General features: G+C 58.3%; 42 protein-coding genes and 1 tRNA gene (1 of these 43 running past the window's edge). 17 read left to right on the top strand and 26 right to left on the bottom strand.

Annotated elements, in window-relative coordinates:
• Positions 1–761, top strand: the 3' portion of a protein-coding gene (locus EXQ56_04535) for a hypothetical protein (protein MSO19719.1). The gene continues 733 nt to the left of window position 1, outside the view; 761 of the gene's 1,494 nt are visible here — the last part of the coding sequence; its start codon lies off the left edge, out of view; it ends in the stop codon at positions 759–761.
• An 86-nt stretch (positions 762–847) separates the two neighbouring features.
• On the opposite strand, the gene EXQ56_04530 is transcribed toward EXQ56_04535, so the two are convergent.
• From EXQ56_04530 to gcvT, 5 genes are all read right to left on the bottom strand, one after another.
• Positions 848–1,447 (bottom strand): hypothetical protein, encoded by a 600-nt coding sequence (locus tag EXQ56_04530; GenBank protein ID MSO19718.1) that lies wholly within the window; start codon positions 1,445–1,447, stop codon positions 848–850.
• Positions 1,448–1,533: 86 nt separating this feature from the next.
• Entirely contained in the window at positions 1,534–3,024 is a 1,491-nt protein-coding gene (locus EXQ56_04525) for a glycine dehydrogenase subunit 2 (GenBank protein ID MSO19717.1), read from the bottom strand.
• A gap of 131 nt (positions 3,025–3,155) precedes the next feature.
• Complete coding sequence (locus tag EXQ56_04520; protein ID MSO19716.1) at positions 3,156–4,490, bottom strand: aminomethyl-transferring glycine dehydrogenase subunit GcvPA; 1,335 nt, start codon at positions 4,488–4,490, stop codon at positions 3,156–3,158.
• A 134-nt stretch (positions 4,491–4,624) separates the two neighbouring features.
• Positions 4,625–5,026: a glycine cleavage system protein GcvH gene (gcvH, locus tag EXQ56_04515; GenBank protein ID MSO19715.1), complete on the bottom strand. Its 402-nt coding sequence runs from the start codon at positions 5,024–5,026 to the stop codon at positions 4,625–4,627.
• A gap of 31 nt (positions 5,027–5,057) precedes the next feature.
• The gene (gcvT, locus tag EXQ56_04510; GenBank protein ID MSO19714.1) at positions 5,058–6,170 is read right to left on the bottom strand and encodes a glycine cleavage system aminomethyltransferase GcvT; all 1,113 of its coding nucleotides are present in this window, start codon (positions 6,168–6,170) and stop codon (positions 5,058–5,060) included.
• Positions 6,171–6,294: 124 nt separating this feature from the next.
• On the opposite strand from gcvT, the gene EXQ56_04505 reads away from it, so the two are divergent.
• The 6 genes from EXQ56_04505 (at position 6,295) to EXQ56_04480 (ending at position 11,645) form a co-directional block, all read left to right on the top strand.
• Positions 6,295–6,663, top strand: a complete 369-nt coding sequence (locus EXQ56_04505; GenBank protein ID MSO19713.1) for a TfoX family protein — start codon at positions 6,295–6,297, stop codon at positions 6,661–6,663.
• A 124-nt stretch (positions 6,664–6,787) separates the two neighbouring features.
• Positions 6,788–8,233: an aldo/keto reductase gene (locus tag EXQ56_04500; protein MSO19712.1), complete on the top strand. Its 1,446-nt coding sequence runs from the start codon at positions 6,788–6,790 to the stop codon at positions 8,231–8,233.
• 175 nt (positions 8,234–8,408) lie between these two features.
• Positions 8,409–9,272, top strand: a complete 864-nt coding sequence (locus EXQ56_04495) for a 3-hydroxyacyl-CoA dehydrogenase (protein MSO19711.1) — start codon at positions 8,409–8,411, stop codon at positions 9,270–9,272.
• A 44-nt stretch (positions 9,273–9,316) separates the two neighbouring features.
• Positions 9,317–10,108 (top strand): hypothetical protein, encoded by a 792-nt coding sequence (locus tag EXQ56_04490; protein MSO19710.1) that lies wholly within the window; start codon positions 9,317–9,319, stop codon positions 10,106–10,108.
• A gap of 8 nt (positions 10,109–10,116) precedes the next feature.
• Complete coding sequence (locus EXQ56_04485) at positions 10,117–10,386, top strand: hypothetical protein (protein MSO19709.1); 270 nt, start codon at positions 10,117–10,119, stop codon at positions 10,384–10,386.
• Positions 10,387–10,517: 131 nt separating this feature from the next.
• Complete coding sequence (locus EXQ56_04480) at positions 10,518–11,645, top strand: hypothetical protein (GenBank protein ID MSO19708.1); 1,128 nt, start codon at positions 10,518–10,520, stop codon at positions 11,643–11,645.
• Between the two features lie 153 nt (positions 11,646–11,798).
• Here EXQ56_04480 and EXQ56_04475 read toward each other — a convergent pair whose 3' ends face one another.
• The 6 genes from EXQ56_04475 to EXQ56_04450 form a co-directional block, all read right to left on the bottom strand.
• A complete protein-coding gene (locus EXQ56_04475) occupies positions 11,799–12,542 on the bottom strand; it encodes a hypothetical protein (GenBank protein MSO19707.1) in 744 nt (247 codons plus the stop codon).
• 69 nt (positions 12,543–12,611) lie between these two features.
• A complete protein-coding gene (locus EXQ56_04470; protein MSO19706.1) occupies positions 12,612–13,328 on the bottom strand; it encodes a hypothetical protein in 717 nt (238 codons plus the stop codon).
• A 151-nt stretch (positions 13,329–13,479) separates the two neighbouring features.
• Entirely contained in the window at positions 13,480–15,561 is a 2,082-nt protein-coding gene (locus EXQ56_04465) for a tetratricopeptide repeat protein (GenBank protein ID MSO19705.1), read from the bottom strand.
• Positions 15,562–15,655: 94 nt separating this feature from the next.
• Positions 15,656–16,966, bottom strand: coding sequence for a lipid-A-disaccharide synthase (locus EXQ56_04460; GenBank protein MSO19704.1), 1,311 nt, complete (start codon positions 16,964–16,966; stop codon positions 15,656–15,658).
• Between the two features lie 160 nt (positions 16,967–17,126).
• The gene (locus tag EXQ56_04455) at positions 17,127–18,209 is read right to left on the bottom strand and encodes a hypothetical protein (GenBank protein ID MSO19703.1); all 1,083 of its coding nucleotides are present in this window, start codon (positions 18,207–18,209) and stop codon (positions 17,127–17,129) included.
• A gap of 80 nt (positions 18,210–18,289) precedes the next feature.
• Positions 18,290–19,687 (bottom strand): sigma-54-dependent Fis family transcriptional regulator, encoded by a 1,398-nt coding sequence (locus EXQ56_04450; protein MSO19702.1) that lies wholly within the window; start codon positions 19,685–19,687, stop codon positions 18,290–18,292.
• A 293-nt stretch (positions 19,688–19,980) separates the two neighbouring features.
• Here EXQ56_04450 and EXQ56_04445 point away from each other — a divergent pair, with 293 nt between their 5' ends.
• Positions 19,981–20,772 (top strand): AAA family ATPase, encoded by a 792-nt coding sequence (locus tag EXQ56_04445; protein ID MSO19701.1) that lies wholly within the window; start codon positions 19,981–19,983, stop codon positions 20,770–20,772.
• 156 nt (positions 20,773–20,928) lie between these two features.
• Here EXQ56_04445 and EXQ56_04440 read toward each other — a convergent pair whose 3' ends face one another.
• The 6 genes from EXQ56_04440 to EXQ56_04415 all read right to left on the bottom strand — a co-directional run bounded on the left by EXQ56_04440 (position 20,929) and on the right by EXQ56_04415 (position 26,288).
• Positions 20,929–21,471 (bottom strand): DNA-3-methyladenine glycosylase I, encoded by a 543-nt coding sequence (locus EXQ56_04440; protein MSO19700.1) that lies wholly within the window; start codon positions 21,469–21,471, stop codon positions 20,929–20,931.
• A gap of 123 nt (positions 21,472–21,594) precedes the next feature.
• Entirely contained in the window at positions 21,595–21,996 is a 402-nt protein-coding gene (locus EXQ56_04435) for a PIN domain-containing protein (protein ID MSO19699.1), read from the bottom strand.
• Positions 21,966–22,238: a type II toxin-antitoxin system Phd/YefM family antitoxin gene (locus tag EXQ56_04430; protein ID MSO19698.1), complete on the bottom strand. Its 273-nt coding sequence runs from the start codon at positions 22,236–22,238 to the stop codon at positions 21,966–21,968. Before EXQ56_04430 ends, EXQ56_04435 begins: the two co-directional genes overlap by 31 nt.
• Before the next feature lie 81 nt (positions 22,239–22,319).
• Positions 22,320–22,412 (bottom strand) — tRNA-Ser (locus EXQ56_04425).
• Between the two features lie 135 nt (positions 22,413–22,547).
• Positions 22,548–24,302 carry a 30S ribosomal protein S1 gene (locus tag EXQ56_04420; GenBank protein MSO19697.1) on the bottom strand — a complete coding sequence of 585 codons (1,755 nt, stop codon included), beginning with the start codon at positions 24,300–24,302 and terminating at the stop codon, positions 22,548–22,550.
• Positions 24,303–24,467: 165 nt separating this feature from the next.
• Complete coding sequence (locus EXQ56_04415; GenBank protein ID MSO19696.1) at positions 24,468–26,288, bottom strand: ABC transporter ATP-binding protein; 1,821 nt, start codon at positions 26,286–26,288, stop codon at positions 24,468–24,470.
• 376 nt (positions 26,289–26,664) lie between these two features.
• On the opposite strand from EXQ56_04415, the gene EXQ56_04410 reads away from it, so the two are divergent.
• Genes EXQ56_04410 through EXQ56_04400 form a run of 3 tightly spaced genes read left to right on the top strand, consistent with a single transcriptional unit; the run spans position 26,665 to position 32,224 of the window.
• Complete coding sequence (locus tag EXQ56_04410; GenBank protein MSO19695.1) at positions 26,665–29,175, top strand: DUF1592 domain-containing protein; 2,511 nt, start codon at positions 26,665–26,667, stop codon at positions 29,173–29,175.
• A complete protein-coding gene (locus EXQ56_04405; GenBank protein MSO19694.1) occupies positions 29,172–30,521 on the top strand; it encodes a DUF1552 domain-containing protein in 1,350 nt (449 codons plus the stop codon). Before EXQ56_04410 ends, EXQ56_04405 begins: the two co-directional genes overlap by 4 nt.
• 38 nt (positions 30,522–30,559) lie before the next feature.
• The gene (locus EXQ56_04400; protein MSO19693.1) at positions 30,560–32,224 is read left to right on the top strand and encodes an ankyrin repeat domain-containing protein; all 1,665 of its coding nucleotides are present in this window, start codon (positions 30,560–30,562) and stop codon (positions 32,222–32,224) included.
• A 237-nt stretch (positions 32,225–32,461) separates the two neighbouring features.
• Here the strand turns inward: EXQ56_04400 and EXQ56_04395 are convergent, their stop codons facing one another.
• The 9 genes from EXQ56_04395 to EXQ56_04355 all read right to left on the bottom strand — a co-directional run bounded on the left by EXQ56_04395 (position 32,462) and on the right by EXQ56_04355 (position 47,438).
• The gene (locus EXQ56_04395; GenBank protein MSO19692.1) at positions 32,462–33,925 is read right to left on the bottom strand and encodes a tetratricopeptide repeat protein; all 1,464 of its coding nucleotides are present in this window, start codon (positions 33,923–33,925) and stop codon (positions 32,462–32,464) included.
• A gap of 52 nt (positions 33,926–33,977) precedes the next feature.
• Entirely contained in the window at positions 33,978–35,873 is a 1,896-nt protein-coding gene (locus EXQ56_04390) for a hypothetical protein (protein ID MSO19691.1), read from the bottom strand.
• A gap of 586 nt (positions 35,874–36,459) precedes the next feature.
• Entirely contained in the window at positions 36,460–37,617 is a 1,158-nt protein-coding gene (locus tag EXQ56_04385) for a galactosyldiacylglycerol synthase (protein ID MSO19690.1), read from the bottom strand.
• Between the two features lie 924 nt (positions 37,618–38,541).
• Positions 38,542–40,083, bottom strand: coding sequence for an MBL fold metallo-hydrolase (locus EXQ56_04380; GenBank protein ID MSO19689.1), 1,542 nt, complete (start codon positions 40,081–40,083; stop codon positions 38,542–38,544).
• 103 nt (positions 40,084–40,186) lie between these two features.
• Entirely contained in the window at positions 40,187–40,567 is a 381-nt protein-coding gene (locus EXQ56_04375; protein MSO19688.1) for an ankyrin repeat domain-containing protein, read from the bottom strand.
• A complete protein-coding gene (locus EXQ56_04370) occupies positions 40,513–41,295 on the bottom strand; it encodes a DUF1587 domain-containing protein (GenBank protein MSO19687.1) in 783 nt (260 codons plus the stop codon). Before EXQ56_04370 ends, EXQ56_04375 begins: the two co-directional genes overlap by 55 nt.
• A 799-nt stretch (positions 41,296–42,094) precedes the next feature.
• Positions 42,095–43,858, bottom strand: coding sequence for a hypothetical protein (locus EXQ56_04365; protein ID MSO19686.1), 1,764 nt, complete (start codon positions 43,856–43,858; stop codon positions 42,095–42,097).
• Positions 43,859–43,878: 20 nt separating this feature from the next.
• Positions 43,879–44,262, bottom strand: coding sequence for a cytochrome c (locus EXQ56_04360; GenBank protein ID MSO19685.1), 384 nt, complete (start codon positions 44,260–44,262; stop codon positions 43,879–43,881).
• Positions 44,263–44,297: 35 nt separating this feature from the next.
• A complete protein-coding gene (locus tag EXQ56_04355) occupies positions 44,298–47,438 on the bottom strand; it encodes a TonB-dependent receptor (GenBank protein ID MSO19684.1) in 3,141 nt (1,046 codons plus the stop codon).
• 198 nt (positions 47,439–47,636) lie between these two features.
• Between EXQ56_04355 and EXQ56_04350 the strand changes: the two genes are divergently transcribed.
• From EXQ56_04350 to EXQ56_04325, 6 genes are all read left to right on the top strand, one after another.
• A complete protein-coding gene (locus EXQ56_04350; protein MSO19683.1) occupies positions 47,637–49,430 on the top strand; it encodes a hypothetical protein in 1,794 nt (597 codons plus the stop codon).
• 691 nt (positions 49,431–50,121) lie between these two features.
• Entirely contained in the window at positions 50,122–51,504 is a 1,383-nt protein-coding gene (locus EXQ56_04345) for a sulfite dehydrogenase (GenBank protein MSO19682.1), read from the top strand.
• A gap of 75 nt (positions 51,505–51,579) precedes the next feature.
• Positions 51,580–52,092 carry a cytochrome c gene (locus tag EXQ56_04340; GenBank protein ID MSO19681.1) on the top strand — a complete coding sequence of 171 codons (513 nt, stop codon included), beginning with the start codon at positions 51,580–51,582 and terminating at the stop codon, positions 52,090–52,092.
• Between the two features lie 98 nt (positions 52,093–52,190).
• Complete coding sequence (locus EXQ56_04335) at positions 52,191–55,409, top strand: carboxypeptidase regulatory-like domain-containing protein (protein MSO19680.1); 3,219 nt, start codon at positions 52,191–52,193, stop codon at positions 55,407–55,409.
• Positions 55,410–55,455: 46 nt separating this feature from the next.
• Complete coding sequence (locus EXQ56_04330) at positions 55,456–56,772, top strand: twin-arginine translocation signal domain-containing protein (protein ID MSO19679.1); 1,317 nt, start codon at positions 55,456–55,458, stop codon at positions 56,770–56,772.
• A 112-nt stretch (positions 56,773–56,884) separates the two neighbouring features.
• Positions 56,885–57,397 carry a cytochrome c gene (locus tag EXQ56_04325; protein ID MSO19678.1) on the top strand — a complete coding sequence of 171 codons (513 nt, stop codon included), beginning with the start codon at positions 56,885–56,887 and terminating at the stop codon, positions 57,395–57,397.
• Positions 57,398–57,671: the final 274 nt, after the last annotated feature.

Raw genomic sequence — 57,671 nt, 5'->3', positions numbered from 1 at the left:
AGATCAATCAAGGGCAGAGCGCCACACTGTCTTGGGATTCCACTAACGCGACCACCGTCACCATCAACGGTGCTGCTGTGCCGGTGGACGGGACATTGGTTGTCACTCCGTCGGCGACCACCACCTACAACCTCACGGCGACGGGTCCGGGCGGCTCCGCGCAAGCCAGTGTCACCGTTACGGTGATCATCCCGCCGCCGGTTCCCACCGTTACCTTTACCGCCAATAATTTGCAGATCAATCAGGGACAATCCGCGTCGCTCACCTGGGATTCCACCAACGCGGTCACCGTTACCATCAACGGCGCTTCCATGCCGGTGGACGGCACCATGATCGTCTCCCCTGTAGCGACCACCACCTACCTCCTCCACGCTGCCGGGCAGGGTGGCTCGGTGCAGGCCAGCCTGGCCGTCGCCGTGATTCTGGCCGTGGTGATTGACGTCAAACCGGGCGACTCCGTCAATACTATCAACTCCAAGAGCAAGGGGAAAATTCCCGTGGCCATCCTTTCGAGCGCTTCGTTTGATGCCTCGACGAAAGTGAACGTTTCCACACTGACCTTCGGGCACTCAGGCAACGAAGCGAGTCTTGCTTTCTGCGCTATTCAGCAGGTCAACGCTGACGGGCTGATGGACCTGCTGTGCCACTTCGATACGGAGACAGCGGCGTTCCTGGCCACCGACACCGTGGCGATTCTGAAAGGCAAAACCACGGCGGGCGTGGCGTTCCAGTCCACTGACTCGGTGCGCATCGTGAAATAGGATCGTGCTGGGATTCAAAATGATGGGCCGCTGGCGCTTCCGGTGATGAGGAATCCCCGGAACACCCGCCCGCGGCCCGTTTCTCGTTACAGGTCGTTGTCGGTGAGGCGGCGGCCTTCGCCTTGCTCTTCCAACCAGTGGTAGAGGTGTACCTGATAGAGATATGACGCGGTGATCTCCGCTCCCAGCTCGTGCGTCTCGCTGCAGATAAACGGCACGCCCGCGCCGGTGAGCGTGGCGATCAGCGATTGCGTGATGCGATTGGGATCAATCGAAACGCCGCCGTAGCGCGACTTCACTTCGGTGAACGACGCCGTTACCACCAGCAGGCGATGCGGGTAGTCAGCCATCTTGCGCAGCCTCGCCACGAACACCGCGCGGTTCGTGGTGAATGACTGGATCAGGTCGGGCAGGTCCTTGCGCTCGACCGTAACGTAATCTTCCAGGCCCGCGATGGAGTAGTCGCCCACCTTCAGCGCCTTCTTCTTCACCCCCGCAAACCATCCGCGAAAGCGCGAAAACTTGAACGGCATCTGCTCACGCGTATCCACGATGATCGTCGCCTTGGGCGCAATGAACTGCGTCCCGCCGCGCTCGGCCACCACCGGCAGCGCCGGCGGCGCAACCGGCACAGGCTTCTCCACCCAATAAAGCGGCGGCTCAATCAATGTCCGTCGTCGTGGCATAAGTTTTGGGTTTCCCGATTCCCGAATCGCGATTCTCGACCCGGTCCGCTTGCTTACGCGCGCGGCTCTGTGGGGTTTGCGGTAAGTTACGACCGCCAGCGGAGGATGGGCTTGCGGGCGGCCTGCACTTCGTCCATGCGGCCGACGCGGGTGGTGTGCGGGGCGTTGAGCACAGTCTCAGGTTCGGTCTCGGCTTCGCGGGCGATGCATTGCAGCGCGTCGATCAGCAGGTCAAGTTCCTGCTTGCTCTCGCTCTCCGTCGGCTCGATCATCAGCGCGCCGGGGACGATCAGGGGGAAGCTGACCGTGTAAGGGTGGAAGCCGTAGTCGATCAGGCGCTTGGCGATGTCGCCGGTGCGCACGCCGTTTTTCAACTGGCGCTTGTCGCTGAAGACGCACTCGTGCAGCGTGGGCGCGGGATAAGGCAGCTCGTAATAATCCTCGAGGCCCTTGCGGACGTAGCGCGAGTTGAGCACGGCGTCGTCGGTAACTTGCCGCAGGCCGTCCGAGCCGTTCGCGAGGATGAACGCCAGCGCGCGCACCAGCATCCCGTAGTTGCCGTAAAACGCGCGGACGCGGCCCACGGTCTTCGGCTGATCGAAGTCGAGCGCGAGCGTGCCGTCGGAGTTTTCGCGCACGCGCGGGATGGGCAGGAACGGTTCAAGATGCTTCTTCACAGCCACCGGACCCGCGCCCGGCCCGCCGCCGCCGTGGGGCGTCGAGAAAGTTTTGTGCAGGTTCAAGTGCAGCACGTCGATGCCGAAGTCGCCGGGGCGGCTGACGCCGAGCAGCGCGTTCAGGTTCGCGCCGTCCATGTAGATCAGCCCGCCACGCGAATGCACGATCTCGGCAATCTCCACAATCTGGTCGTCGAAGACGCCGAGCGTATTGGGGTTGGTCAGCATCAGCGCGGCCACATCCTCGTTCATCATCCTGTCGAGGACCGCGAGATCCACTGTGCCGCGCGCGTTCGACGGCAGGTTCTGCGTCTGATAGCCGACCTGATAGGCTGAGGCCGGGTTGGTCCCGTGCGCGGAGTCGGGCACCAGAACCTTGCGGCGCGGATTGCCCTTTGACTCCAGATACGCGCGGACCAGCAGCAGGCCGGTCATCTCGCCATGCGCGCCGGCGGCGGGTTGCAGCGTGATGGCGTCCATGCCCACGATTTCGAGCAGCGCGTCGGCGAGGTGCTTCATGATGCGCAGCGCGCCCTGCGAAAGATTCTCCGGCTGATAGGGATGCGCGTTGCCGATGCCTTCCAGGCGCGCCACCACTTCGTTGATCTTCGGGTTGTACTTCATGGTGCAGGAGCCGAGCAGATACGCGCCTAGATCAACGCCGTAATTCCAAGTCGACAGGCGCGTGAAGTGGCGCACCACTTCCATCTCGCTGACCTCGGGGAAGCCTGCAATTTCGTCGCGCACCAGTTGCGCGCCCAGCGCGGCGGCGGGATCAAGCGCGGGCACATCGAGCGGCGGCATCTCCACGCCGGCCTTGCCCGGCGAGCTGCCCTCGAAGATCAGCCCCTCGTTCTGCGTGAGGTGGCGCTTCGCTTTTTTAATGTCTTGATTGCTCATAATGCTTTCAGCGTCATTCTTTCAACATTGTCATTCCGAACGCAGCGAGGAATCTGCTTTCCCTCGTTCAATAACAAACAGCAGATTCCTCGCTGCGCTCGGAATGACAACCAAACCACATCAATGCCTAACTAGCCCGCCAGCGTCTCCACCAGTTGATCGATCTTCTCGCGTGTGGGCGTCTCGGTGAAGCACAACAACTGATCGCCGGCCAGCTCCGGGTAGTAACGTCCCAGATCGAATCCGCCGATGATCTTCTGCGCGGCGAGGCGGTCGTTTACATTCAAGGCGCCGGGCCGCGACGGCAAGCCGGTAACCACCATCTCGTTGAAGAACGGGCCGGTGAAGCGCACGCGCGCGCCGGCTTTGCGGAAGCGCTCGGCGGCGTAGCCGGCCTTGGATAGATTTTGCAGCGCCAGATCGCGCAGCCCCTGCTTGCCGTGCAGAGACAGGAAAATAGTTGCCATCAGCGCGCAGAGCGCCTGGTTGGTGCATATGTTCGATGTCGCCTTCTCGCGGCGGATGTGCTGTTCGCGGGTGGCCAGCGTCAGGCAAAAACCGCGCTCGCCGCTCGAGTCCACGGTCTGGCCCACCAACCGCCCCGGCATGTTGCGGACAAACTTTTCGCGCGTGGCGATGAAGCCCACGAACGGTCCGCCGTAGCTGGGCGCGACGCCGAAGCTCTGTCCCTCGCCCGCCACGATGTCGGCCTCGGCGGGCGGACGCACGATGCCCAGCGAGAGCGGCTCGGCGATCATCACCACTTGCAGCGCGCCGGCGTCATGCGCGAGCGGCGCGATGGCGGCGACTTCCTCGACCACGCCGAAAAAGTTGGGAGACTGCACAATTACCGTCGCAACATCGCTGCCCAATTTTGCAGCAATCGACTTTGCGTCCACCTGGCCGGATGGCGTGTAGCCGATCTCATCAATCTGAATACCCTGATGCTGGAGATAAGTGGCCAGCACCTGCCGGTACTCAGGATGCACGGAACGCGCCACCAGCACGCGTTTGCGGTTAGTCAGGCGAATGGCCATCATGGCGGCTTCGGGCAGAGCGGTCGAGCCGTCATAGAGCGAGGCGTTCGAGACATCCATGCCGGTAAGCTGGCAGATGAGCGTCTGAAATTCGAAGATGGCCTGTAGCGTTCCCTGGCTGATCTCCGGCTGATAGGGCGTGTAGGCGGTGAAGAACTCGCTGCGCGAAATCAGCGCGTCCACCACGGCGGGACGGAAATGGTCGTAGACGCCCGCGCCGAGGAAGCTGGTGAACTCGCGGGCATTTTCGGTGGCGCGCTCGCGGAAGTAGCGCAGGACTTCCACTTCCGACTTGCCGGTGTCCATCGCCAGCGGCCGCTTCAGTCGCGCCGACGCCGGGATGCCCGCGAACAATTCCTCAACGGATGCAACGCCGATGGAGGCGAGCATTTCCTGCCGTTCGGAGGGCGATTTGGGGAGATATCTCATCGTTAATTTCTATTCAACAACGTTGTCATCCTGAGCGCAGCGAAGGACCTGCTTTGAGATTTCATCGAAGGAAAAAGCAGGTCCTTCGCTGCGCTCAGGATGACAACTGAAAGAGGTTGGAATTTATTCCAACGCTAGGAGCCTTCCCGCTTTAGCAATTCCTGATACTGCTCGACGGTCATCAACTCAGACGGCACGCCGCCCGCAGCGAGAGCAACTTTAATCATCCAACCCTTAACGTGCGGGTCCTGATTAACGATCTCCGGATGATCGGCGAGCGTCGCGTTCACTTCCGTAACTTCGCCCGTTACCGGCGAGAAAATTTCCGAGACCGCCTTCACCGACTCGACCGAACCACAGGGCTTCCCTGCCTCGACCGCAGTGCCCACGCGCGGCAGGTCCACGAACACGATGTCGCCGAGCGCGTGTTGGGCGTGGTCGGTGATGCCCACTGTGGCGGCTGTTGGGCCAGGTGCATCGACCCACTCGTGCTCGGTGGAATAGCGAAACTGCGCGGGATAGTTGGACTGACTCATAAATTTGGTGCCTGCCTTTATTCGTTCAACACTAATTTTTCGAACGCTTGTAGAACGGAGTGGGCACGACTTCCGCCGCAACCATCTGCCCGCGAATCTCAATCGAGATACGCTCTCCGGGCTTGGCGTTGGCCGACGGCACTCGCGCCAGGCCGATGTTCTGCTTTAGAAATGGGGCGTGCGATCCGCTGGTTACTTTGCCGATCTTCTGGCCGTCTTTCCAGACGGGCGCATCGTCGCGGGCAATGCCGCGGTCGATCATGCGAAAGCCAACCAACTGTTGCGCGACGCCCTTGGCCTTCTGCTCCTGCAATACTTCGCGGCCGAGAAACTCACCTTTGTCGAGCTTGGTGATCCAGCCAAGATTCGATTCGAGCGGGGTGGTGGCCTCATCCATGTCGTGCCCATAGAGCAGCATGGCTGATTCGAGCCGCAGCGTATTGCGGCAACCAAGGCCCGCGGGCAGCAGACCTTCATGCTTGCCAGCCTCAAGCAATCCGTTCCAGATTCGCTCCGACTCCGCTACGGGAATATAAAGTTCAAAGCCATCTTCGCCGGTGTAGCCGGTGCGGGCGATGCGCGCGGGCACGCCCATCACCTCGCCGGACGTGAACCAGTAATAGCGAATCGCGGCGAGGTCCGTCTTGGTGAATGGCTGGAGGATCGCCAGCGCGCGCGGGCCTTGCAGCGCGATCTGCGCAGTCTCGTCACTCCGGTTGGTGATGCGCGCACCGTGCTGATTGTTCACCCTGATCCACGCCAGGTCCTGCGCACGGCGCGCCGCGTTGATGCAGAGAAAATAATGCCGGTCGGAAATTTTGTGGATGAGAATGTCGTCCACGATGCCAGCGCGCGCATTCAGCAGCGCGGTGTAGTGCGCCTGTCCAAGCTGGAGTTTGGCGACATCGTTGCAGGTGATGGATTGCAGCAGCGCGAAGGCGGAGCCGGCCTGCGGCCCGTCTTCAATATCGACGCGGCCCATGTGGCTGACGTCGAATAAGCCCGCCTTGGTGCGCACAGCCATGTGCTCGGCGATGATGCCGCTGTACTCCACCGGCATGTCCCAACCGCCAAACGGCACCATCTTCGCACCCATGCGTCGATGCGTGGCATTGAGCGCGGTCTTGAGCAACTCGGTGGTCATGGAATCCGTCACTGAACTCTCCGGCGGGAAGTGGAAAGACAATGATCGTAATATATCGCGCAAAACTCCGTCAAGAAGCAGCACATCGCAGTAAAATGTGTTTCGTAATTATTGGGAGGCGATTATGGCTTTTGATCCTGTATTGGCCGATCTGGTTCGCGTGGCGATTGGGGAGCACACTCAGGTGGTCGAAATGAAAATGTTTGGCGGCATCGCCTTCATGCTCGGAGGACATATGTGCTGCGGGATCGTGAAGGACCGGTTGATGCTGCGCGTCTCGCCCCATGAATATGATGCGATGCTGGAACGCCCCGGCGTGAATCCGATGGAGTTCACCGGTCGGCCCATGCGCGGATTCGTATTTGTGGACGCCGCCGAAACCGCCACGGTGTCAACCGTGCGCAAGTGGCTCAAGCCGTCCATCGCCTTCGCCAGCTCGCTGCCTGCCAAGGCGAACAAGCCCAAGAAGACAAAGACGGCCCGCAAAAAATAAGTCCGGCGGCGCTTCCGGGTCATGTTGCGGAGGCAAGTTGCGGGGGCAAGTTGCCGGGTCAGGAAGTTGTAGTGTAGTCTGCCTATTAGCCTCTTATCAATTGTTCGCCAGAAGGACTCTTCCCATGTCAACTGACACCGCGCCGCTGCGGCGACTGCTCGGCAATACCGGCATAAACTGCCATTCGCTGGGCTTCGGATGTTATCGCGTGATTGATGGCAACTCGGCGCACGAGCAGGCGCTGCGCGCGTACCTCGACCGCGGCGGCAACCTCATCGACACCAGCGCCAACTATGGCGACGGCCTCGCCGAGACAATGGTGGAAAAAGTTTTGCAGGATTACCCGGATCACGGGACGATTCTGGTTACCAAGGGTGGATACATTCAGGGTCAGAACATGGCGCTGGCCATGAAGCAGACGTTTCCCGAGGTGGTCGAGTACGGCGAGGGCATCTGGCACTGCATTCATCCAGAATTTTTGGAAACGCAACTGCGGCGCAGCATGCAACGTCTGCGGCGCAATTATCTGGAAGTGTATCTGCTGCACAACCCGGAATATTATCTGGAAGATCAATCGCACAAGGGCGCGGTGGACGACAATCATCGCAAGGAATTTTATCGCCGCGTGCGCGAGGCCTTCGCGTTTCTGGAGAGCAAGGTCGCGGCGGGCGAGCTGGGCTGGTACGGCATCAGCTCGAATAATTTTGGACACCCGGAGAGCCAGCCGACGGCCACCAGCATCGCGCGCTGCTGGGCAGCGGCGGAGTCGGTCTCGCCGAATCATCACTTCCGCGTGGTGCAACTTCCGCTGAACGTCTTCGAAAGCGGCGGCGCGCTGGAATTGAACAATGAAACCAAGACGGCGCTGGACTATTGCCGCGAACGCGGCATCGGCGTGCTGGCCAACCGTCCGCTGAACGCCTTCCAGCGCAACAGCATGGTGCGCCTCGCCGACTTCATGCGTCCCGGCGAAGCCGCCCCGGCGCGCGAGCAGATCGCCTCCATCGTCGAACCCGTGAGCAAGATGGAGAAAGAGTTGCACGAGCAGTTTGAAGTTCCACTGTTCAGCGGACTGGAGGGCGGCATCGCCGAATACATGTCCAAGATGCTGCCGCAGATTCAGTCGCCGGCCCACTGGGAACAGGTCTACTACATGCGCCTGATCCAGCCCATCGAGCGCTGGGCGATGGAGTGCCAGCAACTCTACGGCGAGCATAACGAGTGGAAGCAGTGGTGGGCGCGCTTCGTCGAGATGATCCCGGCGGTCTTCGAGGAGGCCGCGCGCTACGTCTCGAAATCACAGCAGAAAATTTCCGACCATGTGCGCGAGCGGCTGCTGCAGGCCGGGTACCCCCCTAGCCCTCCAAACGACAAATCGACGCTGAGCCAGATGGCACTGAACACGCTGTTGAATCTGGACGGCCTCTCCTGCGCGCTGGTGGGCATGCGCCGCCGCGAATACGTGGACGACTGCTTCGGCGCGCTGGCGCTGCCGCGCTTCGACGCCCTCACCGTGCTGGGCCGCTTCGCGCTGATGCAGGCGCAGACGCAATCTGGGACTGTGCAATAGGAAAGGCCCGCGCCAAGAAAATCGCTTGACGCGGCTACCAAAACGGACGCGCGCCGCCGGGGTGCAAACCATCGGCCAATTGTGATTTAATTTGAAGATGTGGGACCTCCGCAGGGTCTCGCAATGCAATTCGGTGGGCAGTGCAACTAAAGTGGTTTAAGACAGGTGAGGTTCTATGACCATTCGCAATATTACGGTGATCGGGTCCGGGCTGATGGGCCGGGGGATCGCGCAGGTGGCCGCGCAGGGCGGCTACAAAACCATCATGGTGGATATCTCCGAGGCCATCCTGGCCAAGGCCATGGACAACATTCGCGCCGAGACGGAGAAGGGCGTGTCGCTCGGCAAACTATCCGCCGAAGTCCGCGAGAAGACGCTGGCGAATCTCTCCACGGGGACGGACATCGAGAAGGCCGGCGCCGCCGCCGATGTGGTCATCGAGGCCGTGCCCGAGGATTTGAAGATCAAGTACGACACCTTCACGCGGCTCGACAAAGCCTGCCCGGCGCACACGCTGTTCGCCTCCAACACCTCCTCGCTCAGCATCACCGAGATGGCCGCCATGACCAAGCGCGCGCCGAACTTCCTCGGCATGCACTTCTTCAATCCCGTACACAAGATGAAGCTGCTCGAGATCGTCAAGGGTCTGGAGACTTCCGACGAGGCTGTGCAGATCGCCACCGAAGTCGGGGTGCAGATGGGCAAAGAAGTGGTGGTCATCAAGGAATCGCCCGGCATGATCACTAGCCGCATCAACGCGATTATCGGCAACGAAGCGTTTCACATGCTGGAGGCGGGCGTGGCCTCGGCGGCCGATATCGACAAAGCCATCAAGCTGGGGCTGAATCATCCCATGGGTCCGTTCGAGATGATTGATCTGGTGGGCCTCGATACGCGCGCGCACATTCTCGACTACCTGTACAAAACGCTAGGCGACAAGTTCCGTCCCGCTCCGCTGTTCCTGCAATACGTGAAGGCGGGGCGGCTGGGGCGCAAAGTGGGGCGCGGTGTTTACGATTATCCGTCTGAGAAGAAGTAACAGCTTTAACCGGAGTCCGGGATTTAAGCAAGGCATCGCGAGTAATGCGAGGGGTGACTCAAGTGGCCTGGAAGAATATACGTCTGGAACAAGATGGGCAGTTATGGACCCTCACCGTGGATCGCCCGGAAGCACGCAACGCGCTGGACACTTTGACCGTGCAGGAGATTCATCAGGCGCTCGACACGCTGGACCCGAACCAGACGGGCGTGCTGATCCTGACTGGAGCGGGCGATAAGGCCTATGTTTCCGGCGCGGACATCGCCGCGCTGCGGGCGCGCAAGAAGAAAGAAGCGTTGGAATCGATTAACGGCGCGCTCTTCACCCGCATCGAGAATTTCCCCTGGGTGGTGATTGCGGCGGTAAATGGCTTTGCGCTGGGCGGCGGCTGCGAATTCGCTCTTTGCGCCGACATCCGCGTAGCCAGCGAGAATGCCAGATTTGGACTGCCGGAAGCGAGCCTCGGCATTATTCCCGCAGGCGGCGGGACGCAGCGCCTGCCACGGCTGGTTGGTTTGTCGCACGCGAAGGCTTGGGTGCTCACCGGCGATATCTACGACGCGCAGGAAGCGTATCGTATTGGATTGGTCAGCAAGGTGGTGCCGCTTCCGCAGTTGATGGACACGGCGCGCGAAGTGGCCAAGAAAATTCTTGCGCGTGCGCCGCTGGCCGTGCGTCTCGCCAAAATCGCGCTGAATCAATCCGCGCGCATGCCGATGGATTCTGGACTCTTGTTGGAATCAGTGGCACAGGCAATTCTGTTCGAGTCGAAAGACAAGTACGAAGGCATGACGGCGTTTCTCGAAAAGCGCAAGCCGACCTACACCGGCGAGTAACGGAGCCTATGACCGGCCTACAGCGAGTCGAACATGAGCTGGCAAAATATGATCATCCGCTGTTCCGTCTGGGGTGTCGTGACAAGAATGGCTCGGTGGAAGTAACCATCGACTGCACCAAGGATGACTTGGGGCTGCACACATATCTCTTCGAGATGCATCCGCGCGATCTGGATCATCCGCAGTTTGAGTGGACCTTTCAGCGGCAGCTTTACAATTGCATGCACGATTACATGATGGAGATGTTCGTCCGCACGCCGCAGGACATTCACGGTTAGGCACGGTTAGAACAGAGCCGCGACCGGAAGGGAGCGGTTACTGGATTGCATGGCGGACTTCATCGTGACCGCTCCCTTCCAGTCGCGGCTCTGTTCGGATTAATTTCAGCCCGAACGCCTCCCACCTTCTCATGACTACTGAGCTACCACTGCTTCCAATACTGCGCGACGAGATACGCGCGGCGGGCGGCGCCATCACTTTTGCGCGCTTCATGGAGCTGTGCCTCTACCACCCTCAGCTCGGCTACTACAACTCAGAGCGCGTGAAGCTAGGCAGGCAGGGCGACTTTTACACCAACATGCACATGGGTCCGGTCTTCGCGCGCATTCTGGCGCGGCACTTCGAGTCGGTGTGGGATGCGCTCGGTAAGCCGGTGAGATTCGATCTCGTCGAACTCGGTCCCGGCGACGGGCAGTTCGCGCGCGAATTGCTACCGTGGATCGCGCGGCGCTTCCCAGACTTTGCATCCGCGTTGCACTACCTCGCGGTGGAACAGAGTTCTCGGCTGCGCGAATCGTTGCAGCAATCTCTAGAAACTACGGGCGCGCGGTTTCGCGTGGAACCAAACCTACCTGAAGTCGCGGCGGTCACGGGCTGTATCTTCACGCATGAATTCTTCGACGCGCTGCCGGTTCACATTCTGGTTTGGCGGAATGGCCGATGGATGGAACGGTGCGTTGGCTTAAACGGTGATGCGCCTGCCTGGTGCGAGCGCGAACCTTCCGCACCGGAGCTTGCGCGAGAAGCAGAAAAACGGTTTGATCCGGAGATCCCGCTTAACGGGCGCGTGGATGGTTGGCAGGCGGAAGTTTCTCCGGCATCGGGTGCTTGGGTGGGGCGTCTCGAACGCGCGCTGGTTCGCGGCGAGATGCTGGTGGTGGATTACGGTTACACACTCGATGAGTGGCGGTTGGGACGCTTCCGCGAGGGCAGCGCGATGGGCTACCGCGAACATCGCGCGGTGGTGGATTTGCTGGGCAGTCCCGGCGATCAAGACCTGACCGCGCACGTCAACTTCGATCTGTTCCTGGAAACTTTAGCGAAGAAGGCCGATGGCAGGAACGCTGCGGAGGTGTGCCTGCGCACGCAGTCCAGATTCCTGATGGCAGTGGGCGAGTCCGATCAGTTCGCCGACGTACTCTCCGATTGCGCGGATGACAAAGAGCGTCAGCAACGCGCGCGGCAACTGAAGTCCCTGATTCTGCCGGAAGGCATGGGCAGCACGTTCCAAGTGCTTCAGTTGCGCAAGCGTATGTAAACCATACCCGGCAACCCGACAGTTAAGGGTAAAACCTTATTCAGTTGTCATTTCGAGCGCAGCGAGGAATCTGATTTATTTTCTATATCGCAAACAGCAAAGCAGATTCCTCGCTATGCTCGGAATGACAACCAAAATGGCTTTCAGCGAAAGCTATGGCACGGTCAGCGGAGAATTTGGCGACTGGTTGGTCTGCAAGTCAAACGTATTCAGCAGGAATGCGGTGGCTGAATAGTGCGCCATCAGCGACACCATCTCGACCATCACTTTCGCGCCAAACTGGGTTTTCATTGCAGCGAACGTTTTCGAGCTTACCCGGTTGGGCGAGCGCAGCATCTCGCGCGCCAGCGCGATGATGGCATGTTCCTTCTCGCCCAGTCCCTTCACCGAACCCACCGCGGGCAGCGGCTTGCGAAACTTCACAATGTCGATGATCTCTTGCTCGACGCCGGCCTTCTGCGCGGCGGTCTCGTGCGCGGCCCACTCGTAAGGGCTATTGGCCTCGCGCGCCGCATTGCAGATGGCCAGCTCGGCCAGGCGCAGGTTGGGAATCCTGCGCAGATACTGATTGACTATATTCAGATGCTCGGCCACCAGCGGTGAATACATGCGAATGCCGCTCGGCCCTGTAACCGGCTTGTCCGGCTCATTGGGCGTATCGGTGGTCTTGTCAAAAACCATTTTTCCGTGGTCATCCAGATCGGCGCGCTTCACCACTGGCAAGCGCATCCGCGAGACTGGATCAATATCGGAAGGCAGTTCCGACGAGTTTCCCGCTGCGCCGGCGTTGCGCTGCGCGGCGGCATATTGCGCCGCGAAGATCAGCGCGCACGAGAAAAAGAACAATGCTGCGAACGAACCAACCTTGGCCCCGTAATTTCCTGACATGCGATTCATGAGTTCCTCCACAAAATTTCGCAATATTGTGTTTCAATCAGAGCCCCTCCCTGGCGGTTGGGGCTCTGATTACTTTACGGGCAACAGATGGTCCTGGTCGAGCGGCAATTGCATATCGAACGCGGTCAGTAGCAATGATGTCGAGGCGTAACTGCCCATCAGCGCGGTCAGGTCCACCAAGCCTTTTTTGCCGAATGACTTTAGCGCGCTGGCAAATGTAACCGGAGAGACCTTGCGCTTGCCCATCAGCTCGCGTCCAAACTGAATGATGATGGTCTCCTGCTCGCCGAGTCCGGCAACCGGCTTGGCGAACTTCACGATGTCGATCGCCGTGGGGCTGAGGCCGACGCGGCGGCCTTCGATCTCGTGCTGGGTCCACTCGAACTGGCTCTCCATCTCCTTCGCCGTAACCAGAATGGCCAACTCGGTGAGTTTGGGATCGAGGCCCGTCTCGCGGCGAACATAATTATTGACACCACTCATGGCCTCTGAAAGCTTGCCGCTGTAGAGACGAATTCCAGTGGGACCTTGCAGGCCGGCGAGGGTCTGGCGCGCGCCGGACATGGTGGCATCGTAGACGCGTTGGCCGGCTTCGTCCAACTCTTCGCGCTTGGGCAGCGGCAGGCGGAAGCGGGAATCCGGATAGACATCAGGAGGCAACTGCCGCTTGGCCGGCCCCTGACGGGAAGAATCTTGAGCGTTTACATGATTGCCAGATGTCAAAATCAGCAGCACGGCAGATCCAACCAAGGCCACCAGCAACGCCATTCGTTTGGTTATCGACATAATCAATCCATGCCTTTCTTCTACTATGCGTTTGTACGCAAATCGAAGGTTCGATTCGCGTCAGATTATACCATTGGCGAGTTGGAGACAATCAGAATTGCTGGAAGCGAAATAGGTCCGCACCCTACCGGTCGCGGCTCTGTTAAACGGCTTACGCGCCGCCTTCGGCTGGCGCACTGACGCGCTCGTAAGGTGTTTTGAGGTATTGGTTGGCGAGGTCGAGTGCGCCTTGGGTGTTGTCCTTGGTGCGGATGGCCTGCTGATACTCATTGACGGCGCGGTCGCGTTGGCCGGTGATGTCGAATATCCTGCCGAGATTGAGGTGGCTCCAGACCTCGGTCCATTCCGGGGCGAGGTCGCCATTCAGCGCGGCGCGGAAGGCGTTAGCGGCGGACTGGTAATTGCGCAGTTGATAAAACACCTCGCCCACGCGATACTGCGCGAGCGAACTGAGCTTGTTGACGTCGAGCGCCTTCTGATACTCCTCAAGCGCCTGCGGATATTCGCGCTGCTGCACGGCCTGCTCGCCGCGCGCGATGGCCACACGAACGCGAATCTCATTGTTATACTTCAGCACGCGGTTGTTGGGATCAACCACAATATTGACAGGCCGCACCGCGCTGGTGATGGAAAATTCGGAAGACTTCCCGGTTACTTGAACACGCTGCGTTACCGGATCATTGGCCGTCTGAATGGTGATCTCGACGGGCATCGAGAACAGGTCCTGATCCTGGCTGACGGTGCCGGCGATGCGGTAACCCTCCTTGAGGCGGTAGATGGTGTAGTCGAGCGTGAAGTCGCTCGCTCCGGTGGAGGAGAACCACTGCATGAAGAATCCTTCAAGCTTCTGGCCGCTCACTTCTTCCATCACGTTTTTAAAGGCGTCGGTGGAGACAGATTCAAATGCGTAGGCCTGCGTGAGTTTCTGTAGACCCGCGAAAAAGTTCTCGTCGCCCACCACCCAGCGCAGCATGTGCATCACGTAGCCAGGTTTGTCATAGAGCAGCGACTTATAGGCAGGCGAGTATTCCTGCAGGCGTCCGGCGGAGCGAACCGGGATGGTGTCATGCGTCAGCGCCTCGATGGACATCTCGTGAATGCGGTCCTCCAGGGCCTGCTTGCCACCAAGGCTTTCGAGATAGAGCGCTTCTGAATAAGTGGCCAGGCCGTGATCGAGCCACAGATCGGCGCGCGTGGCCGGGCTGACCAGTCCGCGCCACCACTGCTGAGAAACTTCCTGCGCAAGCAGGCGCAGATTCAATTCCGTGCCAATAGCCCGCGTGGAGAGGAAGATCACTTCCGGCGCGGCATACCCCCCGAGCGAAGCGTCTCCGATTTCGACAATCGAAATGTCAGCCACCGGCGGCGGACCGAACTTTGCGCTGAAGTAGCTGACCATCTTGGCGGCGGTCTCGCCGTAGTTCAGCGCGTACGCCTGCTTCTCGGGGGAGAAGTAAACTTTGGCGCGAATGCCGCTGGCGCTGGCCGTCTGTGGCTGATTCGGTTGCTGGCGAACCACTCCAATGCTGCCGGCAAATGTCGGCTTATCAAATACAAATGCGAACTGCTGACTGCCCTGCGCAACAGCGCCCGGTGCACCGGGCCGACCGCCGGAGATCACCTGATACTCCACCGGGACGGTAACACGCAGATCGGCGGTATATCGATTCGTGGTGTAACCCATCACGGGGAACCAGCGCGCAGGATAGAGAAGGTACGATGTGTCCTCGCCAATATAGGCAAGCTGCACGCCATCCACCGGAGAATTCTCGGCATCCAGCAACGCGCCTTCATACTCGATGGTGAGAGTGGTGGTTTGATCCTTGTTGAGCGCACGCGGCAGCGTTACCTCCAGCTTCAGGCCATCGCCGACGCGACGGCTGGAGAGGTCCTTGCCCTGGTCATCGAGTATCCGCTTGGGAAAGAGATTGCCGTTCAGCTCGAAGATTACACGATTGCTGCTCTGCCGCGCGATGATGCGTATCTGAGCCTTGGCGACAATTTCGTGTGTGGCGGGTTTCAGCTCGGCGTCGATGAGGTAATGCTGAACCTCCACTGGTTCCTGCTGCGCCACCAGATCGTCCGAGTAGTCCTCGGCCAGCATGGCTCCAGATTGCGTATCCGGATCCTCACGATACTGGGCATGCCCGTGAACCACGAACATCGGCGAGCACAACAGGAGCAGCCCTAAAAGCAATCGTCCCGGCATAAATCCCCCACTCATATTTGCCATTTAATATACTGGTCGGGCCGGAGTTCCCGACGGATTATTTTGCTTGCTATCGTACCACCAACCAGCCCTCGGAAAGGCCTGCTGATTCCCCGATTCAGTCCCTGCCCGGCATTCCATCGGCAACGGGCCTCAATAACATAGATTCAGCAACTGCCGCCGCCCGTTGTATGGGATCGTCGATTTCCTGTCCGCCAACGGCAACATCCACCACCATAGAGTCCGCCTCTATACCTGATTCTATACCAGACCCTGGCGATGATCGGCGCAGCCGCCGGGTTACTTCCTTCAAGTCTGCCTGCATCTTCGCACGGGCCGATGGATCATCCAATATCCGGGTGATCTCCGCCGCCACCGCGGGCCCGGCAAATTGATCTTGAATGAACTCGCGAATGACCTCGCGTCCGGCTACCAAATTGACGATGCTGAAAAAAGGCACTTTTACCAACCGCCGGCCCAACCACCAGCTCAGCCCGCTCACCCGATAGACAATGGCCATGGGCGTGCCCAGAATAGCGGTCTCCGTGGACGCCGTTCCGCTGGCCACAATGGCGGCCTGCGCGTGCCCCACCGCATCGTAAAACAAATTCTCGACAATGCGGACTTGCCCGGACATGCTCCCGAGCTGATTGCGCAACCAGTTTTCGGGCAATGTGGTGGCTGCCGGCAGGACAAACGCACAGGGCCGCTGGGCAGCGAGCAATCGGACGGCATCGAGCATGGGAGGCAAGTTAAGCTGCACTTCCTTGCGGCGGCTGCCGGGCAATAGCGCGACGATTGCCTGATCCGCGGCAATGCCCAACTTCTGGCGAAACTCTTCCGGATGCTGGCTGGGCCGCGCGCGGCTGGCCAGTGGATGACCGACAAATTCGGCGTTTACTCCAGCCTTCCGGAAAAATTCCTCTTCAAATGGGAACAGGCACATCAGACGATCCACATCGCGGCGGATATCCTTGAGCCTCCCTTTGCGCCATGCCCACACCTGTGGCGCCACGAAATAAAGCACCGGCACTCCGTATTTTTTTAGCTCATGTGCCAGACGAAGATTGAAATCCGGGAAGTCGATCAATATGGCAAGCTGCGGACGGCGTTCGCGGATGGCCCGCTTTAAATCTCGCAACGCACACCACGCGCGGGGCAATCCGGGAATCACCTCAACCAGTCCGACCATGGTGATGGTGCCGGCATCCACGATGGGTTGGCAGCCGGAAGCCTGCAGCCGCGGACCGGCGCAGCCGAAGAATTCGGCGTTGGGCCGTCGACTGCGCAGCGCGTCGACCAACATCGCTCCATACGAATCGCCGGAGGCCTCTCCGGCTGAGATGAACACGCGTGTTTGCTCCGCCACAGATCCGTGCCAATCCAGTTGCTGAGAATATTGCGGCCGAGGCCGCCTTGCGCCGAGTATTCATTATAGCCGCCAGCGCCGGTGCCGTGGCGGCCCGATGCTGGAGAATCGCGGGCGGGAGTGGATTCATAAAAAAAGGGAGAATCCTAATGATTCTCCCTTTCCCAGGCCTTTTTCAGGCATTTCATGTTGTGATCGTTCGCTTAACCGGAAAGCGGGGTTACATAACCCAATTGTCCGGAGCCTTGGGAAAACGTACCTCGGCGATTCGTTCGCCTTTTACCGTTGCGAACTCCGCCAGCACGGCCTTCGCGGAAACGGTACCCTCGCGATCGGAGACCTGGAGCGATGCCTCCAACTCCACTTCACGATTCCAGGCAAACCAAATGCAGTCTGCCGAGACGCGTTGCGTGATAATACGATCACAAAACTCCTGGCCGCCGGCATCCATGCCAGAAATATCGAACTGGAGCGTAAGACCCACGCTTTTTTCGCGGCGAACCTGCATGCGCTTTCCATCGGCCTTCGGACTGCTGAGGCGCGCCTGTTCCTCCAGCAGAGCCTGGGTCTCGCGAAGAATATCGCTGGATTTGCCCAGTATGTCAGTGGTGAAGCCGCGGGATTGCAGCGTCGGGCGGCGATTCGCGTCGAAGCGCTCCTGGAACCAGACCTCCAGTTCATTATGCAGACGAGTGGTAATGACGCCCATCTCCTCCGCGGAAACCTCCGGCATCACCAGCAGGAAAGATTCCGGGGTCCAGCGCAGCATGGAGTCGGTCTGGCGCGAGCGCGCCTTCACCTGCCGCGACAGTTCGGAGCCAAACTGCCGCCACTGCGGAGCAAGCGGCTGGCTGCCCATCTCCGACAGACTCAGTTCCAGAATGGAGATCGGCGCATGCAACCGGGCCGCCAGGCTGGCTTGCTGCGTCAGAATTTCGCGACAGACCTCCGGGTGATGGAAATCCACCACCGGGTTGAACCGCCGAGCCATGTTAATGGACTCCTCTTCCAGAGCCGTCACCAGTACCGCGCGCTGGCTGCGGACCACAGACCATTCTTTGCCGATGAGATAAGTAACCGTCAGAAACATCATCGAAGAGAATCCTGCGATGAGCAGGGTGGGGCGGGTCAGCCAATGGGCCAGATCAGGGTTATTCATCATCTGCCCCTGCAGCACCAACGCAATCCCGATCGACAGGACTACGATTACCGCGATGGCCGTAATCCGCAGCGACCGGCCCATCCGCAATAGCACATCCCAAGAACCAGTGGATCTCTCTGTCGAGACCTCTATGTTGGACATATTTACGCTCCCGTTATTAGTTGCCATAACTATTCATTCTCACGATTACGCTTTGCCTGTCCCGCTCTCTCGCGGAACAATTAATTGAGCCAAGCGGGGCGCGCCGCTCCATCCACTTCGGTGTATCCTGACCCAGCCCATCCTGACCCGGCCCATGCTGAGTAGCCCAATGGCGGCTTTGGCGGCGCAGAAATATTCAGGTCTGGCAACTCGATCCGCCCCAGCTTTGCCAGCATCACCGCGCGAGAAATCACGTTTTCCAGTTCACGAACGTTTCCCGGCCAGTTGTGCCTCAGCAGGGCCTGCTGGGCCTCCGGTGAAATCTCTGGTATCGGAGCGGCCACTTCGCCGCTTGCGCCACCTTGCATACGACGGCTGAGAAAATGCTGGACGAGCAAGGGTATATCTTCCACTCGATCGCGCAGGGCGGGAATCTGTATGGTTTCTTTCGCCAGCAGACGCAACAGGCCGGGGTGAAACTCTCCCTGCCCCAGCTCGAACCGGCTGGTGGCCACGATGCGCACGGGAAAATCCTTGCGCACGGCCTTTCTCACCAGAATCCACGATGCCAGCTTCTGCTGGGCGCGACGGGGCAGATCGCTGATCTCGTCGAGCAGCAGTACTCCTGGTCTCGTGAATCCCAATAGTTCGACGGCGTTGATCCCTTCGGTGGCGACCGCCTCTGCTTTTGCTTCACCCTCGGGCCGAGCATCTCCAACAATGGGGCCTAAAACACCCTGCTCCCCAAACAACTCAGCGGCGCGATCTTCGGTCAGTCCGCAACATCGGTAGACCATCATGGGCTGGTAATTTTTATTGATGCCAGCCTTCTCCGCGAGGGAATGCAACGCGCTGGCGACCAACTCTTTGCCCGCTCCCACAGGGCCGGTAATTAGCACAGGGTCAGCGGTCAGTGCCAGGCGCTGTAGTTGCTCATAAATGACCGCCATCCGCAGACTGCTTCCGACCATGCCTTCAAAAGTCACTTCATTTCCCCTGCTCGCCCACAGACTCTGTTCACGACGACGCGTGGCACGAAATCCCAGAAGGTCCATATCTCTTGCCAGATTGGCGTAATCCAGCGGCCAGGTCAGACAGTTGTACACCCCGGCGCGAAATGCCGCTGCCGCATATTCAGGCTCATCCGCGGGTCCGACCAAAATCGATTCGGTGCCTGGTGTCAGTGTGCGCAGCATACGCGCCGCATCCAACATCACACCTCGCCGTGCGGTGGCATCCGTTTCCAGCCAGATGGCGATCGGCGCCTGGCTGGCCACAGCCGCCTCCAAAGCCCGTCCGGGCGAACGCACCGGAATAGGCTCATACTCAAATGCGGAAAGGAACCGGGTTATCTCCTCCATCCGGTCGGTGGAGACACCGCATACCAATACCTTCACGCCAGCCTTGAGCGAACCCAAGTGGATGGGCTCTTCCGCGTTCATAACCGCCTCCGCCTCTGCCAACTCAATCCTATCCATCGGCTGAGCTCGGCGATTGTTCAGGTGAAATTAAGCGACTGGCGTATGTCCGCACGGCCATGCTACCAAATGCCTTCCGCGTAAGCTCCGGGCATCGCCCCAGACTCGGTTGACTGACTATTAACAACTCCCAGATGATTGCTAAAGAGGCAGAAGAGGGGTACGTCAGCACACCAGGTAACTCTATGAAGTCAAACGCGGGATTGGACAATCACGGCTAATATCGGGAGAGGCATGGAGCGCCGCGGGTTGCTACGCGGTCCACACTGATTTATGCTGTATTCCCACGAGTTATGCAGAAACAGACGACACCCATTTGCCCACTATGCGACGGTACCGGCTGGCGCCCCGTAGACCGCGGCGGACTGCGCGCGGTGGAAGCGTGCTCCTGCCGCACCCAGCCACGCAGCGCCGCCTGGTGGATGGAGCAGGCGCAGATTCCACCGCGCTTCCGCAACTGCGACTTCGAAGACTTTCAGCCGATGGGCAACTCTTCGCTGGAGATGGCCAAAATGAAGGCCCAGAGTTTCGCCAAGCAGTATCCGCTCGTCGAGAAGGGACTGCTGCTGCTCGGCAATCCGGGCGTCGGCAAAACTCATCTTATGGTGGCAACCTTGCGGGAATTGATGCTTACTAAAAACCTCAATTGTCTGTTCTGCTCATTCCCGGACATGCTGGAGAAGCTGCAGGAAAGCTATGACCCTATCTCGCAGCTGAGCAAGGCGGAGATACTCGAACCCATCCTGCATACCGACGTGGTGGCCATCGACGACCTCGGCGCGCGGCGCATCTCCGATTGGGTGGAAGACACCGTTACCTACATCCTGAATTTCCGCTACAACCAGAAGAAAGCCACGCTGCTCACCACAAATCTCCCCGAGAGCTCGGCTGAATCGGCCTACGCGGCGCCAGCCTACGCGGGGTCTGGTCGCAGCCCCTCCGGCAAATATCGCGTTGCCGACACGCTGCAGGAGCGCATCGGCATCCGCGTCTACTCGCGCCTGTTCGAGATGTGCGAACGCGTGACGATAAATGCCAGCGACTTCCGCCAGGACGTGCAACAACACGCCCGCCGCTTCGTCTAGGCAGCGCAAACCGAGCCGCGCGCGTAAGGGAGCGGACACCTAAGACGGCACGGCCATGCTGAATCGCGCGCAAGCCAGGGTTATCGAAACAAAATCATCGACAAAATGGACTGGGGAGACTTCGAGCGAGTCCGCTCGCTTACGCGCGCGGATCTGTTAACGCACAGTGCTCTGCCGGAAGCAGTCCGTGGTGTGGTCGTTGACCATGCCGGTGGCCTGCATGAATGCGTAGCAGATGGTCGAGCCGACGAATCGAAAGCCGCGCTTCATCAGCGCCTTGCTCATGGCGTCGGACTCGGGTGAGGTGGCCGGAACTTGCTTCATTGAAGTAAAGCTGTGTTGAATGGGCTGGCCGCCCACAAACTGCCAGAGATATTCGTTGAACGAACCGGTCTCGTCCAGCACACGCAAGAATGCCTGCGCGTTCGAGATGGTGGCCGAAATCTTCAGCCGGTTGCGAATGATGCCGGGATTGCCCATCAGTCGCGCGGCGTCAACGGCTCCATACTGTGCGATGCGTTGTGGATTGAAGCTGTGGAATGCGCGGCGATATTCTTCGCGCTTATTCAGCACGGTCTGCCAGGAGAGTCCCGCTTGGGCGCCTTCCAGGATCAGGAACTCAAACAATAGCAGATCGTCGTGGATCGGCACGCCCCACTCGCGGTCGTGATACTCGATCACCAGCGCATTGCCGGACATCGCAGCCCAGGCGCAGCGCGTGAGATGGGTGTTCTTCACGATGAAGCTTTCTCCAGGATACACTCCATGCCAGTTAAGAAAATGGAATTGCGTAATGGCCCTAAAATTCGGACAGGGAGTTGGCTACCAAACCGCGCGGGGAAAGTGCTTATGAATGTTTTCGTCCGCGGTGATTAACTGCGCGGCTCCCGCCTTGGCATTAGCCACGATGAGCCGGTCAAAAGGATCGCGGCTCCAGGCTTCCTTCAGCGCACAATCAACGATGGTGCGAAAGGGGAGGTCGCAGACCTTCAACCCCAAATCCCGTTCCAGCACCGAGATGATAATCGCCGCCGATGGGCGCAGCCTGCCGATCTCATGCAACAATTCCACCTCGAGGACCGCTGCGGCTGAGGCCAGCAGATCATGCTTTTCCAGCGCGCGTCTCGCGGCGGGACTCAGTTTTTCGGAGTTGCCAAAATACAACCACACCAGAACGTGGGCATCCAGATAGATCACTGCAACTCCGTCCAATACTTCGACCAGTCCATCCCGACAATATCATCGGGGTCGCCGATGAAGCCAGATCGCTTTTTCAGCCGCGCCAGTTTTGACGGGCGATTTTCGGCGACAATTTTCACCACCGTGCCCTTGCGCAAAACCTCCACGGGCGTCCCTTTCTCCGCCACCTCGTCGAGAATCCGGTAAATATTTTCCCGCAGCTTGGATGCCGTAATGCGCATGGAACGTCTCCTGCCAGCCAACCTATTACTGGATGAGCATACCATACGTACGTGCTTTTATCCATAACGTACGCCATCGGAACATTGCGGGTCTTCTGAATGGGAATGGGAAAATGCCGAAATTACTGGCGGAGAGGGAGGGATTCGAACCCTCGGTACAGGTTTTGCCCGTACGACGGTTTAGCAAACCGTTGCTTTCGGCCACTCAGCCACCTCTCCGCGGGGGCGTCAGACGCTTGCTCTAAGACAAGCGTCCGCGTGTCTGCAAGCATTCTATCAGAACCACGCATGGGCCGCCAGCGGAACCCGGTTATTTGAAATAACGGTCAGCGAATAAGGGATAGGATGTCAGCCCTACTCGGCCAACTCCAGTTCAATTCGCTTGGTGGCTGCGTCGAGCTTGACGATGCGGAAGCTGCGGATTTGCCCCGTGCTGGCGGCCTCCGGTTGAGCAGCGGCGACGCCACTGCCCACCTTCCAGCGGGCATTCAGCATGGACGTCAAGGAGGAAAGGTCCGCAACGACCGGTGCCGAAGCCTCCGGTTTTTGCGCCGGAGCTGCATCCATCCGGTAAACGCCTTGCACGCCTTCGCCCAATTCCACGCGCGCCTCGGCACCGCTGGACTTCTTCATGCGACCGGTGACCACGTCGCCTTCCTTGTGTTCGGCGATATATTCATCGGCGTGGCTGGGGACTAGCTGCTTCATGCTCAGACGCAGGGACCGCTTGATGGTGTCCACTTCCAGCACCTGCGCCTTGATGACCTGCCCCACATGCAACTCATCGCGGGGATGGTCTAGCCGTTTCTCCGCGCTGATCTCGCTGATGTGAATCATCCCTTCCACGCCCTCAGCTACCTGCACGAATGCGCCAAACTTGGTCAGACTCATCACTGGGCCTTCGACCTCCGAGCCTGCGGCGAAGCGCTCTGCCACCTCGGCCCAGGGATCGCCCAGCGCCTGCTTCAGGCCCAGCGAGATACGCCGTTCGGGGACTTGCACGCCGAGGATAACCACCTCGACCGTCTCTCCGACCTTCACCACGTCGCCGGGATTGCGCACGCGCTTCGACCAGGCCATCTCGGAGATGTGGATCAGTCCCTCGATGCCCGGCTCCAGTTGCACGAACGCGCCGAAGTCAGCAATGCGCGTTACCGTGCCGCGCACGCGCTCGCCGGCTTTGAACTTGGCGGCCACCTGATCCCAGGGATGCGGCAGAAGCTGCTTCATGCCCAGCGAGATACGCCCTTTGGCGATGTCCACTTTGAGCACCTTGGCGTCTATCTGCTGGCCGATGGTTAGCACATCGGAAGGTTTGCTGATGCGCGACCAGGCGATATCGCTGACGTGCAGCAGGCCATCCACGCCGCCAATATTCACAAATGCACCGTAGTCGGCGATGCTGCTGATCTCGCCATGAACGATGTCGCCTTCGCGAATTTCGCCGTAGCGGCGGTCCTTGGCGGCGCGCTCTTCTTCTTCGGAGACAGCACGGCGATCCACCACGACATCTTCATCGGCCACGTCGAGCTTGCTGATGCGGCAGCGAATCTGTTGCCCGACCAATTTCTCCATTTCGGCGGCATCGCGCGTGCCGCTGCGCGAGGCGGGCATGAAGGCGCGCACGCCCACATCCACGCTCAGGCCACCCTTGATGACCGCTGTAACCGTCCCAGCGATGATGGCTTTCTCGGCAAAAGCCTTTTCGAGCGAACTCCAATCCGTCGTTCGCGCAACCCGCCCACGCGCCAGCTTCAGATAACCCTCGGGATCACGACCGGTGATGGTCACCTGCACCTGATCGCCGGGCTTCACGCTTTCGCCCGTGCGCGCAAACTCCGCCAGCGGGACGATGCCCTCCTCCTTGCGCCCGATGTCGAAGATCACCGCATCGGCGGTGATGGCAACCACCGTGCCGGTAAGCCCCGCGCCGGGTTCGTTGCGCTTACGCGGGTTGCTCTTCTCGTATTGCGAGAAAAGCTCGCTGAATGATTCTTCCGGCTCCGCTGGCGGCTCGGTGAATGGCTTTGCGGGCACTGCCACGGGCGGTTTGGCCACGGCAGGCGCTGGAGTGGGAGTGGGCGTTACCTGAAGATCAGGCAGGTTCATTTCAGGGATGTTCGCATCTGACATGGATTGGGTTAGCCTTCGTTTAGTTTAGTGGTGCGCGAAACATTCTATCGTTTGTTGCGGGACTTCCGCAATCAAGTGGTGACACACGCCGGTCGTGGTTCTTGCTGCAGATCCCAGGCCACCAGACGCGCCTGGGAGAACTCAGCCATTTTTCCCCTCCAGCACCGCCCAGCGCGCATATTGCTTTTCCAGAGACTTCTCGGCCTCGTCCACTTCGGCGCAAAGTCGCAGCAGGCGGGGCGCATCACTCTGGACTGCCGGATCGGCCAGCGTGGCGCGCGTTGCTTCAAGTCCTCGCTCCGCCTCGGCAATGCTGCTCTCCAAGGCCGCAAACTCGCGCGCTTCCATATAGGAGAGCTTCTTCTTGGCGGCCCGCTGAGGGTCAACCGGAGCAGAACGCGCAGACTGGGTTGCCAAATTATTGGCCCCGGCTTTTTTCTCTTGCAACTGCTGCCACACGTCCCATTGCGAATAGTCGGCGAATGGTTCCACCTGCCCCAGCCCATCGAGGCCCAGCACGGTGTTTGAAACGCGGTCCAGCATGTAGCGGTCATGCGTTACCAGCACCAGCGCTCCTGCAAACTCCAGCAGGCTCTCTTCCAGAATTTCCAAAGTGGGGATATCCAGATCGTTGGTCGGCTCATCGAGCAAGAGGATGTCAGCCGGCTGAAGCATGAGCTGCGCGATTAAAACGCGCGCCCGCTCGCCACCCGACAGCCGCCCGACGGGCTGGTTCAAGTCCTCGCCATTAAAGAGAAATCGCGCTGCCCATGCGGCCACGTGAACGACGCGATCCTGATAGATCACCGAGTCGCTGTCCGGCGCCAAAGCGCGGCGCAACGGCACGTTGGGATCGAGCGACCGGTTTTGATCGAAGTAGACGATGCGCAGTGCATCGGCCCGTTTAATCGCGCCGCTCGATGGCCGGATCTCTCCCTGCAAGAGCCGCAGTAGTGTGGTCTTGCCGCTCCCGTTCGGACCCACCAGCCCCACGCGCATCTGCGATCGAAACGTAAAATCCAGCCCCTCGAACAGCGTGCGTCCGCCAATGGAATAGTGAACACCTGCAAGCTCGATTAGGTCCTTGGTTCTGCGATCCGTCGCGGCAAAATCGATTTTGGCGGTGGCAACGCGGCTGCGCGAATTCAGGTCCGCGAGTTCCTGAATCATTTCGTGCGCTCTATCAATCCGCGCCTTGGCCTTGGTTGCCCGGGCCTTGGGGCCCCGGCGCAGCCATTCACTCTCGGTGCGCACGCGGTTCTCCACAGCGTCCTGCCGCTTGCCCTGCGCATGAATGTATTCCGCTTTGGCCTCCAGAAACTGGCTGTAGTTTCCGTCAACGCGCAGCAACCCATCCACATAGATGCGATTGAGTTCCACAACTTCGGTGGCTATGTTTTCGAGAAAATAACGATCATGGCTGACCACCACGCAGGCGAATGGCGCGCTCTGCAGAAGCGATTCGAGCCACTTGATTCCTGCCAGGTCCAGATGATTCGTCGGCTCGTCGAGCAGCAGAATGTCCGGCGCCTGAACCAGCGCCTCAGCGATGGCCAGCCGTTTGCGCCAGCCTCCCGACAACTCCGTGGCCTTGGTATCCAAATCCTTGAAACCGGCGCGGGCCAGCGCATCGACTGCCCGGAAAGGCAGCCCCTCAATAGTTTCGGCGGTCGCGGCCTTGTGATTGAGAGCGCGCTCGACTATGGATCGAACGGTATCGCCGGAGGCGAACTCCGAAATCTGCGCGACATAGCTGACCTTCGTCCGCTTGCGTACGGCCACCTCCCCGGTGTCCGGCAGGACCCGGCCAAAGAGGATTTCGAGCAGTGTCGATTTGCCGGAGCCATTAGGACCGATGATGCCGATCCGATTGCCTTCCGCCACGGTGAACGAAACATTCTGGAAGAGCGGCGCGCTGCCATACCTCTTCGAAATATCCTTGGCACTAATAATCGGATTCAAGTTGCTGATCTTCTCTCGCGGTAAACGCGCTCTTTAAGAATTGATACCCGTAGGGGAATGGCCTGCCCTCCGAAGCCACCGGCGTGGGATGACAGAGGAACGAGTCGAGAGCGAACCCTCTTTCAGTATGCTAACAGGGAATAATGCAGGGAAACCAGCCTCTCTAGCCACTTATAGCCCCTCCCTGTTGAGAATGCGAGTGATTGCCGCGCTCTTCACCCCCCTAAAACCGCCGAAATTGCTGGCTGGCTATTTGCCAATAAATGGTGCTTGCAGCAGGCAGATTGGTGACAGGTCAAAAATTGCACATTGCCATTAACAATATGGTAAGGTAAAGGCGTACAAGCACATTAGTTGGTAAGCGGGAGCAGTTTTCATGAGTGCCTTCCAGAGCCTGAGACTTGGCCCTACTGATCGAGGGGAGAGAACACTTCCAAGCATCTGTTCCATCACCAGAATGATTGCTATGGCGGGAGTGCTGGCAGTACCTTCCCTTTTAGCGGCGGCCGGCCAGCAACCCGACAATTCCGCTACAGGGGGAGTATCTGCGAATCGCGCGATGGTGAATCGCTACTGTGTAACCTGCCACAACGAGAAGCTGCGCACCGCCGAGCTTACCCTGGACAAGCTGAATGTGGACCGTATAGCCGAAAGCCCGGAATCCTGGGAAAAGGTGTTGAGAAAATTGCGCTTGGGCGCCATGCCGCCGGTTGGTGCGCCTCGGCCTGACAAACCAAATTATAGTGCCTTGGTATCCTACCTGGAATCGGAGTTGGACAAGCTGGCTGCGGCAGCCCCCAATCCCGGACGGCCTACCGTCCATCGCCTCAACCGCGCGGAATATACCAACGCGATCCGGGATATTTTAGATTTGGAGATTGACGGCGCAACGCTGCTGCCCGCCGATGTCGCCGAGTACGGCTTCGACAATATGGGTGATGTTCTATCAGTATCGCCGGTTCTGATGGAACGATATATGTTGGCGGCGGGCAAGGTCGTTCGCATGGCCATCGGCGATGCCAACGCGCGCCCCGCCGCTGAGACCTACCAACTTTCAAAAATGACCAAGCAGGACTTGAGCCAGGACGACCGGATGAGCGAGGATTTGCCATTCGGATCGCGCGGAGGCACGGCGATTCGCCACCATTTTCCAGCCGATGGCGAGTACGTTGTCAAGATTCGCTTGCAGAGAAACATTGAAGGCTATATCCGAGGCATGGCGGATGCTCATCAACTGGATGTCCGGCTGGATGGGACGCGCATCAAACTGCTGACCATTGGGGGCGAACAGCATGGCCGCTCCGGTCCGATTTTCACCAAAAACCAGGAATACGACTATCGCGGTGACCTGGCTCAGACCGGATACGAATTTACGGCGGATGAGATTTTAGAGGCACGCTTTACGGCCGGGGTGGGCACGCACACGATTGGCGTAACCTTCCTGAAGCAGACGGTGATGCCCGTGGGCCGCCTGGTTCCGCACATGCCCATCAGCGAAATTGATCAGTACAAAGGTGGCAATCCCGCGGTCGAGAGCGTCGTCGTTACCGGTCCCTATGCCGGGAAGGGCGTGGGGGATGCTGCCGGCCGCCGCAGGATATTCACGTGCCAGCCCGCTCGCGCAGCCGACGAAGAACCCTGCGCGAGGAATATTCTCTCGACCATGGCGCGTCGCGCTTACCGGCGGCCCGTGAGCGAGGATGAGGTCAAGAGTCTGCTCAGCCTATACCAATCTGGCCGGAGCGATGGCGGATTTGAAGAAGGAATCGCCATGGCGATCGAGAGCATTTTTGCCGGGCCGGATTTTCTCTTCCGCATTGAAAGCGACCCGCCAAAAGCAACGCCAAATACCGTTTATCGAGTCAGTGATCTGGAGTTAGCTTCCCGCCTGTCTTTCTTCTTGTGGAGCAGCGTCCCCGATGATCCGCTGTTGGACCTAGCGGAACGGGGGCGGCTCAAGGAGCCGGCGGTGCTGGAGCAGCAGGTGCGGCGCATGCTCGCCGATCCCCGCTCCAAGGCATTGGTGAGCAACTTCGCCGGGCAGTGGCTGTATATGCGCAGCGTGAGCCAACTGTCTCCCGATCCATCGTTATTTCCGGAATTCGACGGCGAGTTGCGCGAGGCATTCCGGAGCGAACTGGAGTTGTTTTTTGAGAACATGCTGCGCGAGGATCGCCCGGCGTTGCAGATGCTGACCGCCGACTACACTTTTGTCAATGAACGGCTGGCCCGGCACTACGGTATTCCGAATGTTTACGGCAGCCATTTCCGGCAGGTTGCAGTTACGGATGAGGCCCGGAAGGGATTGTTGGCCAAGGGCGGAATACTTGCTGTAACGTCCTATGGCAACCGCACCTCTCCCGTGTTACGCGGCAAGTGGGTGCTCGAGCAGATGCTGGGCATGCCCCCGCCGCCCCCGCCGCCCGATGTCCCCCCGCTGGACGACAAGAATAAAGATGGCAAGCCGCTCACCATGCGTCAGATGATGGAGCAGCATCGCGCCAATCCAGCCTGTGCGAGTTGCCACAAGCTGATGGACCCCATCGGATTCGCTCTGGAAAACTTCGACGCCGTGGGCGCGTGGCGAACCACGGAGGGGAAAGCTGCGGCCCCTGTGGATGTCTCCGGACAACTGTTTGATGGCAACAAGTTTGAGAATTACAGCCAGTTTCGTCAGGTGCTGTTGAGCCATTCCGATCAATTCATGTCTACTGCAACTGAAAAACTGCTTACCTACGCGCTGGGGCGAGGGTTGGAGAACTACGATGCACCGGCGGTTCGCAAGATAGTTGGGGAGGCAGCTCGCAGCGAGTATCGCTGGTCGTCGCTGATCCTCGGAGTAGTAAAGAGTACGCCGTTTCAAATGAGGAGGTCTCGAACGTTATGACAGCGATATTCAAAAAGGCCATTCCCCGCCGCACTTTCCTGCGCGGCGCTGGAGCCACATTGGCATTGCCGTTGCTCGATTCCATGATCCCGGCGCTGGCGGCGGCATCCGCGCCCACGGTTCGCGTGGGATACATATACCTCCCGCTGGGCAGGATCATGAGCAAGTGGACTCCGGCAACTGAAGGGCCGGGTTTTGAAATGACTCCCACGCTGGCGCCTCTGACGCCGTTCCGCGATCAGCTTACGGTGATCAGCGGACTGAACATCAAGGCCGCCGACCCTCGGCTAAACGAAGGCGGCGGAAACCACGCGCGACCCTGCGCCACGTATCTGACCGGCATCCACCCGGGTGCCCGGACTGCCGCGGCGGGAATTTCTGTGGACCAGATCATTGCCGCCGAATTCGGCAAGCATACCCAACTGGCTTCACTGGAACTGGGCATGGACCCCGCCGAGTTCGTGGGTGAGGCTGACGGCACCTATGCAGGCTACTACCGCAGCACGGTCTCCTGGCGCAGCGGCACCGTCCCACTGCTAACGGAAGACAATCCTCGCAGGGTATTTGAGCGCATGTTCGGAGATACTGACACCACCAACCCAGCCGAGCGCATCCGCCGCATCAGCAGGCAGCGCAGCATACTGGATGCCGTGATGGGGCGAGTGAATCACCTGATGACCACCGTGGGGCCGAGCGACGGACAGAAAATCACAGAGTATCTGGACGCTGTCCGTGATGTGGAACGGCGCATCCAGGTAGCTGAGACGACGGCCTCGGTGTCCGGAGAGCCTCCGGCCATGGAGCGTCCCGCAGGCATTCCAGCCACCTATGCCGAACATGCCCGGCTGATGTTTGACCTGATGTTGCTGGCTTACCAGACGGATCTCACCCGCGTGATTACTTTCATGATGGGGCACGAAGGAACCAATCGGCCCTATCGGGAAATCGGGGCGCACGACGGCCATCACTCCCTGTCGCATCATAAGGATGACCCGGGGACGGTCGCGATCGTCGAGAAGATCGATCTGTACCATTCTCAACTTGTCGCCGGTTTCCTCGAGAAGTTGCGGGCTACCCCCGATGCGGGCGGCTCATTGTTGGATCATTCCATCTTCGTCTGTGGCAGCGCTCTGGGCAACGCCAACCTGCATCTGCATAATGACATTCCTATCGCTCTGGTGGGCGGGGGAGCGGGTAAACTCAAGGGTGGTCGGCACCTGGTGTATCGCGGCCTGCCTCTGTCGAACTTACATTTGACGACGCTGGATATGTTGGGGGTCCCTGATACCGCCTTCCTGATTCCCCATGACAGTGACGCCACCGGAAGGCTGGAAGGCATCGTGTAACGCAAGGCCGCGGCTGCCAGCGCAGCCCGGGAGGGAACATGAGCAGGTTGACAAGACTTATCGCATCGTATGGTCTCAAGGCAACTATCAGCGCCATTTTGTGCGCAGGCAGCGCCGTTTTGTGCGCGGGCAGACTGCTGGCCGCCAGCGGCGAGGTGCGGCTAATTGAGGCCGTAAAACATGGCGACAAAGCAGCGGTAGATTCTCTCCTTACCGAAAAAACAGACGTAAACCTGCCCCAGCCCGATGGCTCTACGGCGCTCGCCTGGGCCGCGCATCGCGACGACACGGCTACCGCCGAACAGCTCATTCGCGCCGGTGCCGATGTAAACAAGACCAACGATTATGGCGTAACTCCGCTCGCGCTTGCTTGCACCAATCGCAACGCGGCCATGATCCAGAAACTGCTGAGCGCCGGCGCCAATCCCAGCGCCAAGCTTTGGAACGGCGAGACGGTGCTGATGACCTGCGTCCGCACGGGCAGCCTGGATGGAGTGAAATTGCTCCTGGCCCGCGGAGCGGACGTGAACGCCAAGGAAAACATTGAAGACCAGACGGCATTGATGTGGGCAGCCGCCACCAGGAGTTCGGAGATTACTCGAGCGCTGATCGAGCGCGGAGCCAACGTCCACGCCCGCTCCAAGCTCATTCCGCTGCCTGAGCCGTTCATCATTAAAAACGAACAGGTCTTCGGCAGCAACTATCGGCCTACTGTTCACTTCCCCCGCTCCAAGGGCGGATTCACTCCATTGATGTTCGCAGCGAGAGAAGGGGATTTGGAATCCGCCCGCCTCTTGCTGGAAGCGGGCGCGAATGTAAACGAGGCAACCGAAGAGGAAGGTTCGGTTCTAATCGTGGCCAGTGCGAGCGGCCATGAGAAGCTGGCCATCTTCCTGCTGGAAAATGGTGCCGACCCGAACGTAAAGGATGGCTATGGAGTCGCCCCCATCCACTACTCACTGCATGACGGACTTTTGACGCTGGCCAGCGCTCTGAAACTTCCCACCGATGACCTGGGCTGGGAGCGGCCCAACATGCCCGGCCTGCTGAAGGCGCTCATGGCTCGTGGAGCCGATCCCAACACACGCATTGAAAAGAATTTCCCCAATCTCGAATACCCCTTCCTCGCGCGCGGCGGGGAGGATCATCCACAAATTGAGTTAGCCAGCGCAACCCCGTTCATGTTGGCAGCGGCTTCGGGCGACGTGGCCGCCATGCGCACTCTGGTGGAAGGGCGAGCCGATCCCAAGGTAGTTACTTCCGAAGGCGTCTCTTCGCTGCTGGTGGCGTCTGGGTTGGGCACGGAACGCGGACGCCGGGACGAAAAGGGAGCGATTGAAGCGCTGAAGCTAGTGATGGCGCTGGACCCCAACGCCGACGTGAATGGAGCAGCGAAAGGCGGCATCTACGGTGACGGTCGAACCGCGCTGCACGCTGCGGCTTATCTTGGATGGAACGACATGATCAAGTTTTTGGCGGAAAAGGGAGCCAACCTGGACGTCAAGGACATGTACGGCATGACCCCGCTGGAGATCGCCCTCGGTGATCCGGAAGGCCGTTTATACCGGAACCTCCCCGGCGGCCGTTACGACGACCGCTTCCGTAGACCAGCGTTTCGCGTAAACAAAGTGACTTCCGAACTCCTGGTAAAACTGGGAGCCACTCCATTCACGGGAAAGTTCCGGGAACGCACCGGCGAGTAGCTTGGCCCACCGACCAGATCCCCTGAAGGAAGGCGGATCAGCGTCTAATACATACCCACCTAAAAGAGTTCTCTAATTCATTGGCGGAGAGCGTGGGACACCGATCGAACATTGCTAGCCAGGCCATCCAATCCATCTCTGGTTGCAGCGCCCACCATTTACTTTTGAACCAACTGAACGACAAAAAACGGTCTCGTGGCTGGCTCCTCGTTGCTGAACCGATCCGGGATTCGATTCCTAGTGCTCGTGCTCCCCGGACATCTCAGCGACAGCCTCCTGGCGCCGGCCTATTTTTATGGCCTCCTGCTCCTTGCCCTGCTTCTTATAGGCGTCGTAGAGGGCTTCCAGGGTTGGCAGCAGACTGGCGGCAAAGATACCGTCGTTGGTTTCCTGAATCACAACGACGCGCTCCCAAATGCGGCTGGCTTCGCCATAGTGTTCCTGCGCTAGGTGCGCCAGCGCCAGGTTATTCAGCGTGGGGACTAGGAAGGCACTATCTGGACCGAGCGACTTCTCATCGAGAGAGAGCGAGCGTTCGAGCAACTTCTGGGCTTCCGCGGGACGGTCCTGCAGAGCATTGAGGCCGGCCAGGCTGCTCAATACCGGTGCAAGACTGGGGTGGTCCTTCCCCAACTTGTTTTCCCGAATCGAGAGCGAAAGGCGGAACAGGATATCCGCCTGCTTAAAATTCCGTTGCTGCATGTAAATGGGCGCCAGCGCACTTACGCTGCGCTCCAGTTCCATATCCTGCAAGCCGAAATGCTTCTCGCGAATCTGCCAGGATCGCTTCAGGTGCGCTTCGGCTCCGGCGAGATCTGCCTTCTTCTGTGCTAGGATTCCGAGATTGTAGAAACTGAAAGCCAGTTCAGGAGCATCCTTCCCGAACACGCGCTCGCGGGTCTCGATCGAACGCTTCAGCAGCGCCTCAGCCTGCGGATACTGTTTCTGTGCGTCGTAAACCGCTGCCAGGCGGTTGACGCTGGCGTCAACGCTGGGATCATTGAGGCCGAAGGCTTTCCCCCGAATGGCCAGGGAGCGCTGCAAAAGTTTTGTCGCGGAGACCAAGTGTGATTCATGCTCGTGGGCTTCGCCCGCTGCCGGGCCCGCTTCCTGGGAATGGTCCGCTGCGTGGGCGGGGTCTGCCTGCGGCGCTTCTTCCCCCTCACTCAGCCTATGTTCTTCCTGATGGAAACCGGCCAGCGTATCCAAGGCGTTTGCCACCGACGGGCTGTCCGGGCCCTGGCCTTTTTCAAGAACGCTGATGAGTCGTGTATAGAGAGAAACCGCTTCCTCGACGTTCCCTTGGGAGCGCTGGAAAGAGGCCATCAGGTTTAACGTGTTAGCCAGGCGCTGATCTCCTGGACCAAACTTTTCCGCCTCGCCCAGCGCACTGCCCAAAGCAAACGAGACATCCTTGGGGCTGTCGGCCTTGAGCGCGGCCGACGCAGCCTCCATGTGCCGCTTCCATGCCTCCTCATTAGCCTGCGCCGGGGCCTGCGCCTGAAGCCCTGCCGGAAGCACCCCTACCGTGAGCAACAGCAGACATAACGGCACGGTCATTTGCCAGGTCATTCCCCTCTTGGCCTTTCGCATGGAAATCCCCTTCCTTCTTTCTGCGTTACTGCGGCTGCCCGGTTGTGCCGGATACATCAAATCGAGAAAAGGGGGACATTGGAAAACATGTCCCCCTCTCCCCTTCATTTACTCATTGGTTGGTACTCATAGGGTGGCATCCTGAAAACGGATGCTATCCTTAATTCATTACTACCGGTACTTCACCCTCGTTATATTCTTCCTTGAACTCGAACTTGACCTGCGGGCCAACCGGCTGCGTGCCAAGTTCGGTCGCGAACTCCTGCCGCAGAATCACGGTCTTGCCGCCGACCACGGTCATCAAGGGGAATACCGTTGGAATCTCAGCCACAGGAATGGTGAGATAGTCCTTGTTGTACACCACGAAGTCAGCCAGCTTGCCGACCTCGAGCGTCCCGATCTCCTTCTCTTTCAGCACGTAGTACGAAGGGAAGACGGTGATCATCTTCAGCGCTAATTCCCGGCTGACGGCCTCTTCCGGCGCGACCATGTCCCCGCGGTTATTCTTGCGGGTAATCGCCTGGATTCCCTGTGCCCACAGCGTCGGGCCTTCGCCGGTTTCGGTGCGGAGTTCAAACTCCAGAGTCGCCATTACGCCCCCGTCAATAATGCTTTTCATGGGAGCAATGCGGTTGGCGTGCTGCTTTCCATAAACACTCAGCCAGGGATAGCTGCGGTTGATAAACGCAATATCGCAACTGACGATCCACTTGAAGTTTGCCATGCGCGCCAATTGCTCTTTGCGGGGATAGAAACCACAGTGATCGGAGGTCATCCGCAGATCCTGAAAGTACTTTAGAGTGATCTCTTTGTTCTCCTTCATCACCTGGTCCATGATGTCCATGACGTAGTCCACGGGCTTATCCCCGTAGACATGGTTGATGATGTACCGATAGCGATTCTCGAGCGCCGTCTTAATCGCCTTCGCGTATTGATTACCGGGTTGCAGGAAACATTTCTCCGCAGCCTTGGCCGTCGGAGCCGCTTCCATGGTGGTGCAGATCGAGGGAGGCCCACCGTCCAGCGCGCCAAGGGTCATGCCGACGCTCCAATAGTGGTTGTCTCCAACGCCCCCGAGGGACCCCGTGTGCAGGAAGCAGCCGGGGACATTGCTTTCCACCAACTGACACAGCCGATGTGCCCATCCGAAACGAATCGGCATACGCCCTTCCTTGCGGAGCAGGTCGTAGGCGGGCATGAACCGCAGGCCGACGATGTGGGAGGAGAACGTCGTAATTCCGTTGGCGGCGGCGCTCTTCATGCCATGCTCCATGGCATTGGCCAGTTCGCCGATATTGTTCTCGAAGTACGCATCAGAGATCCTGGTGCGATTGATGGTAACGGCGTGCTGGACGGCATTCTCCAGGTTCTCATCGGTTGGTTCCACGCCATAATAGGTGAGCAGCTGGTCGCGGGCGGCGGTATTCAACTTGTATTCCACATTCGCGGAAACCCAGACTGGCCGATCCGGAGCCCAGGTATCGAGCATCTCGCGCGTCAAGGAGTCTGAGCGCAGGTAGGGCATCCCGATGTCCGTCCCGCCAGGGACGCTGATGTCCGCCCAGGTTTCCTTCGGCAGGCCTGACATGCCTTCCTTGACAGCCAGTTCGATTCCTTTGGTCAAATCTGCATACGTCTTTCCTTCTACGGAAATCCTCTTGGCCAGATGGGCGTACTTGTCCGTATTGGTCCGGGCCCACCAGGAATACGCATGGTTGTGGAGGTGCGTGTGCGAGTCGATGACTCCGGGGATCACCATGCGGCCTTTCAGGTCAATCTTCCTGGTATTAGGTCCGGCATAGGTAAGCAGTTCCGCGCTGGTCCCCAGAAACTGGATGCGCTCGCCGCGGATGGCCATGGCCTCGTACTTGGTCCCCAGTTCACTGGTCAATGAGGGGTTATCTACAGAAACAATCTTGCCGTTGTAGACAATGAGGTCCGGGTAGGCTTGCTGTGCCAACTTCGCCGGCATGCTTACCTGCTGGGCTTGCACGCTGGCCCCAAAAGACACTGCCAAAGCGGCCAATAACCCCGCTCGCAGAATATTGCTGATCATTCGATAAACTCCTTTCGCCAAAGGCGGATCAATCAAAATTTACTTACCAAAGTGCTTCCAATGCGGAATATCCGAAAGACTTCAGAAACCGAGAGAACAATCTTCCCAGCATGATAAGACGACCCAAACCATGTTTCGGTTTCACCGGGTTGCTTCCCCCGGACAAGACGACTGAAGCTCAACGATGGGCGCAGTCGGCTATTCGGACCTAGTCTACGAAATCAGCCATTGAATGTATAGTGCTCTTTTTTGGAAAAGCTGGATTGCCGAACTGATATCTGCCGAAGCTTTTGGTGCATGGGATCAGAACTTGCAAGATGATAGAGCAAGAGTGACGGACCTCCCTAAAATGGACCGAAATGACGGATGATTTCGGACGAAGTGCTCGGCTCCTCCCCATTGGGGCCGCGATTTGTGATTATCCGGAAAACATCGAACGCATCACCCGGGCCATGCCAGATGGCGAGCTGATTGGACAACTGCCGTACACCATCTCGACCGTTCCTGACGCGTTGCCGCTACTGGTTCCATCGAATGCCGATTCTGGCGATTGAATTCAAGACTGCCGGAAGTAGTGCGCCACACCTTACACTGCGGCAAGAGCGCCCTGTGCATTGAGTTCTCTAGCGAGAATTTCCTTGAGCATGTCTGGGATTTCCAGCACAGCTCGACTGTTTTGGTTCGCAGTGTTCCCGTGGAACCGAGAATACTTTTGTGGGTCCAGCATCTCGCGGATGGCTGGCACGACATGCCGAAAGCTCTCAACAACCAGACCCACTTCGTTTTCGAGTATCCACTCTGTGTTGTACCGCTCCTGCGGTAGGGTCAACGCGTTCCGCTGAACGATGACTGGCAATTTCATCAGGAGAGCTTCGCTAACACTGCCCGGCCCGGGTTTCCCAATAAAAAAGTCTGCCAAGCTCATGTAGTAAGGGATTTCCCTGGTGAATCCCTCCACAAATTGGGGCTTGTGGTTGGCAAGTTGCTTGAGTTTCTCAGCCAACCCGACGTTATGGCCGCACATATAAATCATCTGTACTGGGAGATCGCATTGATTGACACGGCTGGCGACCTCCAGCATCACCTCAGAGCCCTGTCCGCCAAACATCACGAGCGCTGTGGGCAGCGACTCCTTCAGCCCAAGGCGCCGTCTTTCTTCCTGGCGGTCAATCCGAACAGGCTCATAAAACCGCGGATGAACGATCATTCCGGAACTGCGATAGATATGGCTCTCCGCAATTCCCGCCTCGCGAGCTTGCTGAGCAGCCTTTTCAGATCCGCAGACAACATACTGATCCTGCGACTCGATCCAGAAGTGCGGCGGGAAGTCTGCGATATCCGTCAGGATGGTGACAAATGGAACCCCTCCGCCAGCGAGGCTCTCTTTCAGCGCCCGATTAAAATGCGGCACGAGCGAAACAACTAAATCAGGCTGGGACCGCGCCCAGTGATCGCGCAGCAAACCGACTTCTTCATCATGGTAATGCCGCACCGCTGCCTGTAGTACCTTCAGCAATTGGGCTGATCCAAGAGTCCAACCCTTCTTCAAAATTGCATTATAGGTGTCCTGAATACGAACGCCTGTCAACTTGCGAATGAAATCAAGGGGGTCCAAAATCTCCTGCAAATTCACCATTCGGGTCTGCCAAAGCAGCTGCTGCCGGGCGATTACTTCGCAGAGTGCCGTGGCAGAGCTACGGTGGCCTCCCCCGGCATCGAAATACACAAAATCTACGGCGGTCATGAGATTAAATATACGCTGCAAATACTACCAATAGGTTGCCGGAAGGTCGTGCTGGTGTTCCGACGCCCCATGCACGATAATGCACACCGCAAACGGATCATCCTCGAGACAAAGGTTTGGCCTTCGCCACTGCGCTTGCCCCGCCGAGGTGCCAAATGCCGCACTATTTTGCGGGAATTGTTCACACGCCAGCAACGCTGCTGCAACGCCAATTGGCTATTTTTATGGGACAGTGCACGACCAAACTACCGCGGAGGTGGCGGTCCTTGGCTGGCTCACCGTTGCAAGTCTCCGAAAAGCTATTCGCTCCTATCGAGAGTTCCAGTGCCGCAGCAGGCACGGCGGTTCTTGACCGCCCTTCCATTTTCCCGGGTTCTGCTTCGACCGGGCTGACTCTATAGCGGAGGAACGAGTCAAGTGCGAACCATCTCTCCGCCTGCTAACAGGGAAAAATACAGGGAATTTAGACAAATGGAAGCCTGCTAAGGCGCCTCCACGCCCAGTTTCATAACCAATTCGCTCATATTTGCGAAAATCCTGCCAGAGAATTAGCAGGGATTTACGAATGTATTTCAGGACACAGGAGCGCCGAGATAACGGTGAATCTGGTAAAGCTGGTTCAAGTAGACAATAGTGCCTTCCACATCGTCGCACTGCTCACACAGCAGTAGCGCTTTTTCGGTTGCTTCACGTGCGGGCTGCGGTTTGCCTATCTGGAACAGGCATCCGCCCAAAGGTCATTGGCAAATACGTATCGACTGCCGCTCCCTCCCATCCCTCTACGATTGCCAGTTGCGGATGGAGAAAATCCAGAGCCTCCTCATACAGTAAATCGGCGATAAGCGAATCTGCCTACTGCAACTTGCTGGCCCATTGCACATGCCGACGGCCGGAGCAATGGAAACCTCGAACAACGGCACGAAATTATTTCGATCCTTTCGAGACGACCTTCATGAAATCGGACCAGGGAACAACGCGGCCATGAATAGGCGCGATCTGGGAGATATCAAGCTTTAACCTTTCTACGTTTCTCAGGAACGTAATATTTGAGTCATTCGGAGTAGGAGTCGAAACATTCGGTGCGGGCGGCGTGAATAAGTCGGCTTCAATCACGAGTTTCTCCTTGGGAAGGTAGGCGATCATCATCCCCGCCACATGATCGAGACCCTGCATGACATACAACTCGAGGTTTCGCGTGCCGTCGCTCAATACATAATTTTCCCTGAATGTCTCAAAAGTATATCCTTCCGCGACTTCTTCAGGTGGGTAGAGGGATAGCCGGTCTGGTTTGAGGAGCCACTGCTTCTCAGTTACCAACTCTTCGTAGTACGCCCGGTTTCCGCTATAGGTTATTACCGTAGCCCCTTCGTGAATGTAGGAACGCATACCACCCAAGTGGTCCCAATGGTGATGCGTATTCACTAGAAACCGAATCGGCTTATTGGGTATCAGCTTGTAGATTTCATCTATCACTGCAAGAGATCGCTCTTCATTCAGGGGGCCTTCCACTACTGCGATATAGTCCTTGAACTCAATGGCTACGCTATTATGCGAACCGCCGCCGAGAAACCATACGCCGTCGGCGAGCTTCTGAGATTCAACACGAACCGGCGGAATAACAGCCTGCTGCACATCTGCGGGAACGTCAACAGCGGCCTTCGGCGGATTGGGTAGGACATTCGTGATGGCCTCAAGGCCAAACGCATGATCACCGCCACTCACGTTGGGTAGTCGCCCGTTATCATCATGATCCTGATGGTGATGCCAACGGGTTGGAAATGTAATGCCATTGAAATCCTTGAAGTTGCTGTAGATTATTTCGTAGTACATGTCACCGACCACCGGATTCGGAATCCACGTTTGCACGCGGATGACTCGATTCTGATCATCGATCGTCCCATTCAACCGGTACTTGCCGAGCGCCGTGAACGACACGATTGTGACTTTTTGACCGCTGTATTCGTGGCGCTTAATCACTTTCGCGTTGTTTGCCGCGGCAGCTTTTAGAAAACCGTATGGAGTCATCCAGATATCCAACTGGCGAATCTCGGCGACGGCCGGTTCAGGAGTCACTCGACTCCCGTCCAGGCGCCAGGCATGACTTCCGTTCACCAGCAGTGAGTAGCGCTGCTCCCCGATGATCGGCGTTCCGCCGCCGCCTTTCGGCTTGTAACGATCTTCGGGATTAATCAACTGCACGCGAGTGATATCCTCTTTCGATGTCTTAGCCTCGAAATCAAGGGTGCGCGTATAGCCAATGATCTTGAAGCGCGGCCAGTCCATATCAGGGCTGAAGCTCTGGCCCGTCCCACCATTCCAACCGGTTCCGGAGAATTGCAATGACTTGAGATTGGCAACCCCCATAGCCTTTTCAGCTGCCTGAAGAATACTCTTGGCATCTTGCGCTGAAGCAGCGCTGATGCTCATGATTAACATGCTAACCAGCAATAGGATTCTATTTTTCACGTCAGTCTATCTCCTCAACTCTGAATATTTGTGCAGTGAATGGATGATTCGCAAAAGGAAAGTACCGACTGCTTTGCCGCGAGTCAGTGCGGAATAAAGTCTTCTACTTCCCGGTGGCCAATTCGCGCAGCAGCTTGGCCGTCGGCTCAGGTGGATTCAAGGAATACTCATCTGTTTCGACTTCACCTGCTTCCACCATTTCCAAAGGAGTACGTCCCTTCTTATTCTTCGCGCCCAGATTCGCGCCTTTACCAACCAGATAGCGAATCAATTCGAGCGAGCCGACGGAAGCTGCTTCGTGCAGCGCAGTCTGCCCGTCCTTATCGGCTCCGTTGATATCCACGCCAAGCCGCAAGGCCAGATCCGAGGCCTCCATGGCCTGCTTCGGCCGTTTTGCCGCCAGCAATACAATCGCCAGCAACGGGTTCATCAGGTCTTTTGAAACGGTGCGTGGATTGGCTCCACCTTCAGCCAGCACCTGCATGAGATGAACGTCGGCTGACGCGGCTGCCAGGAAAAATGGAGTAGTTCCTGTCGAACATCCATCAGATGCGGTTCCCGCAGCCCTTTGATGTATCCCTGCTCATCCCGCTGCAAGGTGATTCGAATGATGTATTCGCCATCCAGGGGAAACCGATGGGAGACGGCGAGCCCCCCGCGTGACCCGAAGGGAAGCTGCTCGCTCATGCGGCTTTCCTGAATCAAACCACGGGAAACGCTGTAAGTCTCCGCGACCGGCCGGAAAACGGGATCGCCTATGGCCAGTCTGCTGATTCTGCCTCCGGCAATCATGTACCTCTCCATCAAGACCGGGGACAGGGAGAGAACCTCGCCGTTGTTGTCGAAGCCATGATCAGCAGAATCAGTTGGAAGCAATGATTGGGAATCAATCTCCAGACCAAGCAAATCGCGAATGGCGTTGGAATATTCAGCCCGATTCAAGCGGTGGATTGCCGTTGGCCTGCCAGGATTGGGGCTCTGCGCCGCCGCCCGGTCCAGTGCTGCTTCCAGATAAGCGGCTAATTCCGTGAGCGCCGCGGGCTCCGGCCTGGGCATTCCGCCCGGGGGCATCTGTCCTGCCCGCAGCTTGCGGATCACTTTTTCCCATAATCCCGCATGGTCAACCGGTTGCGCCACATCTTCACCATCAAGCATCAAACCAGCCGTCTGGAGCTTTGAATTGTGACAACTGACACAATACTGATTGATCAATTTCTGACGGGAGGAAACACTGACTTCTTGCGCTGGAGCCGCAAGCGCCCTGACAGGTGAGAGTGCAACGACGCCAAGCAGAAGGCTAGACCAGATTAGGCATCGTATGCTAACCCTAAAGCATCTGGCCCTAAACGGTTTGCAGCACTTAGCCAAGAAACCTGCGCGCTTCCCCCAAACAAGCGGCGCTCCTTAGGAGCTAACCTATTGCCTAGTCCAGACAGTCCTTTAACTATCGCCGTTATACCAACATCCCCTTAATAAGTCAACAAGATTGCGGAACCTCCTTCAACAGCACGAGGCATCATCTAACCACTTCATCCCAAATAACTTCCCTGATTCATCTAACCTAGCCGCCAACTGGCTCAACGGCCATTTTCCAGACCTAGAAGCGGACTCGCAGCGACAGTTGTATCTTTCGCGCAGTGCTCACTGTTCGGGTGGGCCTGCTTGCGGAAGCCAGCGCGTTTTCTACATTGGCCACACCCGCGTACGCCGTTCCGCTCGGCTGGGCAGAATTGGCGCGATTAAGCCATCTGCTACTGGCAGTGCTTCCGCAATCAATTGTTGGTGGCTAAGCCATATCTTATTAAAACCAATACGCTTATTTTGGATTTTCGGTGTTGGAGACCTACTGTTTGCAAAAATTGCCATTAAGGATCATAAAATCAGTAAATTGCGATGATCTGACCAACAGTAGATTGCGGAAGCACCGCTTTTCCAAAGTGGGCAACCGGGGCTGCGAGTCACTGAAAAAAATTGCGGCGCGATGTTCGATCACCTGCTTGGCGACCAGCTTTTAGCGAAACTCCACCCGGCCCAGTTTGTTTGTGCGTGAGTAAGGCAGCCAGACGGCGGGCCTATCGGGTGTGTCGTCAATATCGATGAAGCGCGCCTCGCTACCCAGCGTGGCCAGAGGGAACTCCGTGAATTGCTCCGTGAATGGATTGAAGCGCAGGATGCGGTCCGAGTTCATCAGCGAGACCCAGACCATGTGGTTCTTGTCCACCACCACGGCATAAGGATGCGAGTATCGCGAAGGCACCGCATACTCAGTCACCTTCTTGGTGTGAATGTCGATCTTCGCGAGTTGCCCGGTCCAATACTCGGCCACCCACACGGCGCCGCCTCGACGATCGGCGCCCATGCGGCGCGGGCCTTTCTGCGTCAGCGGTGCGGCGTTGGTGATCGCGCCGGTGCGCTCACCGATCTCACGATCCTTGGCGCTGACCTCCCCCGTCCATGCGGGCAGCACCACTTCTCCGACTTCACCCGTGCGACTGTTCACATAGCCCACGCGATCCGTGCTGATTTGCGCGAACCAGATGTTGTCCTCCGCGTCCACAGCGATGCCGTAAGGGCCGCCGCCCTTGCTGAATGACTTGTACTCGGTGTACTCGCCGGTCTCAGGATTCAACTTGAACACGCCGTTTGACTGCGTGGACCACAGCATTCCTTTGGAATCAACCGTAATGGTCGGGCCAATGCCACGCGTGAGCAAAGCGGGCTTCGGATAATTCTTGAACTTCTCGGTCCTGGGATCGAAACTCATCATGGTACCGTCGGTGCCGTTGGTGACCCAGATGATACCCTTCTGATCCGTTACCGATCCGTGCGTGCGTACCGCGTAACCTTCCTTATCGGCCAACATGTATCCGGTAACCTTCCCGGTCTTCGGATCAAGCTTGCCAATGGTCCGGTTCGGCGTGCTGTTGTCGGTGAAGAACACGTTGCCGTCCTTGTCCATCGCGGAGTCATGCGCGGCCTCGCCTTCATACTTCGAGGGGATGCCGCCGGACCAGTCGCTTCCGTCATGGACGCTGTGCGGCATGTCGCCGCGTGGCAAATCAAACTCCGTCACCACCACCTGCGTCGCCTCGCCCTTCAGGCGCGGCTGCGGCTTCCACTTCATCACGTCTGCCTGCGATCCGCGCACCTTGGCCAGATATCCGGCGATATCCTCTTTGTACGACTGAATGAGTTTGTAGTTGGCCGCCTCGGGGCGCATCTCGCGCTCCAGCATGTAATTGATCATCATGGCCCAACCGTTCGCGTCGAAGCGTTTGGACAGGATGAATCCTGCGATGTGGCAGGAGCTGCAATTGTTGTGCACGAGTTGCTGCATTCTGCGGTCCGCAGGCGTGGAGTCAGGCAGGCTGTCGGTCCACTCGGTGGCAGAAAGCTGGTGATGAAAGTCCTTCAATGGCTTCAACTTGAAATCCTGCTGCGTGTTTTTGCCGGCGGCGACGGCAGCTTGCGCGCGGGAAGTGTCGAAGCCCACGGCTTGCGCCCACACGCTATACTGCCCGTCGGCCAACGTGGGGAAAGAGTACTCACCGGCCTGGTTGGTGAACACGGAAGTAGTGAAGGTCTTGTTCTGCTCGCGCGCGGAGACAGCCACGCCTTCCATGGGCTTGCCGTCATCGCCCTTCACCACACCGGCCAGCGGCGTCTGGGCGCGCGCCGGCGACTGCGCCTGCACGGCGTGCGACGCCGCCAGCACAGCCAACCCCGCGAGGGCCAACAATGGAATAGCTTTGAGCGCATCACGATAACGTAGCATCACGAGTTCCCTCCACAGGCCTAGAGAGTTTTCAGATAAGCGATGATCTGGTCCATTTCCTTCGGCTGGAATGCGTACTGGAACCCCGGCATCTTGGCGGTTCCCTTGAGGATGAATCCGCGCACCACAGCTTCAGGCCGCGGCTTGGAGCCCTGCATCAGCCCCTTCAAAAGCGGGCCGACCGTGGTTCCCTCTGCGGTGCTCTTGTTGTTTTCTTTGGTCGGCAGATGGCAGTAGGAACAGTTCTGCAGGAACAAGCCGCGACCGGCCTGCTGCTGCTCGTTGAGCACGGGTTGCTGACTAACGGCTGACGATGAGCCGGACTGCGCCGCAAGTCTTGCCATGAAACAACTGCTCACAAAAACTATCGCCAGCAGCGACCTCGACAGGGAACAAACCTTCATGTCAGCCAACTCCCCTAAAGAAAAACTGCGGAATCTTAAAACGTCAGCTTCATCCCGATCTGAATCTGCCGCGAGGTGGTTACCGTGTCGGTGATTCTTCCGGCGCTCGCGCTGATGGCTCCAGTATTGGTCAGCGGGACGTTCTGCGGCAGGCCGAAGTTGGCGCGATTGAGGATGTTGAAGAGCTCGGTGCGCACCTGGAAGTCGGCGGACTCGGACAGCGTGAAGCGCTTCACCAGCGACAGATCAATGGTCTGCCGGCCCGGTCCCACCAGCGTGTTGCGCCCCAAATTGCCGTAGGTGCCGGCGGTGGGAAGGGTGAAGGCGCTGGGATCATACCAGCGATCCGCGGTGGGATTTTCGAACACCGAATTCTGGCTGGACCCGGCCTTCAGGTCAGGCCGGTCGGCGCGACCGCCGCCGAGGTTGAGGGCGCGGTCAAAACCCAGCCGCGCGCTGAACGGCTGGCCGTCGGTGAAGGTGGCGATGCCGCTGAACTCCCAGCCGCCCAGCACGGTGGAAGCAATCTTGTTGTCGAAGGCCACGGGCAGCGGATAGCCCACGTTGATCACCAGATTATTGGTCGCGTCGAACGAGGCGCGGGCCTTGTCGCGTGCCGGGTCTTCCGGGTCGAGCGAGGCCTGCGCTTCGCGGGAGTTGTCGGCAGTGGCCACGGTCGAGGCGCTGTCGAGCGCCTTCGAGTAGGTGTAGGAAATCTGGAACTGGAGGTTGCGGCTGCTGGCGCGTTTGAACTTCACTTGCATACCGTCGTAGTGCGCGTTGGTGTCGGTGAGCAGCGGACGAATCTCATCGAAGAACGGATTCATGCGCGGCGCGCCGGCGGTGAAAGTTTTCTGGCCGTTCACGAGCTGATACGCCCGCGTGTTCAGCTCGGCGTAACGCGGCACGTTGGTGCCCTTCGATCCGACATAGCCCACTTCGAGCACCATGTCCTCGAAGATCTGCTGCTGCAGCGTGAGCGTGTAGTGATTTTTCGACGGAGTCTTCAGAAACGGCGCCACGCCGTTAATCGCCACCAGGCCGGAACCGGCCAACTGCGTGTAGGCGTCCGGGAAGCGCAGCGGCTGAGCCACCGTGGGCGCCACGGCCAGGCGCTCATAAAACGGCGGATACTTGGTGACGGCCACGGCATAATAGACCGGAAGGATCTGATCGTGGAAGATGCCGAACCCGCCGCGCAGCACGGTCTTGCCGCTTCCGTTCGCCTGCCAGGCAAAGCCGACGCGGGGCTCGAAATTCTTGCTGGTGATCTCCATGAAAACGTCATCCTGCGTGAAAGCCCGGTCGGAGACATTCATCAAGCGCGACGCCAGGTTGTTCGACTCGGAGGGGTCCGAGACGGCTTCCCAGCGAAATCCCAGATTCAGCGTCAGGCGCGAATTCATGCGGAAGTCATCCTGGGCAAACAGGGCGAACAATTTCTGGCGGAATCCGCGATATGCGCTCTGGCCCGGACGCACCGCGCCAAAGTTATTGGGCGTGGCAGTGAGCACGGTTTCAAAACTGTCGAAGCGATAGATGCCGCGCAAGGAAGTGTTCTGCGCGGTGTTGTCGCGCATCCCTTTGAGGTTGCCGCCGAATTTCCAGGAGTGCCGTCCGCGGATAAAGGTAACGTCATCGGCGGCTTCAAAGACACTGTAATAAGCGAAGCGCGGAGCGGTGTCGCTGGTGCCCGCATTGGCGATAATCAACGCCGCGCCGGCCGCGCGCCCGCCGATGCCGATCACTCCAATGGGCTGGCCGGGAATGAACGACAGGCCGTCGGGAATCGCCGAGGTGGGCAGATTATCGGTCAATGAAATGGAGCGGTTGATGCCGAAGCGGGCCGAGTTCAGCAGATTCGAGCTGAGCACGCTGCTCAGTTGCAGAGTTACATATTGCCGACGGGCATCGGAGGTGTCTTCGGAAGTGGCCACGTTGGTGAGCGCACGGCGCGAATCGTCATCGAAGGTGTAGCGGCCGAACAGACTATGCTTTGAAGTGAGCTGGTGGTCCACGCGCACCATGAAGTAATCCTGATTGGTCGGCCGGGAAGGCGAGGTGATGAACTCGGCGGTGCCATCGCCGAAATCGCGCCCGTTCGGATCGGGCCACAAGACCAGGAAGGGCCGAATGGCGGGACTGACGGCAACCACTCGGCCGCCCGCCAGGGTTCCATTCTTGGCCGTTACCGACGGCACGGTGGCAATCTGCGTGGTGGCCAGCCGTTCGCGCATGCCTTCATAAGCGCCAAAATAAAATGTCCGGTCGCGTTTGATCGGTCCGCCTACCGTGCCGCCGAACTGGTTGCGCTTGAAGGCCGGGACCGGCGTGGGATTGGGGGCGTTGCGCACGTCGAAGAAGTTGCGCGCGTCCATGGCGCTGTTGCGGATGAAGTGAAACAGATTGCCGTGATAGTCATTGGCTCCCGATTTCGTAACCGCGGAGATCACCGCGCCGGTGGCCCGGCCGGTCTCGGCGCTGAACAGGCTGGTAACAATTTTGAATTCGCGGATGGCGTCAACGCCCAGGTTGGTGCCCGCCGCGCCGCCCGGCGTGCCGTTGCCGGAGTCGTTGATGTCCATGCCGTCGAGCAGATAACTATTATTGTAGGAGCGGCTCCCGGCCACGCTGAAGCGCGTGCCGGTGCCATAGAGGAAGCCGCCGCTGGTGGCGCCGCCGCCATATGATGTTACGCCCGCTTCGAGCAGCGCGAGCTGGTCGTAGCTGCGACCATTGAGGGGCAACTCGCGGATGGTGCGCTCATCCACCAGTCCGCCAACGGAGGATGTGGTGGACTCGACCAGCGGAGCTTCGCCGCTTACCTCCACCGTCTGCGATACCGCGCCCACTGACAGCGCCAGATTCACCACGGCCTCGCGGCCCACGGTGAGCACAATGCCGCTGCGTATCTCAGTCTGGAATCCTTCCACTGAGACCGTTACCTTGTATCTGCCCAGCGCGAGCAGCGGAGCCAGGTAGTGCCCCTGCGCGTCCGACTGCGCCGTGCGGGCTATGCCGGTATCTTCGTTCAGGATGGTTAGCGTGGCTCCGGGGAGCACTCCACCTGAACTATCCGTTACTACGCCGGAGATCGTTCCGGTCGTCGCTTGGCTCATCGCCAACTGCGCACATACGAGCAGCGCGCACAATAAAATGGAAAGTATCTTGCCCATGAAACCCTCTTTTCGGCAGCCGCCCTGCTGCGCTTAAGGTGACTTGAACTGACCAATCGCCCCGCGAATACAATTTTGTTACAGACTATGTATCAGATATGTATGGTGGAGGTCAAGAATTACGGAGGCCTCTCGGCAGGGTCAGGACAGCTTGGAGTTCCCTGCCTGCACGAAATTTTCGGTGGTATGATCTAAGCGATGCGCAGCGCGGTTACTCAAAGTGAGCTCTGCGGCAAGCGCCGCAATGTCCCCGGCGGGAAACTACAAGCGGAGAACGACATGAAACTTAACTCAATCTGCAAGCTCTTGTCCGCCATAGCTATTTTGCTTTCGGTGGCATGCGGGATATTCCCCACCCGCGTCGCCGCTCAGGACCAGCCAGTGGTGATCGAGGGAGCAACATTGATTGACGGCACGGGCCGTGCACCGCTCAGGGATTCCGTCATTGTGATCGAGGGGGGGCGCATCAAGGCGGCAGGAAGCAAAGGCCAGGTGGCGATACCGCCGCGCGCCAAGGTAGTGCGCGCGGAAAACAAGTTCGTCCTGCCAGGCTTGATCGACGCGCACATACATTTTCTGGATTTTATGCCGCAGATTTTTCTCCGCTTCGGAGTGACCACGGTATTCGATACGGCCAATCCCACGGAATGGATCCTCGCCCAGCGCGAGGCGCTGAAGTCTGGCAAGCTGAAGGGGCCGCGGATGTTTGTTACCGGCCTCATCATTGACGGCCCGGTTGAGCCCGGCGGCGAGGTGGACAATGCCGAACTGGCCGGCTACAAGGTCCGCGTGCGCAGTTCCGAGGAGGCCCGTGTCATCACCCGAAAGGTGATTCGGCAGGGAGTGGACGCAGTGAAAGTTCACGAAGCGCTGACGCCGGAGCTGCTCGAGGCGGTGGTGGCCGAAGCGCACAGAGCGGGCCTCGAAGTGGTGGGCCACACCGGCGATGTGCGCGAGTCCACCCGCGTCGGCATGAAGTTCGTCGAGCACACCGAGGCCATCACCGAGGCCACCGTGCCCCACGGCACGCGCCGGTCCGCTGTCCCCGAGGCGGACATGGACGTCACGGCGTTTGACCCACTGGTGGACTTGTTGGTCAAAAATGGAGTGTTTTTCAATCCCACGCTGACCCGCACGTCCGTCAATCTGATGCCCAAGAAATCTGAGTGGACCAATGATTCCCTGCAATATCTGGAAGACAAAAACTGGAAGTTTATTCCCGATCGTCGGCTTAATTTCTGGCTGCGCGTAGCCAAGGAGCCTTCCGGTTCTCCCAGCGCGGACCTGATGGCGCGGCGCAAGGAAGGTCTGGCGAAACTGCATGAGTTTGTCAAACGATTCGCCGTCGCGGGCGGCCGGCTGATCACCGGCCCGGACACCGGATCAAGCTCTGGGCCTACCAACCTTCCCGGCGTCTCCATGCATGTGGAGATGGAAGCGCTGGTGGACGCTGGCGTAACGCCGATGCAGGCCATTATGGCGTCCACCAAATGGCCTGCGGAGTTGCTGCGCAAAGACAAGGACCTGGGCACCCTGGAGCCGGGCAAGCTGGCTGACTTGATTATTCTGGATGCCGATCCGCTCACCGATATCCGCAACACGCGCAGGATATCCACGGTGATTCTCGACGGGAATGTTGTGGATACCACGCTTGATTCCAACTTCCGCAATCCCATGCCGCGCGCGGTGGCGGTGGACTCCGTGTTGGAATACATGGGGCCAAGGCTGTCTGAGATTACTCCGCCCATCGCAATCCAAGGACAGGGCTCAGTCAAGATCGAAGTATGGGGAGAGCGCTTTAAACCGAACTCCATCGTACGTTTCGATACTTCGGATTTGGCCACGAGATTTCTTGGCGACAAGAAGCTGGAGGCCGTCATTAGCCCGAAGTTGCTCAGCGAAGTTGGCACTTATGCGATTACCGTGGTGAACCCGGGATCCGGGGGCGGCACTAGTAACGTTCGGTACTTCGTTGTGAACTTTCGGGATTGAGACCGTCTGCCTGCCAAAAATTACATCTGGAATTGGAGTTCGCCATTTCGAGCTTGGATAAATGTCGGGATCGCACCGTCCATTGTCGCCTCGGGAAACAGAATCCACAAAAAATTGATTTTGGGAATGCATTTTCCTGGATGGAGACAGACTACCGCCATCGCATTGTAGCTAAATTGTAGCTGCGGCTTTCCACAAGTTTCCGACCCGCTCCGCAGGATTCATCGCCTTCCATGCAGCGCCTTGTTTTTCGGGTAGTTAAAAACAGTGCAGGTCACAACGGTAGTGGCTCAGTTTGAGATTTCCTAACCGTGAAATAACGTTGTTATCCTGCATGTCTGGCTGAATGTCTGCGAAATTTTAAAGTGATCCACTACCCACCCAACTAGTCAGTTGACAAATTCCGAGCCATCTGCTAAAAGCAATGGCAGAAATGATAAGTTCGTTCCCCTTTAGCAGGAGGACACCGTGAAAGTCAGCCAACCTTACCCGTTCAGCCGAGAACTGCTCCGGCGTTACGTCAAACATAAATTCACCAGGATTCTATTGAGCTGGCTGTAGCCCAGGCCGCTGTCCTGATTTCAGCCTGCTGATTGGCGAAGTCGCCAGACCGCGTGGCAGTTTCAGCTTTCATTGCGTATCGAGTTTTGAAATGCGAGTTCTGATCACATGGATTGGCTAGGAGGGAAGCATGAACAAGGGAAAATATGGCCGAAGAGGATTCCTGAAAAGCGGAGCCGCTCTGGTTGGTGGCTTGGCCGCGGGAGGGATACCGACAGCGAGCGGTCAGGAGGCGGGTTCCAGACTGATCCATGATGCGGGGATCCGCCCGCTGGGCGAGGTCTCCCGTTTCGAGAGCAAGACTGTTCGCAGGGGATTCGGAGGGTCCATTTCCAATGCTTTAACGCCGCATCAGGACCTGCATGGCATCATCACGCCTTCCGAACTCCATTTTATTGTGAACCATGAAAACGGCGCTACGCCGGATATCGACCCCCGCCAGCATCGCCTGCTGATCCATGGCATGGTGGACCGTCCCGTGGAACTGACCATGGATGATATCAAGCTGCTGCCATCGGTGAGCCGCATCTGCTTCGTCGAGTGCAACGGCAACAGTGGATCGCAGTTTGACAAAGATGCGGTAACCGTCCAGGACATTCACGGGCGGAGCAGTTGCGCCGAGTGGACCGGAGTGCCCTTGTCGCTGTTGCTGAAGGAAGTCGGAGTGAAAGCAGGCGCCGAGTGGTTGATTGGCGTCGCGGACGACCCGGGCCGGCATGGACACAGCTTTCCAATGAGTAAGGCCATGGATGACGCGATCGTTGCCTATGCCCAGAATGGACAGGCCATGCGCATTGAAAATGGCTACCCCTTGCGCCTCATCCTGCCCGGCTGGAGCGGCAGGATCAACGTGAAATGGCTGAACCGCATCAAGGTGGTGGACGAGCCTTACATGAATCGCCAGGAGAGTTTCGCGTATATGGAGCAGGCCCCGCTGGGCATGGGTGCCTATTCCTTCGCGGGCGCCAAAGCCTTCGGCTTCCATCATGAGTCGTTCACCAAATCCGTGATTACCTATCCTTCCGGCGGTCAACGGCTGGCCAAACCGGGCATGTATCAGATCTCCGGCTTGGCTTGGTCCGGCGGCGGCGCCATCCGCAAAGTGGAGGTTTCCGCCGATGATGGCAGAAGTTGGAAGGAAGCCGAGTTGCAGGCTCCCGTGCTTTCGCGCGCCTTCACCCGGTTCACCCTTGGATGGAAATGGGACGGCGGGGAGGCCATCCTAAAGTCCCGCAGCACCGATGAGCGCGGCAACGTGCAGCCCACGCCCGAGCAGGTGGGCGGAACTCCCAACCCTACCTCGCCGGAACAAGTGGCTATCTGGGGCGCGGATACGTCCGCGACTTGCCGCAATTTGTTGGGCGACGAGCTCTGCTCTCGCCTGCCGGTAAGGGCGCAGCGATCTATTATTCAGAGCTGGCGGGTGAACCGGGACGGAAATGTTACGAATCCGATGCCCGCTATGGCGGACAAACTGGCCGCGTTTCTGGTCAACGATACCCACGAGCACTAGGCATTTAGTCGAACGCCGTGCCCCCTCCCTAGCGGTCGGGGCTCTGATACAGCAGCAGGAGAGGAGAATGTTGCCATGCGTTGGCTAGGATTGTTGGTGATCACATTAATGGCTGCAAGCGAGGGCCTCGCGCAGTTGCCGACCTTCAATCTCGGCAGGACTCCCAGCGCGGACGAGATTCGCGCCCAGGACATCACCGTGGGTCCTTCCGGGAAAGAACTTCCGCCGGGGCGCGGCACGGCGAAGGAGGGCGCGGCGATCTTTGAGAAGCGCTGCGCCCATTGCCACGGCGTCAATGGAGCAGCAGAGGGCCAGTTTCCCGCCCTGTCGGGACCCAAAGCTCGCGTCGTGAACTACCCGTTTGCCACAACCATCTGGGATTTCATCAACAGCGCCATGCCCCGCAAAGTGCCTGACATCGGCACCCGAGATGGATCGCTCACCGCCGCCGAAGTGTACTCGCTCACCGCCTTCGTGCTCTATCGCAACAACATCGTCAAGGAAATGGACGTCCTGGACGCCAGCAGCCTCCCCAAAATCAAAATGCCAAAACGCGATCCCCACCTCGACAAAGTGGCGCCGCGCTAATTGCACCGAAACGGAGAATCTGTAACTCAGCGACGATTGAGACAGATTGAGCCTTTAACCATGTTGCACATGAATGTCCACTACCAGGAGGTCTTCCGATGAAACAGCGACTTGCAGGGTCCTTGGTAACCATTTTGATTACCGGGATATTGGCAGCCTATGGGCAGGGGGTTACGGGCAGTATTCGGGGAACGGTCACCGATACCAGCGGCGCGGTCGTGCCGGGGACAACAATTATATTGTTTAACGAGGACACCGGGACATCCCGGACTGTGCAGAGCGACTCGGCGGGCCGCTATGCGGCGCCATCGCTCAGCCTTGGCCAATACCGCCTTACGGCCACCGTGGAAGGGTTTCAATCCATCATCCGGCGAGGAGTGGAGTTGACTGTGGGCCGAGAGGCCGTCATCAATTTCGAACTTCCAGTGGGCTCCGTGACGGAAAGCGTGGAGGTCGTCGGAGAGGCTCCCCTGGTGGAGACGACGGGATCGACGGTGTCCTCGCTGGTGGGCGAACAGGAAATGCGGAATTTACCGTTGAACGGACGGAGCTTCGACCAGTTGATCACCTTGGATGCCTCTGCGTCGAACTTCAGTGGCATGTCCAGCCAGGGTGTCGGACATGGATATGGTCAAAAGTTTACGGTCGCCGGCATGCGCTGGGAATCCAACAAGTTCTACCAGGACGGCATGGAAATCAAGGGTGCGTCCAGAAGTGCCGAGACACCAGGATCGGCCTCGGGCTTGATGCTCGGCGTCGACGCGATACGGGAATTTCGCCTTCTCTCGAACAATTACAGCGCGGAGTACGGCAAAAAGGCTGGCGCAGCCGTGGTGACGGTCACCAAGAGCGGGACTAATGAAATTCATGGCAGCGCTTTTGCCTTCCATCGCAACGATAACCTGGATGCGGCGAAGTGGGAAGATACGGCCCGCGGCAAGGGGGTAAAGCCAGAATTCAAGCGCAATAACTTCGGAGCGTCCCTGGGGGGACCGATCAAGCGGGACAAGATGTTCATCTTCACTAACTATGAAGGGGTTCGGGAGCGCAGAGCTGTTACGCTGTCCGGAATCGTGCCGGATGAAAACTCCCGTAGAGGCTGCCTGCCCCGCGGCACTCCGGCGCAACAGGGCAATTGCCCGGCTGGATTACGCAGCGTCGCGGTGGCCCGGTCGATCGCACCATATCTAGCCATTTGGCCGCTCCCTACAGGCCAAAATTTCGGCGACGGGACGGCCGTCTTCGCCAGCACCGGGTCAACGGCGACCGGCGAGGATTTCGGCATGGGGAGATTTGATTACAACATCTCGGAGAAGGATTCGCTGTTCCTGAGTTCCACGACTAGCAGCGCATTCAGAACCGATCCTAATCAATTGCCTGTGTTTGCGCTTAAGGCGGATACCCGGAGCTACACGTCGAGCCTGGAGTGGACGCACATCTTTTCGCCACGGTTGTTGCACGTCGCAAATTTGGGATTCAACCGCCCGGAAGCGCTTGCCAATCCCTCCCCCATTGTGGACATTGACCCTGCGCTTTCCTTTATCCCTGGTGCGGGTTTTGGACTCTTTCAGTTCAACACCAGCCTTTCCTCATTTGGAAATTCGGACGGTGCTAACAAAGCCGTTTTCAATACATTCCAATTCACAGAGCGTTTCCTTTATACGGTGGGAAGCCACAGTCTAAAGGCTGGCTGGCAGATTCAGCGGATTCAGAGAAATACTGTTGAACAGCATGATCTCCGAGGCGTGATGATTTTCAGAGACCTGGACGATCTTCTCGCCGGCGTAGCGGATGAGTTTAACGGTCTGCTGACCTCGGAAGTCTCCGGAAGAATGCTCAGCCTAGGCTTGGTGGCGCACCCGGATTTTGCAAAGGGATGGCGCCAAACTTATGGGGCTTTCTATGGTGAGGACTCCTGGAAGGTAACGCCGACTTTCACCGTGGATGCGGGTCTGCGTTTTGAAATCGCTTCGCGCCTGACGGAGGTCGACGGAAAAACTACTCGGTGGTCTGTGGACCGGATCGTGCCGGGTGGCATCATCATGAAAACCACTCCGCAGGTGGGACTGCCGCTCACCGATGACGTTTCCCAGGGTTTGGCTCCGCGGCTGGGACTTGCCTGGGATCCCAAAGGAGACGGCAAGACGGTCATCCGGGTAGGCGGGGGGATGTTTTTTGAACAATTTGACAACGCCTACCGGTTTTTCGTCGCCGCCACTCCCCCCTTCGGGTCACGGGCACAGTTTACTGAGGATTTCCCCTTTCCAAATCCCTACGCGGGTGTGCAGGACGTCGGCAGTCTGACCATCGAAGGACGGGGCGTGGACGGTAACATCAGCAAAGCAACGGTGTTCCACTACAACATAGGGGTGCAACGGGAATTGTTTGCCGGCCTGGCCTTGAAACTAGCCTATACCGGATCGCGGGGTTATCACCTAACCAATCAGAGATCCTCCAATCTCCGGCTGGCGGATATCCTTCCCGATGGGAGGAAATTTTGGCCAGCAGGCAGGTCCTCTGCCAACCCCATCTTGGGCGAAATCAACATGCTTACATCCAATGCCAACTCCTGGTATAACGGGCTACGCGTCGAATTGGAGAAGCGCGTTGGCAGGGCCGCAGGCGCGATGAACGATATCCGCTTCAAGTGGGCGTATACCTATGCTAGATCAATCGATACCCATTCCACTGACCAGAGCAGCCAGGCGCAAAACAGTCAATCGCGGCCCATGGATTGGTTTGACATGGCCAGGGAAAAGTCGCTTTCCAACTTCGATGTGCGCCATAACATGACGTTCAATTTCAGCTACGGACTACCGCGCCTTTTCTCGCGCGGGCCCGGAGCGGTAGCGTTCAATGACTGGTCGCTCAATGGAATACTGGTGACCAATACCGGCTTCCCGGCGGCCATTGATTACGGGGCCGACCGAAATCTGGATGGCATCACCGCCGACCGGCCGGACTTGGCTCCGGGAGCGAACTCTAATCCAGTGTTGGGAGGGCCGGATCGATACTTTGATTCCGCGAGCTTCGTTTCCCAACCCGCGGGTTTCCTCGGCAATTTGGGCCGAAATACTCTGATCTTACCGGGGTTGGTGAGTTTTGATTTCTCACTGTTCAAATCTTTTTCCTTCTCAGAAAAATACAGACTTGAGTTCCGCTCGGAGTTTTTCAACCTGCTCAACCGGCCGAACTTCGGCGTGCCGGCGAAGAGAGTTTTCAACAGCCGGGCCGTGCCGCAGGGTTCGGCGGGATTTATCAGCAACACGGTGACCAGTGCGCGCCAGATTCAGTTTGGCCTGCGATTTGAGTTTTGATTTTCTGAGATGAAAGTACAGATGAGACTGCGAAGGAGATGTAACCATGAAGCCCCAAGGGAACGATCGAAGAAGATTCTTGCAAGGAAGTGCGGCTGTATTGGGCATGGCGGCAGCGGGAGTGAAGCCGGCAGTAACTCAAGGCCCCAAGCAGCAGACGGCCATACTCCCGGCCGACGTGCGACCCCTTGGAGAGCGTTCGCCGTTTGTGAAATCTTACCGCATCGGATCAGCCACGGACGGCCTGACACCGCTGCAAGACATCTACGGCATCATCACGCCTTCGGATCTCCATTTCTATGTCAATCACGAGTACGGCGCGATTCCGGTCATCGACCCGGAGAAATACCGTCTGCTCATTCACGGAATGGTTAATCGCCCGGTGATGCTGACTCTGGATGAGATCAAATTGCTGCCTTCCGTTACGCGAGTTAATTTCATCGAATGCGGAGGCAACGGCAATCTGGACAGGACCAAGGCCGCGAAAACCGTGCAGGAAACGCACGGGCGGAGTAGTTGCACGGAATGGACCGGCGTGCCCTTATCCGTCCTGCTAAAGGAAGTGGGCGTCAAGCAGGAAGGTACTTGGGCCATCGCGGTATCCGAGGATACCGCAAATCACGCGATCAGTATTCCGATGGCCAAGTGCATGGAGGACGTATTGGTCGCTTACGGGCAGAACGGCGAGCCGTTGCGACTCGAGCAGGGTTATCCATTGCGGCTGGTCGTGCCGGGCTGGACCGGGCGAATCCATGTAAAATGGCTCAATCACCTCAAGATCACAAACCAGCCGTACATGACTACCCAGGAAGATTTCCTGCCGGGCGAGGGACTGCCATTTGAAATGACCGATCTGGGACGCCGGCGCAAGTATGAAACATACAGCAAGTCCGTCATTACGTTTCCATCAGGAGGGCACAAGCTCACCCGCAGGGGACCGTATGAGATAAGCGGCCTGGCCTGGTCCGGGGCTGGAAGAATCACAAAAGTGGAAGTATCAACGGATGACGGCAAGACCTGGAAGACTGCGGAACTCCAGGCACCGGTGCTCCCCAGGGCGTTCACAAGGTTCCGGCTGCCTTGGCAATGGGATGGCCGCTCAACCGTGGTGCAGTCCAGAGCGACCGATGAAATTGGCAACGTACAGCCAACCATGGAGGCCATGGAAAAGAATTGGTTTTCGAACCCGGAATGTGTCGACGTGAATGCCAAGGAGTGCAAACGAATTCCCCAACGAGCCAATCGATCTCTGGTTCAAAGGTGGAAGATTGGGGGGGACGGCTTGGTGCAGAATGGGTTCGAGCCGACCAAGGGAATTCTGGAGATCGGTTCACTGATCCGTCTGGACGAACATAACCATTGAGCAGAGTGAGACAGAAAGAAACTGAAGCACGCCCCTGAACAGTTTGACTCATTGACTTACCTGGGATGCGAAATGACCAATAATCGGACGGACTATTCATAGGAGAGTCGTTATGTCTCGTGTAATTTTGTGGGTAGTGTTGACATTATCGAGTAGCCAATTCGTAATCGCTCAGTTGCCCACTTATAACGTCGGTAGAGCTCCGACTGCCCAGGAAATCAAAGATCGAGATACTTACGTTGGGCCATCGGGTGAAGGACTCCCGCTGGGAACAGGCACAGCCAAGGATGGAGCTAAGATTTTTGCGCAGAAGTGCGCCCATTGTCACGGAGCAAATGGGGTTGAGGGTAAGTACCCAAAGCTGAAAATGGAATCGATGCGCCCGTTTGCGACTACGATATGGAGCATGATCAATAGCTCGATGCCGCGCAACGTGCCGGACATAGGCGTACGCGCTGAGAAACTCCCCACCAACGACGTCTATGCTCTAACGGCGTTTGTATTATATCTGAACGGTCTCGTCAAAGAAGACACCGTCGTCGATCAATCGAGCCTTGCGAAAATCAAAACACCAACCCGCAATCCCAGTCTGGATCACATGGTGGAAGCAGCCGGCGAAAAGTGAGAATTGTGCACTTTCCCTTGTAATAGGAGATTCCGGGGAAGGCGGTTTGCGTTACTCATTTGTTCCTGTACGTGCTGTCTGTTCTGGTGGAACTCGATCTGCTCTATGTCTACAGTACAGTGGTTTAGGCAGCCCGAGGTTCAATCCACATGGCTTAGCTGAACCTCTACGCTGGGATATGGTTCTACATCGGATAGATATCCGCGTACCCGCTGCGTACCTCGCTGCGGCGTTTTGGGCGTATTTAGCGTTTTAGGCGTATCGTAAAATGAGT

It is taken from the genome of Acidobacteriota bacterium (assembly GCA_009691245.1).
Lineage (GTDB): Bacteria > Acidobacteriota > Terriglobia > 2-12-FULL-54-10 > 2-12-FULL-54-10 > SHUM01.
This window is presented reverse-complemented; position numbering and strand designations above follow the sequence as displayed.

Coding starts and splice junctions, on each gene's coding strand:
- EXQ56_04530 (MSO19718.1), bottom strand. CDS start 1,447: ATGCCACGACGACGGACATTGATTGAGCCGCCGCTTTATTGGGTGGAG.
- EXQ56_04525 (MSO19717.1), bottom strand. CDS start 3,024: ATGAGCAATCAAGACATTAAAAAAGCGAAGCGCCACCTCACGCAGAAC.
- EXQ56_04520 (MSO19716.1), bottom strand. CDS start 4,490: ATGAGATATCTCCCCAAATCGCCCTCCGAACGGCAGGAAATGCTCGCC.
- gcvH (MSO19715.1), bottom strand. CDS start 5,026: ATGAGTCAGTCCAACTATCCCGCGCAGTTTCGCTATTCCACCGAGCAC.
- gcvT (MSO19714.1), bottom strand. CDS start 6,170: ATGACCACCGAGTTGCTCAAGACCGCGCTCAATGCCACGCATCGACGC.
- EXQ56_04505 (MSO19713.1), top strand. CDS start 6,295: ATGGCTTTTGATCCTGTATTGGCCGATCTGGTTCGCGTGGCGATTGGG.
- EXQ56_04500 (MSO19712.1), top strand. CDS start 6,788: ATGTCAACTGACACCGCGCCGCTGCGGCGACTGCTCGGCAATACCGGC.
- EXQ56_04495 (MSO19711.1), top strand. CDS start 8,409: ATGACCATTCGCAATATTACGGTGATCGGGTCCGGGCTGATGGGCCGG.
- EXQ56_04490 (MSO19710.1), top strand. CDS start 9,317: ATGCGAGGGGTGACTCAAGTGGCCTGGAAGAATATACGTCTGGAACAA.
- EXQ56_04485 (MSO19709.1), top strand. CDS start 10,117: ATGACCGGCCTACAGCGAGTCGAACATGAGCTGGCAAAATATGATCAT.
- EXQ56_04480 (MSO19708.1), top strand. CDS start 10,518: ATGACTACTGAGCTACCACTGCTTCCAATACTGCGCGACGAGATACGC.
- EXQ56_04475 (MSO19707.1), bottom strand. CDS start 12,542: ATGAATCGCATGTCAGGAAATTACGGGGCCAAGGTTGGTTCGTTCGCA.
- EXQ56_04470 (MSO19706.1), bottom strand. CDS start 13,328: ATGTCGATAACCAAACGAATGGCGTTGCTGGTGGCCTTGGTTGGATCT.
- EXQ56_04465 (MSO19705.1), bottom strand. CDS start 15,561: ATGGCAAATATGAGTGGGGGATTTATGCCGGGACGATTGCTTTTAGGG.
- EXQ56_04455 (MSO19703.1), bottom strand. CDS start 18,209: ATGTCCAACATAGAGGTCTCGACAGAGAGATCCACTGGTTCTTGGGAT.
- EXQ56_04450 (MSO19702.1), bottom strand. CDS start 19,687: ATGGATAGGATTGAGTTGGCAGAGGCGGAGGCGGTTATGAACGCGGAA.
- EXQ56_04445 (MSO19701.1), top strand. CDS start 19,981: ATGCAGAAACAGACGACACCCATTTGCCCACTATGCGACGGTACCGGC.
- EXQ56_04440 (MSO19700.1), bottom strand. CDS start 21,471: ATGTCCGGCAATGCGCTGGTGATCGAGTATCACGACCGCGAGTGGGGC.
- EXQ56_04430 (MSO19698.1), bottom strand. CDS start 22,238: ATGGTATGCTCATCCAGTAATAGGTTGGCTGGCAGGAGACGTTCCATG.
- EXQ56_04420 (MSO19697.1), bottom strand. CDS start 24,302: ATGAACCTGCCTGATCTTCAGGTAACGCCCACTCCCACTCCAGCGCCT.
- EXQ56_04410 (MSO19695.1), top strand. CDS start 26,665: ATGAGTGCCTTCCAGAGCCTGAGACTTGGCCCTACTGATCGAGGGGAG.
- EXQ56_04405 (MSO19694.1), top strand. CDS start 29,172: ATGACAGCGATATTCAAAAAGGCCATTCCCCGCCGCACTTTCCTGCGC.
- EXQ56_04400 (MSO19693.1), top strand. CDS start 30,560: ATGAGCAGGTTGACAAGACTTATCGCATCGTATGGTCTCAAGGCAACT.
- EXQ56_04395 (MSO19692.1), bottom strand. CDS start 33,925: ATGAAGGGGAGAGGGGGACATGTTTTCCAATGTCCCCCTTTTCTCGAT.
- EXQ56_04390 (MSO19691.1), bottom strand. CDS start 35,873: ATGATCAGCAATATTCTGCGAGCGGGGTTATTGGCCGCTTTGGCAGTG.
- EXQ56_04385 (MSO19690.1), bottom strand. CDS start 37,617: ATGACCGCCGTAGATTTTGTGTATTTCGATGCCGGGGGAGGCCACCGT.
- EXQ56_04375 (MSO19688.1), bottom strand. CDS start 40,567: ATGCAGGTGCTGGCTGAAGGTGGAGCCAATCCACGCACCGTTTCAAAA.
- EXQ56_04365 (MSO19686.1), bottom strand. CDS start 43,858: ATGCTACGTTATCGTGATGCGCTCAAAGCTATTCCATTGTTGGCCCTC.
- EXQ56_04360 (MSO19685.1), bottom strand. CDS start 44,262: ATGAAGGTTTGTTCCCTGTCGAGGTCGCTGCTGGCGATAGTTTTTGTG.
- EXQ56_04355 (MSO19684.1), bottom strand. CDS start 47,438: ATGGGCAAGATACTTTCCATTTTATTGTGCGCGCTGCTCGTATGTGCG.
- EXQ56_04350 (MSO19683.1), top strand. CDS start 47,637: ATGCGCAGCGCGGTTACTCAAAGTGAGCTCTGCGGCAAGCGCCGCAAT.
- EXQ56_04345 (MSO19682.1), top strand. CDS start 50,122: ATGAACAAGGGAAAATATGGCCGAAGAGGATTCCTGAAAAGCGGAGCC.
- EXQ56_04340 (MSO19681.1), top strand. CDS start 51,580: ATGCGTTGGCTAGGATTGTTGGTGATCACATTAATGGCTGCAAGCGAG.
- EXQ56_04335 (MSO19680.1), top strand. CDS start 52,191: ATGAAACAGCGACTTGCAGGGTCCTTGGTAACCATTTTGATTACCGGG.
- EXQ56_04330 (MSO19679.1), top strand. CDS start 55,456: ATGAAGCCCCAAGGGAACGATCGAAGAAGATTCTTGCAAGGAAGTGCG.
- EXQ56_04325 (MSO19678.1), top strand. CDS start 56,885: ATGTCTCGTGTAATTTTGTGGGTAGTGTTGACATTATCGAGTAGCCAA.